This window comes from Streptomyces rimosus subsp. rimosus (assembly GCF_000720725.1).
GTDB classification, from domain to species: Bacteria; Actinomycetota; Actinomycetes; order Streptomycetales; family Streptomycetaceae; genus Streptomyces; species Streptomyces rimosus_A.
The window spans coordinates 1-55,203 of the sequence record NZ_JOCQ01000019.1 but is presented as its reverse complement, the minus strand read 5'-3'; the positions used below and the strand labels follow the sequence as shown (position 1 = coordinate 55,203).

At 71.5% G+C, this 55,203-nt stretch carries 52 protein-coding genes and 1 pseudogene (1 of these 53 only partly in view); 17 read left to right on the top strand and 36 right to left on the bottom strand.

Going from position 1 to position 55,203, the window contains the following annotated elements; genetic code table 11:
• A protein-coding gene (locus IH45_RS0112655; RefSeq protein ID WP_030666186.1) for an MDR family MFS transporter crosses the window boundary here: on the top strand, positions 1–1,980 show its 3' portion. It extends 66 nt beyond the left edge of the window; the window shows 1,980 of its 2,046 coding nt (coding positions 67–2,046); its start codon lies beyond the left edge, outside the window; it ends in the stop codon at positions 1,978–1,980.
• A gap of 52 nt (positions 1,981–2,032) precedes the next feature.
• Here IH45_RS0112655 and IH45_RS1000000150610 read toward each other — a convergent pair whose 3' ends face one another.
• Both IH45_RS1000000150610 and IH45_RS0112645 read right to left on the bottom strand, forming a co-directional pair.
• Complete coding sequence (locus IH45_RS1000000150610) at positions 2,033–2,785, bottom strand: ANTAR domain-containing protein (RefSeq protein ID WP_032917326.1); 753 nt, start codon at positions 2,783–2,785, stop codon at positions 2,033–2,035.
• Between the two features lie 59 nt (positions 2,786–2,844).
• Positions 2,845–3,516 (bottom strand): ANTAR domain-containing protein, encoded by a 672-nt coding sequence (locus tag IH45_RS0112645; RefSeq protein WP_158813063.1) that lies wholly within the window; start codon positions 3,514–3,516, stop codon positions 2,845–2,847.
• Between the two features lie 301 nt (positions 3,517–3,817).
• Between IH45_RS0112645 and IH45_RS0112640 the strand changes: the two genes are divergently transcribed.
• Positions 3,818–5,017, top strand: coding sequence for a serine hydrolase domain-containing protein (locus IH45_RS0112640; RefSeq protein ID WP_030666178.1), 1,200 nt, complete (start codon positions 3,818–3,820; stop codon positions 5,015–5,017).
• Positions 5,018–5,206: 189 nt separating this feature from the next.
• On the opposite strand, the gene IH45_RS0112635 is transcribed toward IH45_RS0112640, so the two are convergent.
• Together IH45_RS0112635 and IH45_RS0112630 are read right to left on the bottom strand one after the other, a co-directional pair.
• Positions 5,207–7,417, bottom strand: a complete 2,211-nt coding sequence (locus IH45_RS0112635) for an MMPL family transporter (RefSeq protein WP_030666175.1) — start codon at positions 7,415–7,417, stop codon at positions 5,207–5,209.
• A gap of 139 nt (positions 7,418–7,556) precedes the next feature.
• Positions 7,557–8,129, bottom strand: a complete 573-nt coding sequence (locus IH45_RS0112630) for a TetR/AcrR family transcriptional regulator (RefSeq protein ID WP_030666171.1) — start codon at positions 8,127–8,129, stop codon at positions 7,557–7,559.
• Positions 8,130–8,308: 179 nt separating this feature from the next.
• On the opposite strand from IH45_RS0112630, the gene IH45_RS0112625 reads away from it, so the two are divergent.
• Both IH45_RS0112625 and IH45_RS0112620 read left to right on the top strand, forming a co-directional pair.
• The gene (locus IH45_RS0112625) at positions 8,309–11,686 is read left to right on the top strand and encodes a S41 family peptidase (RefSeq protein WP_030666168.1); all 3,378 of its coding nucleotides are present in this window, start codon (positions 8,309–8,311) and stop codon (positions 11,684–11,686) included.
• 31 nt (positions 11,687–11,717) lie between these two features.
• Entirely contained in the window at positions 11,718–12,329 is a 612-nt protein-coding gene (locus tag IH45_RS0112620) for a L,D-transpeptidase family protein (RefSeq protein ID WP_030666165.1), read from the top strand.
• 111 nt (positions 12,330–12,440) lie between these two features.
• Here the strand turns inward: IH45_RS0112620 and IH45_RS0112615 are convergent, their stop codons facing one another.
• The 4 genes from IH45_RS0112615 to IH45_RS0112600 form a co-directional block, all read right to left on the bottom strand.
• Positions 12,441–12,635 carry a hypothetical protein gene (locus IH45_RS0112615; protein ID WP_030666162.1) on the bottom strand — a complete coding sequence of 65 codons (195 nt, stop codon included), beginning with the start codon at positions 12,633–12,635 and terminating at the stop codon, positions 12,441–12,443.
• A 129-nt stretch (positions 12,636–12,764) separates the two neighbouring features.
• Positions 12,765–13,646, bottom strand: coding sequence for an SDR family oxidoreductase (locus IH45_RS0112610; RefSeq protein WP_030666159.1), 882 nt, complete (start codon positions 13,644–13,646; stop codon positions 12,765–12,767).
• Positions 13,643–14,596 carry an alpha/beta fold hydrolase gene (locus IH45_RS0112605; protein WP_030666158.1) on the bottom strand — a complete coding sequence of 318 codons (954 nt, stop codon included), beginning with the start codon at positions 14,594–14,596 and terminating at the stop codon, positions 13,643–13,645. The genes IH45_RS0112610 and IH45_RS0112605 overlap by 4 nt, the downstream gene beginning before the upstream one ends.
• Positions 14,596–16,122 (bottom strand): flavin-containing monooxygenase, encoded by a 1,527-nt coding sequence (locus IH45_RS0112600; RefSeq protein WP_030666156.1) that lies wholly within the window; start codon positions 16,120–16,122, stop codon positions 14,596–14,598. Before IH45_RS0112600 ends, IH45_RS0112605 begins: the two co-directional genes overlap by 1 nt.
• 274 nt (positions 16,123–16,396) lie before the next feature.
• Between IH45_RS0112600 and IH45_RS0112595 the strand changes: the two genes are divergently transcribed.
• Complete coding sequence (locus IH45_RS0112595) at positions 16,397–17,161, top strand: MerR family transcriptional regulator (RefSeq protein WP_030666154.1); 765 nt, start codon at positions 16,397–16,399, stop codon at positions 17,159–17,161.
• A gap of 131 nt (positions 17,162–17,292) precedes the next feature.
• Entirely contained in the window at positions 17,293–18,063 is a 771-nt protein-coding gene (locus IH45_RS0112590; protein WP_030666151.1) for an ALF repeat-containing protein, read from the top strand.
• Between the two features lie 67 nt (positions 18,064–18,130).
• On the opposite strand, the gene IH45_RS0112585 is transcribed toward IH45_RS0112590, so the two are convergent.
• The gene (locus IH45_RS0112585; RefSeq protein ID WP_030666149.1) at positions 18,131–19,303 is read right to left on the bottom strand and encodes a methyltransferase domain-containing protein; all 1,173 of its coding nucleotides are present in this window, start codon (positions 19,301–19,303) and stop codon (positions 18,131–18,133) included.
• A 2-nt stretch (positions 19,304–19,305) separates the two neighbouring features.
• Positions 19,306–19,587 carry a hypothetical protein gene (locus IH45_RS01000000143570; RefSeq protein ID WP_032917324.1) on the bottom strand — a complete coding sequence of 94 codons (282 nt, stop codon included), beginning with the start codon at positions 19,585–19,587 and terminating at the stop codon, positions 19,306–19,308.
• A gap of 389 nt (positions 19,588–19,976) precedes the next feature.
• On the opposite strand from IH45_RS01000000143570, the gene IH45_RS0112570 reads away from it, so the two are divergent.
• The 6 genes and pseudogenes from IH45_RS0112570 (at position 19,977) to IH45_RS0112545 (ending at position 22,928) form a co-directional block, all read left to right on the top strand.
• Entirely contained in the window at positions 19,977–20,804 is an 828-nt protein-coding gene (locus IH45_RS0112570; protein WP_030666147.1) for a helix-turn-helix domain-containing protein, read from the top strand.
• Positions 20,801–21,010 (top strand): DUF397 domain-containing protein, encoded by a 210-nt coding sequence (locus IH45_RS0112565; protein ID WP_030666145.1) that lies wholly within the window; start codon positions 20,801–20,803, stop codon positions 21,008–21,010. Before IH45_RS0112570 ends, IH45_RS0112565 begins: the two co-directional genes overlap by 4 nt.
• A gap of 3 nt (positions 21,011–21,013) precedes the next feature.
• Positions 21,014–21,232 (top strand): annotated as a pseudogene (locus IH45_RS0112560) (isochorismatase family protein); the annotation flags it as partial.
• Positions 21,233–21,275: 43 nt separating this feature from the next.
• Positions 21,276–21,488: a DUF397 domain-containing protein gene (locus tag IH45_RS1000000146450; protein ID WP_078897495.1), complete on the top strand. Its 213-nt coding sequence runs from the start codon at positions 21,276–21,278 to the stop codon at positions 21,486–21,488.
• Between the two features lie 60 nt (positions 21,489–21,548).
• Positions 21,549–22,133 (top strand): cysteine hydrolase family protein, encoded by a 585-nt coding sequence (locus IH45_RS0112550; RefSeq protein ID WP_030666138.1) that lies wholly within the window; start codon positions 21,549–21,551, stop codon positions 22,131–22,133.
• A 186-nt stretch (positions 22,134–22,319) separates the two neighbouring features.
• The gene (locus IH45_RS0112545) at positions 22,320–22,928 is read left to right on the top strand and encodes an ALF repeat-containing protein (RefSeq protein ID WP_030666136.1); all 609 of its coding nucleotides are present in this window, start codon (positions 22,320–22,322) and stop codon (positions 22,926–22,928) included.
• Here the strand turns inward: IH45_RS0112545 and IH45_RS1000000150995 are convergent.
• Positions 22,822–23,499 carry a RidA family protein gene (locus IH45_RS1000000150995; RefSeq protein ID WP_394298672.1) on the bottom strand — a complete coding sequence of 226 codons (678 nt, stop codon included), beginning with the start codon at positions 23,497–23,499 and terminating at the stop codon, positions 22,822–22,824. The two genes, IH45_RS0112545 and IH45_RS1000000150995, sit on opposite strands and share 107 nt — an antisense overlap.
• Here IH45_RS1000000150995 and IH45_RS0112540 point away from each other — a divergent pair.
• Positions 23,384–23,767 carry a winged helix-turn-helix transcriptional regulator gene (locus tag IH45_RS0112540; RefSeq protein ID WP_030666133.1) on the top strand — a complete coding sequence of 128 codons (384 nt, stop codon included), beginning with the start codon at positions 23,384–23,386 and terminating at the stop codon, positions 23,765–23,767. The two genes, IH45_RS1000000150995 and IH45_RS0112540, sit on opposite strands and share 116 nt — an antisense overlap.
• A gap of 34 nt (positions 23,768–23,801) precedes the next feature.
• Here IH45_RS0112540 and IH45_RS0112535 read toward each other — a convergent pair whose 3' ends face one another.
• From IH45_RS0112535 to IH45_RS0112470, 14 genes are read right to left on the bottom strand one after another with little or no spacing between them, the layout of a single operon-like run.
• The gene (locus IH45_RS0112535; RefSeq protein WP_078897494.1) at positions 23,802–24,602 is read right to left on the bottom strand and encodes a 3'(2'),5'-bisphosphate nucleotidase CysQ; all 801 of its coding nucleotides are present in this window, start codon (positions 24,600–24,602) and stop codon (positions 23,802–23,804) included.
• 37 nt (positions 24,603–24,639) lie between these two features.
• The gene (locus IH45_RS0112530) at positions 24,640–25,536 is read right to left on the bottom strand and encodes an ABC transporter permease (RefSeq protein WP_032917323.1); all 897 of its coding nucleotides are present in this window, start codon (positions 25,534–25,536) and stop codon (positions 24,640–24,642) included.
• A complete protein-coding gene (locus IH45_RS0112525; protein WP_030666126.1) occupies positions 25,523–26,290 on the bottom strand; it encodes an ABC transporter ATP-binding protein in 768 nt (255 codons plus the stop codon). The genes IH45_RS0112530 and IH45_RS0112525 overlap by 14 nt, the downstream gene beginning before the upstream one ends.
• Positions 26,287–27,414, bottom strand: coding sequence for an ABC transporter substrate-binding protein (locus tag IH45_RS0112520; protein WP_030666123.1), 1,128 nt, complete (start codon positions 27,412–27,414; stop codon positions 26,287–26,289). The genes IH45_RS0112525 and IH45_RS0112520 overlap by 4 nt, the downstream gene beginning before the upstream one ends.
• Positions 27,401–28,705 (bottom strand): sulfate adenylyltransferase subunit 1, encoded by a 1,305-nt coding sequence (locus IH45_RS0112515; protein WP_030666120.1) that lies wholly within the window; start codon positions 28,703–28,705, stop codon positions 27,401–27,403. Before IH45_RS0112515 ends, IH45_RS0112520 begins: the two co-directional genes overlap by 14 nt.
• Before the next feature lie 2 nt (positions 28,706–28,707).
• The gene (gene cysD, locus IH45_RS0112510; RefSeq protein WP_030666117.1) at positions 28,708–29,628 is read right to left on the bottom strand and encodes a sulfate adenylyltransferase subunit CysD; all 921 of its coding nucleotides are present in this window, start codon (positions 29,626–29,628) and stop codon (positions 28,708–28,710) included.
• Positions 29,625–30,185, bottom strand: a complete 561-nt coding sequence (gene cysC / locus IH45_RS0112505; protein ID WP_030666115.1) for an adenylyl-sulfate kinase — start codon at positions 30,183–30,185, stop codon at positions 29,625–29,627. Before cysC ends, cysD begins: the two co-directional genes overlap by 4 nt.
• Before the next feature lie 22 nt (positions 30,186–30,207).
• On the bottom strand, positions 30,208–31,485 hold the full coding sequence (locus IH45_RS0112500) for a GNAT family N-acetyltransferase (protein ID WP_030666112.1): 1,278 nt from the start codon (positions 31,483–31,485) through the stop codon (positions 30,208–30,210).
• Between the two features lie 3 nt (positions 31,486–31,488).
• Positions 31,489–32,868 (bottom strand): MFS transporter, encoded by a 1,380-nt coding sequence (locus tag IH45_RS0112495; protein ID WP_030666109.1) that lies wholly within the window; start codon positions 32,866–32,868, stop codon positions 31,489–31,491.
• Between the two features lie 33 nt (positions 32,869–32,901).
• Positions 32,902–33,162 (bottom strand): YciI family protein, encoded by a 261-nt coding sequence (locus IH45_RS0112490; protein ID WP_030666107.1) that lies wholly within the window; start codon positions 33,160–33,162, stop codon positions 32,902–32,904.
• Complete coding sequence (locus IH45_RS0112485) at positions 33,149–34,537, bottom strand: ATP-grasp domain-containing protein (RefSeq protein ID WP_234440523.1); 1,389 nt, start codon at positions 34,535–34,537, stop codon at positions 33,149–33,151. Before IH45_RS0112485 ends, IH45_RS0112490 begins: the two co-directional genes overlap by 14 nt.
• Positions 34,537–35,499, bottom strand: coding sequence for a sulfotransferase family protein (locus IH45_RS0112480; RefSeq protein WP_030666100.1), 963 nt, complete (start codon positions 35,497–35,499; stop codon positions 34,537–34,539). The genes IH45_RS0112485 and IH45_RS0112480 overlap by 1 nt, the downstream gene beginning before the upstream one ends.
• A gap of 12 nt (positions 35,500–35,511) precedes the next feature.
• Positions 35,512–37,245, bottom strand: a complete 1,734-nt coding sequence (locus IH45_RS0112475; protein ID WP_030666097.1) for a carbamoyltransferase N-terminal domain-containing protein — start codon at positions 37,243–37,245, stop codon at positions 35,512–35,514.
• A gap of 28 nt (positions 37,246–37,273) precedes the next feature.
• Positions 37,274–37,630 (bottom strand): hypothetical protein, encoded by a 357-nt coding sequence (locus IH45_RS0112470; RefSeq protein ID WP_234440522.1) that lies wholly within the window; start codon positions 37,628–37,630, stop codon positions 37,274–37,276.
• A gap of 357 nt (positions 37,631–37,987) precedes the next feature.
• Here IH45_RS0112470 and IH45_RS0112465 point away from each other — a divergent pair, with 357 nt between their 5' ends.
• Positions 37,988–38,821 carry a helix-turn-helix transcriptional regulator gene (locus IH45_RS0112465; RefSeq protein WP_158813061.1) on the top strand — a complete coding sequence of 278 codons (834 nt, stop codon included), beginning with the start codon at positions 37,988–37,990 and terminating at the stop codon, positions 38,819–38,821.
• Positions 38,822–39,069: 248 nt separating this feature from the next.
• Here IH45_RS0112465 and IH45_RS0112460 read toward each other — a convergent pair whose 3' ends face one another.
• The 5 genes from IH45_RS0112460 to IH45_RS0112440 form a co-directional block, all read right to left on the bottom strand.
• On the bottom strand, positions 39,070–39,351 hold the full coding sequence (locus IH45_RS0112460) for a hypothetical protein (RefSeq protein ID WP_030666088.1): 282 nt from the start codon (positions 39,349–39,351) through the stop codon (positions 39,070–39,072).
• Positions 39,352–39,479: 128 nt separating this feature from the next.
• On the bottom strand, positions 39,480–40,505 hold the full coding sequence (locus tag IH45_RS0112455) for a barstar family protein (RefSeq protein WP_050514782.1): 1,026 nt from the start codon (positions 40,503–40,505) through the stop codon (positions 39,480–39,482).
• Positions 40,506–40,864: 359 nt separating this feature from the next.
• Positions 40,865–41,212 carry a hypothetical protein gene (locus IH45_RS0112450; RefSeq protein ID WP_030666072.1) on the bottom strand — a complete coding sequence of 116 codons (348 nt, stop codon included), beginning with the start codon at positions 41,210–41,212 and terminating at the stop codon, positions 40,865–40,867.
• A 40-nt stretch (positions 41,213–41,252) separates the two neighbouring features.
• Positions 41,253–42,056 carry an exodeoxyribonuclease III gene (locus IH45_RS0112445; protein WP_030666070.1) on the bottom strand — a complete coding sequence of 268 codons (804 nt, stop codon included), beginning with the start codon at positions 42,054–42,056 and terminating at the stop codon, positions 41,253–41,255.
• A 204-nt stretch (positions 42,057–42,260) separates the two neighbouring features.
• Complete coding sequence (locus IH45_RS0112440; RefSeq protein ID WP_030666067.1) at positions 42,261–42,581, bottom strand: hypothetical protein; 321 nt, start codon at positions 42,579–42,581, stop codon at positions 42,261–42,263.
• Between the two features lie 308 nt (positions 42,582–42,889).
• On the opposite strand from IH45_RS0112440, the gene IH45_RS0112435 reads away from it, so the two are divergent.
• On the top strand, positions 42,890–43,468 hold the full coding sequence (locus tag IH45_RS0112435) for a GNAT family N-acetyltransferase (RefSeq protein WP_234440521.1): 579 nt from the start codon (positions 42,890–42,892) through the stop codon (positions 43,466–43,468).
• 59 nt (positions 43,469–43,527) lie between these two features.
• On the opposite strand, the gene IH45_RS0112430 is transcribed toward IH45_RS0112435, so the two are convergent.
• The 3 genes from IH45_RS0112430 to IH45_RS0112420 all read right to left on the bottom strand — a co-directional run bounded on the left by IH45_RS0112430 (position 43,528) and on the right by IH45_RS0112420 (position 46,017).
• Positions 43,528–44,031: a DUF1269 domain-containing protein gene (locus tag IH45_RS0112430; RefSeq protein WP_050514781.1), complete on the bottom strand. Its 504-nt coding sequence runs from the start codon at positions 44,029–44,031 to the stop codon at positions 43,528–43,530.
• A gap of 105 nt (positions 44,032–44,136) precedes the next feature.
• Positions 44,137–45,537 carry a sensor histidine kinase gene (locus IH45_RS0112425; RefSeq protein ID WP_030666060.1) on the bottom strand — a complete coding sequence of 467 codons (1,401 nt, stop codon included), beginning with the start codon at positions 45,535–45,537 and terminating at the stop codon, positions 44,137–44,139.
• A 6-nt stretch (positions 45,538–45,543) separates the two neighbouring features.
• Positions 45,544–46,017, bottom strand: coding sequence for a hypothetical protein (locus tag IH45_RS0112420; RefSeq protein ID WP_030666057.1), 474 nt, complete (start codon positions 46,015–46,017; stop codon positions 45,544–45,546).
• A 317-nt stretch (positions 46,018–46,334) separates the two neighbouring features.
• Here IH45_RS0112420 and IH45_RS0112415 point away from each other — a divergent pair, with 317 nt between their 5' ends.
• Both IH45_RS0112415 and IH45_RS0112410 read left to right on the top strand, forming a co-directional pair.
• Positions 46,335–47,150, top strand: coding sequence for a MerR family transcriptional regulator (locus IH45_RS0112415; RefSeq protein ID WP_030666054.1), 816 nt, complete (start codon positions 46,335–46,337; stop codon positions 47,148–47,150).
• Positions 47,147–48,460: a glycosyltransferase gene (locus IH45_RS0112410; RefSeq protein WP_030666050.1), complete on the top strand. Its 1,314-nt coding sequence runs from the start codon at positions 47,147–47,149 to the stop codon at positions 48,458–48,460. Before IH45_RS0112415 ends, IH45_RS0112410 begins: the two co-directional genes overlap by 4 nt.
• A 26-nt stretch (positions 48,461–48,486) precedes the next feature.
• Here IH45_RS0112410 and IH45_RS0112405 read toward each other — a convergent pair whose 3' ends face one another.
• The 3 genes from IH45_RS0112405 to IH45_RS0112395 all read right to left on the bottom strand — a co-directional run bounded on the left by IH45_RS0112405 (position 48,487) and on the right by IH45_RS0112395 (position 55,157).
• Positions 48,487–51,552, bottom strand: a complete 3,066-nt coding sequence (locus tag IH45_RS0112405; protein ID WP_030666048.1) for an alpha-mannosidase — start codon at positions 51,550–51,552, stop codon at positions 48,487–48,489.
• A gap of 118 nt (positions 51,553–51,670) precedes the next feature.
• Complete coding sequence (locus IH45_RS0112400) at positions 51,671–53,851, bottom strand: endo-beta-N-acetylglucosaminidase (protein ID WP_234440520.1); 2,181 nt, start codon at positions 53,849–53,851, stop codon at positions 51,671–51,673.
• Positions 53,852–53,924: 73 nt separating this feature from the next.
• Positions 53,925–55,157, bottom strand: a complete 1,233-nt coding sequence (locus tag IH45_RS0112395; protein WP_030666044.1) for a glycoside hydrolase 5 family protein — start codon at positions 55,155–55,157, stop codon at positions 53,925–53,927.
• Positions 55,158–55,203 lie beyond the last annotated feature (46 nt).

The window sequence follows — 55,203 nt, the reverse complement described above, 5'->3', positions numbered from 1 at the left end:
CGCCGTACCAACCTCGTCTTCACCACGATCGTGCTCGGCATGCTGCTGGCCGCGCTCGACCAGACGATCGTGTCGACCGCGCTGCCCACGATCGTGGCCGATCTGGGCGGCGGCGGGCACATGGCGTGGGTGGTGACGGCGTACCTGCTGGCGGAGACCGTCTCGACGGTGCTGGTCGGCAAGTTCGGCGACCTCTTCGGCCGGAAGATCATCTTTCAGGTGAGCGCGGTGGTCTTCGTCGGCGGCTCCATCCTGGCCGGCGCCTCCACGTCGATGCTGATGCTGGTCGTCGCCCGCGCCGTGCAGGGCGTCGGCGGCGGTGGCCTGATGGTCACCGCGATGGCGCTGATCGCCGACGTCATCCCGCTGCGCGAACGCGGCAAGTACCAGGGCGCGCTGGGCGCCGTCTTCGGCGTGACGACCGTCGTCGGGCCCACCCTGGGCGGCCTGTTCACCGACCACGCGTCCTGGCGCTGGTGCTTCTACGTCAACATCCCCATCGCGATCGTCATGGTCGTCATGGCGGCCCGCACGATCCCGGCCGTCCGGTCCGCCGTACGCCCGCTCATCGACTACCTCGGCATCGTGCTGGTCGCGCTGGGCGCCTCCGGGCTGGTCCTCGGCCTGGAGTGGGGCGGCAACGAGTACGCCTGGGGCTCGGCGGTCATCATCGGGCTGTTCGCCGGCTCGGCGGTATTGCTGGCCGCCTTCGTCGTCGTGGAGCTGCGGGCCAAGGAACCGATGCTCCCCATGCACCTGTTCCGCAACCCCGTCTTCACCGTCTGCTCGGTACTCAGCTTCATCGTCGGCTTCGCGATGCTCGGCGCGATGACGTACCTGCCGACGTACCTCCAGTTCGTGGACGGGGTGTCGGCAACCATGTCGGGCGTGCGGACGCTGCCGATGGTCGCCGGGCTGCTGGGCACCTCGATGCTCTCCGGCGTCGTCGTCAGCCGCACCGGCCGCTACCGCGTCTTCCCCATCATCGGTACGGCAGTGATGTGCCTCGGCCTGTACCTGATGTCCACCATGGGCGCGGACACCGGTGTATGGCTGGAGTCGCTGTACATGTTCGTGCTCGGCCTGGGCATCGGCCTGGCCATGCAGGTCCTGACGATCGCCGTGCAGAACACGGTCAACTACCACGAGCTGGGCTCGGCGACCTCCGGCGTGACCTTCTTCCGTACCCTCGGCTCCTCCTTCGGCACCGCCGTCTTCGGCACGCTCTACAGCAACCGCCTCGAACCCAACCTGAAGGCGGCCCTGGCCAGGTCCCCGGGCGTGCCACCGGAAGCCGCCGCGAGCCCCCAGGCCCTGCACCGCCTGCCCAACGCGCAGGCCAGACCGGTGATCGACGCGTACGCGGACACCGTCAACCACGTCTTCCAGTGGGTGGTGCCGGTCGCGCTGGCCGGGTTCCTGGTGGCGTGGTTCCTCAAAGAAGTACCGCTGCGGGACAGCGCGCGGGCCGCGGCCGGCGACCTGGGCGAGGGCTTCGCGGCGCCCGACTCCACCGACTCCGACCAGCAGCTGGAGCGCGCGGTGGCCCGGGTGATGCGCAAGGCGGAGGGCCCGGTGAGCCTGGAGGTGCTGGCCGCGTCCGGCAGCCCGCTCACACCCGGCCAGGCATGGGCGCTGGGCCAGATCCACTGGCGTACGCGCATCCACGGCGAGACGTCCCTGACGGCCGTCGCCCAGGCGCACCGGATGCCCGACGAGGTCCTGGAGCCGATCTTCACCCGGGTGGTGAAGTCCGGCTACGCACGCTACGGGGACAACGGCCGCCTGGAGCCGACCGAGGCGGGCCGCACCGAGATCGACCGGCTGATCGTCGCCTGGCGCGGCTGGCTGGACGACCGCCTGGAGGGCTGGACCGCCGAGGACCCCGAGGACCGCGCCCGCCTGGCCCGCGCACTGGACAACATGGCGGCCCGGCTGCTGGACGAGGACTCCTCACACCGGGAGCGGACGGCGGTGTGAGGGCCGGGCCCCCCGTACGTACCGGCCGGGGCGCCCTGCACGGCGCACGGACCTACTCCGGTGTGGTGTCGCCGACCCGGTACCGGGGAGCGGACGACGGTACGGGAAGCGCGCCGGTGGCCACGACACCACGTGCTACGGCGGTGAGCAGCAGGTGGTGGTGGCGGGCGTGGCGGCGCATGGTTTCGAAGGCGGTGGTCAGGGAGATGCGGCGGCGGGCGGCAAGGAATCCTTTGGCCTGTTCGATGAGGATGCGGCTGTGCAGGGCTGTGTGGAGCTGTTCGTTGACCGTGTGCGCGTTCTGGAGGGTGCGGGCGTGGAGGAGGCCGATGGTGGCCGCGTCGGCGAATGCCTGGGCCACGGCCAGATCGTCGGGGGGCAGGGGGCTGTCCGTGGTGCGCAGGAGCAGCAGACTGCCGAGGGTCTCCTGACGTAACCGCAGAGGGACGGCGCTGGCGTAGGTGTAGCCGGCAGCCCTGGCCGGTACGGCGAAGTCGTGCCAGGCGGCGGGCGCGGTGGCGAGGTGGCCGGGCGCGATGGCCGTGGCGCAGCGGTAGGCGTCGTGGGCAGGGCCGGCGCGCACGGCGAGGTCCAGGACCTCGGAGAGGGCGGGGCTGGGGTCGCAGGGCGCCGGACTGTACAGCTGCGGTCCCGGGTAGGCCAGTACGACCGCGGCATCGGTGACGGCGAAGATGTCGCAGCAGCGGATGGTCAGCTGCTGCAGGAAGTCGATGACGTCGAAGTCGGCGACGAGGGTGTCGGCGAGTTCCACGAAGGTCCGGCTGATCTTCTCTTCCCTGCTCATGTCCTTGGCTCCTGGGTGCGTGACGCGGACCGCGGTGGCGCGGCCGCCGGGGCGGCGGGTTACGGAGGGAGAGCCCGCAGGATCGCGCGGGCGGTGTCGTGCAGGGGCTGGCCGGAGGCGAAGGCCCGGGCCCGCAGCCGTAGCAGCGCCTCCTCCAGCGGGACGCCGAGCTGGCAGCTGAGCACGCCGGTGGCCTGGTGCACCTCGGTCCGGTGCAGGTCGACCGCGCCCGCGGTTCCCGGCCCGTTGCCGGCTTCGTCGGTGTCCGGCCGCCAGGCCAGCACCCGGCCTGCCAGCGCGTCGGCCACCAGCAGCCCGTCCGCGACCTGTTGGCCGGTCAGCGGCCCCGGCGTCCGGCGGTACCCGGTCAGGGTGCCGAGCTGTGCGCCCCCGGAACGGACGGGCCACACGAACACGGCGCGCACGCCCAGGGATCCGGCTTCGTCGGCGAACTGCGGCCACCGGCCGCCGGCGCCCCCGGCCAGATCCGCCACGTGGCAGGTCACCTCGTCGAAGTCCGCCGTCAGCCCCGGCCCCTCGCCGAGGGTGAACTGGGCGTCCTCCAGCCGCGCGCTGATGTCGTCGCTGAACCAGACCAGCTCGGCGCCCCGCCGCAGGGAGACCGCGATCCCCTCCAGCCCCAGCGCATGCGCGCACCGAACTGCCCACACGCGGCGCTCCCGCGCGCCGGCAGCCCGCTCCAGACCCGCGAGCAATTCCTGCACAGACATCTGGTGCCTCACCATGGGGGTTCCGCGCGGACGGGCCCGTCCCGCCCCCCGGGACGGCCGCGTTCCACACCGGGCAGATTACTCGCCAACGGGGTTACCGGGGCCCCGACTTGACGGCTTCAACAGGCACCTTTCCGCAATCGCGGCGGCGCCCGCACACCAGCGGACAGCGTCACCGGTCCGGGGATATGACACCGGTTCCGGCACCGCTGCGCTCCCGCCCCGACCCGCCCTGGACGGAGCGGCGAGCCGCAGTTAGCTTGCCAGGGCAACCGTCTTTCCCCGTGAGGAGCCGGCGACCGTGACCACAGCCGTTCAAGGCACCTGCGCCCCCGAGTTCGCAACCGTACGGGACGAGTTCGCGCGCAACTTCGCCGAACGCGGCGAGGTGGGCGCGGCGCTCGCGGTGGTCCGGGACGGTGAGTTCGTCGTCGATCTGTGGGGCGGACACGCCGACGCGGACCGTACCCGCGCCTGGGAGCGCGACACCCTGGTCAACGTCTACTCGACGAGCAAGGGCATGACCGCGCTCTGCGCCCATCTGCTCGCCGACCGCGGCGAGTTGGACCTGGACGCGCCGGTCTCCCGCTACTGGCCGGAGTTCGCGCAGGCCGGAAAGGGTGACATACCGGTGCGCTGGCTGCTCTCGCACCGCGCGGGCCTCATCGGGCCGCGGGAGCGCCTGACACCCGAGGACGTCTACGACTGGGAGAAGACGTGCGCGGTGCTGGCCGCCACCGAGCCGTGGTGGGAGCCGGGCACGGCGCAGGGCTATCACGCCGTCAGCTTCGGTTTTCTGGTCGGTGAGGTGGTGCGGCGGATCACCGGGCTCTCGCTCGGCACGTTCCTGCGTACGGAGATCACCGGACCGCTCGGCGCCGACCTGTACATCGGCACCCCGGCCGCCGAGCACCACCGCTGCGCCCGGATGATCGGCCTGGGCGGCGACGGCACCCTCAACAGCTCGTTCCCCGGGGTGCCGGACGGGACCATCCGGTCCCTGGACGTCCACCCGTTCGCCCCGCTGGCGCTCGCCATGCGCCACCTGCCCGCGGGCGACGTGAACAGCGCCGCGTGCCGCTCGGCCGAGATCCCCGCCTCCAACGGGAACGCGACCGCGCGCGGTCTGGCGGCGGTCTACCGTGCGCTGACCGACGGCGAACTGGTCGGCCCCGGCACCCTCGCCGCGCTGCGGGAGCGGCAGAGCCGGCCCGACGAACCCGACCTGGTGCTCAGCGCGTTCGTGCCGGATTCCGCCCTGCCGTTCGCCTGGGCCGGCGGCTACATGCTCAACACGGCCGGCTTCTACGGTCCGAACCGGGCGGCCTTCGGCCACGGCGGCGCGGGCGGCTCGCTCGCCTTCGCCGACCCGGAGAACCGGCTGGCGTACGCGTATGTGATGAACAAGTTCGGAGGCGGCACGACGGGCGACGACACCCGCAACCTGTCGCTGGTCGAGGCGGTGTACGCGGCGCTGGGGCCGTCCGGGAGCTCCGCCTGAGTCCACGGACACGCCACGGACTTGCCCCGGACACGCCACGAGCACGCCAGGAGAACGCCACGGCCCGGCGACCGCCCCCGTACCGTACGGGAGCCGTCGCCGGGCCGTGTCCCGCGCCGCTCCCCGTCCCCACGGGGCGGCGGCGTCGCCGGGACGGCCGCGCCGCTCACACGGCCGCCCCGGAGCGGATCACACCTTGGCGAGCTCCGGCCGCTGATCGGCCGGTTCGGGTGCCAGGTGCTTCTGGAGCTGTTCGCCCTCCACGTCCACGTTCGGCAGCGCCCGCTGGAGCCACTTGGGCAGCCACCACGCGGCGCGGCCGAGGAGCGCGAGGACGGCGGGGACGATGGCCATGCGGACCACGAACGCGTCGAAGAAGACGGCGACCGCGAGCCCGAAGCCAATCATCTTGATCATGGATTCGGAGGAGCCGATGAAGCCCGCGAAGACCGAGATCATGATGACCGCGGCGGCCGTGACCACCCGCGCGCCGTGCCGGAAGCCGGTGACGACCGCCTGGCCGGGGCGCTCCCCGTGGACGTACGCCTCGCGCATCCGCGTGACGAGGAAGACCTCGTAGTCCATGGCGAGTCCGAAGACCACTCCCACCATGAAGATCGGCATCATGCTCATGACCGGGCCGGTCTGCTCGACGCCGAACAGGCCGGACAGCCAGCCCCACTGGAAGACCGCGACCACCGCGCCGAGCGCCGCGACGACGGAGAGGAGGAAGCCGAGGGCGGCCTTCAGGGGGACGAGGACCGAGCGGAAGACGACCATCAGGAGCAGGAAGGCCAGGCCGACGACCAGCGCCAGGTAGGGCAGCAGCGCGTCGTTGAGCTTCTCGGAGACGTCGATGTTCATCGCGGTGGTGCCGGTGACCAGCGCCCGCGCGTCGGCGTCCCGCGCCACGTCGCCCGCCTTGCCGCGGATCTCGTGGACCAGGTCCTCGGTCTCGGTGCTGCTCGGCTTGGACTTCGGCACGACGCTGAGCATCGCGGTGTCCCCGGCCTGGTTGAACGTCGGCGGGGTGACGGCCGCGACGCCGTCCAGCTTGGCGACCGTGCCCGCGACCTGTGCCGCCGCGGCCTTCGGGTCCTTGCTGCCCTGCCCGTCCACGACCAGCATCAGCGGTCCGTTGAAGCCCGGCCCGAAGCCGTCGGAGAGCAGGTCGTACGCCTTGCGCTGGGTGGTGCTGGTGGGCTGGGCGCCGTCGTCCGGCAGGCCCATCTCCAGCGAACTGGCGGGTACGGCGATGACGCCCAGGCCGACGACTCCGGCCAGCAGCACGGCGACCGGCCGCCGCAGGACGAAGCGCGCCCAGCGGGTGCCCATGTTGGGCTTGCCGCCCTCGGCCTCGCTCGCGGCGACGGCGCCCTTGCGGGCCTTGCGGCTCAGCACTCGCTTGCCCGCGAAGCCGAGCAGCGCGGGTATGAGGGTCAGGGCGACCAGGACGGCGATGACGACCGTGCCGGCCGCCGCGATGCCCATCTTGGTGAGCATCGGGATGTTGACCACGGACAGGCCCACGAGGGCGATGACGACGGTCAGTCCGGCGAAGACCACGGCGGACCCGGCGGTGCCGGTCGCGCGCCCGGCCGCTTCCTCGCGTTCGCGGCCCTCGGCCAGTTCGGAGCGGTAGCGGGAGACGATGAACAGTGCATAGTCGATGCCGACGGCGAGGCCGATCATCATGGCGAGCGTGGAGGTCGTGCTGGACAGGTCCAGGACGCTGCCGAGCGCGGTGATGGACGAGACGCCGATGCCCACCCCGATCAGCGCCGTCAGCAGCGGCAGGCCGGCGGCTATCAGGGCGCCGAAGGTGATGACGAGGACGACGGCGGAGATCACGATGCCGATGACCTCGGTGGCGCCGGTCTCCGGCATCGCCTGGAGCGCGTTGCCGCCTATCTCGACGGTCAGCCCGGTGTCCCGGCCGTGCCGGGCGGCGTCCTTGAGCGCGTCGCGGGCGTCGTCCTTCAGCTCGAAGCCGGACACCTTGTAGGTGACCTGCGCGTAGGCCGTCTTTCCGTCCTGGGCCACGCCCTTGGCCAGGTACGGGTCGGAGACCGACGCGACCTGCGGCGACGAGGACTTCAGCTCGCCGACGACCTTCTCGACGGCCTGCTTCTGCGCGGGCGCGGTCACCTGCTGCCCGTCGGGCGCCTTGAAGACGACGCGGGCGGTGGCGCCGTCCGCCTTGCTGCCGGGGAAGCGCTCGCCCAGCAGGTCGAAGGTCTTCTGCGACTCCGTACCCGGTACGGAGAAGGAGTCGGATGCGGGTGAGGACGCGGTGGCGGCGCCGACTCCGGCGACGGCCAGCAGCGCCACCCATATGAGGGCGACGAAGCGGCGTCGCCGGAAGGCGAACCGTCCGAGTTTGTAGAGGAATGTAGCCACGAGAAGGGGCGCTCCCGTCGGGGTGGAGGACGTACAAGGGCGTGTGGAGCCGGCCCGACGACGAGAGCGGCGCGTCGAGTGCTGCCGTTATGGGGGAGGTGGGGACGGAGGGGTCCGGCCCGTGGGGGGCCGGGGCCGGTCAGACGCCTAGGGCGGGGAGGACCACGGCGTCGATGTAGTCGGTGAGGAAGGCGCGGTTCGGGGGCCGGTCCTCGATGAGCTGCTGGGCCACGAAGGCGCCGATCATCATGTGCGGGACATAGCCGAGCGCGGGGCGGTCGGCGGGGACCTCGCCCCGTTCGACGGCGCGCGCGAGCATCGCGTCCAGCGCGTTGATCTCGGGTCCGATCAGCAGGTCGCGCAGCGCCCGGTGGAGGTCCGCGTTGCAGTGCGCGGCCTGAGCCAGCCCGCGGATCAGCGCGGAGTCCTGTTCCATCCGGCAGTCGTCGTCCTCGGCGACCATGGCGTGCAGGTCACCGCGCAGAGTGCCGGTGTCGATGTCCGCGATCCGGACCGGCTTGTAGTGGTCCAGCGCCTTGGCGACCAGCTCCGGCTTGCCCTGCCACTGCCGGTAGAGGGTGGCCTTGCTGGCGCGGGTGCGGGCGGCGACGGCGTCCATCGTCAGGGCGTCGTAGCCGACCTCGCGGAGCAGGTCGAGCACGGCCGCGTAGAGCTCGGCCTCGCGCTCGGGGGTCAGCCTGCTGCGGCCCATCGCGGCACACCTCCTCGGGACGGCCCTCATCGGAACGAAACGGTTTCGTACAGCTTGCGTACGGCTCGACCGTACCGCCGCTCCCAGCGAAACGGAAACGTTTCGATAGTGGTCTGCGTCACCGAATTCCCGGGTGCGGCCGAGTTGCCACCGCCCCGCCACGCCGAAACCATGGGTGCGTGAGTGACGGCGCGTATCTCCGGTTCCCGCATCTCCACGGCGAGATGCTGTGTTTCGCCGCCGAGGACGACCTCTGGGTGGCACCGCTGACCACGGACGGCGGCACCGCTCCCCGGGCCTGGCGGCTGACGGTCGACCGCACCCGGGTCAGCCACCCGCGGTTCTCCCCGGACGGCAGACACATCGCCTTCACCACCTGGCGCAGCCTCGACCCCGAGATCCACCTCGCCCCGGTGGAGGGCGGCCCGGCCCGCCGCCTCACCTATTGGGGGAGCACCGACGCCCGCGTCTGCGGCTGGACCCCGGACGGCCAGATCCTGGCCGTCTCCTCGCACGGCCAGCCCTTCTCGTACTACTCCTGGGCCTACAGCGTCCCCACGGACGGCAGCCCCGGCGGCCGGCTGCCCTGGGGCCCGGTCTCGGACCTCGCGGTCGCCGACTTCGCCGCGGACGGGCACCGGCTGGAGGGCGACGGCCACCCGTACGGGAACGTCGCCGACGGCGGCCCCGACGGCAACCACGACGACACGGTGGAGCGCCGGACGCTGCTGCTGACCGGCAAGCCGCCGCACGAGCCCGCCTCCTGGAAGCGCTACCGCGGCGGCGCGATGGGCCGGATGTGGCTGCACGGCACCCGGCTGCTGCCGGACCTGTGCGGGCACCTGGACGCGGTGATGTTCGTCGGTGACCGCATCGCGTTCCTCTCCGACCACGAGGGCATCGCGAATGTCTATTCCTGCAAGCCGGACAGCACCGACCTGCGACGGCACACCGATCACGCCGACTTCTACGCCCGGCACGCGTCCACCGACGGGCAGCGCATCGTCTACCAGTGCGGCGGTGACCTGTGGCTGGTGGACGACCTGAGCCCGAGCGGCAAACCGCGCCGCCTCCAGGTGCGCCTCGGCGGTCCGCGCGCCGGGCGCCGTACGTACCAGATCCCGGCCGGATCGCACATCACCTCCCTCGCGGTGGACACCACCGGGCGGGCCAGCGCCGTCGGCGTGCGCGGCAGCCTGTACTGGCTCACCCACCGCGACGGCCCGGCCCGCACCATCCACGACGAGCCGGGGGTACGCGTCCGGCTGCCCGAGATGCTGGGCTCCACCGGCCGGATCGCCTATGTCACCGACGCCGAGGGCGACGACGCGATCGAGATCGCCGACCTGCCCAAGGCCGGTATCCCGCGCGCGTCGCGCCGTCTCGCGGCCGGGCGCCTGGGCCGGGTCCACGAGATGGTCTCGGCGCCGGACGGCGAGCGGCTGGCGGTGGCCGCGCACGACGGGCGGCTGCTGCTCGTCGACGCCTCGGACGGCGACGGCGACGGCCGGGTCGCCGAGCTGATCAAGTCGGCCAACGGCCCCGTCCGCGACCTGGCATTCTCCCCCGACTCGGGCTGGCTGACCTGGTCCCACCCGGGCATCGGCCGGACGCTGCGGCAGATCAAGATCGCCCGGCTCACCGGAAACGGCTCCGGAAACGGCTCCGAGGGCGGTACGGAAGCCGCCAGCACCGTCGTGGACGTCACCAACGGCCGCTTCGAGGACGAGCAGCCGGTCTTCACCCGCGACGGCCGCTATCTCGCGTTCCTGTCCTGGCGCGGCTTCGACCCGGTCTACGACGTGCACACCGGCGACCTGTCCTTCCCGCTCGGCTGCCGCCCGTACCTGGTACCGCTGTCCTCCGCGACCCCCTCCCCCTTCCAGCTGTCCGCCGACGGGCGGCCCGCGGCGGGCGGCCTGGACCCGGCGGAGGCCCCGGTGACGGCCGAGGGCACCGCACTGGTGGAGGTGGAGGGCCTGGCGAGCCGGGTGACGCCGTTCCCGGTCTCGGCGTCCAAGTACTCGGCGCTGCGCCCGGTGGCGGGCGGCGGGCTGGTCTGGCTGCGCTGGCCGATCTCCGGCGCGCTCGGCGAGACCTTCGCCAGCCCCGACAACACCTCGGGCCAGCCGACGCTGGAACACTTCGACCTGGTCAAGGCCAAGCGCACCGAACTGACCGGCGCCATCGACTCGTACGCGCTCAGCGGCGACGGCACCCGCCTGGTCGTCAACGACGAGGGCGATCTGCGGGCGGTGCCCGCGGCCGAGCCGCCGGACGCCGACTCGACGGTCCATCTGGACCCGCGGCGCATCCTGCACGACGTGGACCCGCCCGCCGAGTGGCGCCAGGCGTACGACGAGGCGGGCCGGATCATCCGCGCGTACTTCTGGGACCCCGGGCTGTCCGGCGTGGACTGGGACGGGGTGCTGGACCAGTACCGGCCGCTGGTCGAACGGGTCGCCTCCCCCGACGAGTTCGCCGACCTGCTGCGCGAGGTGCTCGGCGAGCTGGGCACCTCGCACGCGTACGTGACGGCCGGCAAGCGCAACGAGGGCCCGCCGCACTACCAGCGCGCGATCGGCCTGCTCGGCGCCAACCTCGTGTTCAAGGACGGCTATTGGGTCGTGAGCCGCATCCTGCCCGGCGACTCCTCCGACTCCCGGGCGCGCTCCCCGCTGGCCGGTACGGGCATCCGCGAGGGCGCGGCGCTCACGCACGTGGACGGCCGCCGGGTCGACCCGGTGGCCGGTCCGGGCCCGCTGCTCGCGGCGGCGGGCGGCACCACGGTGGAGCTGACCTTCGCGCCCGAGGGCGGCGGCCCGTCGCGCCGCGTGGCGGTGGTCCCGCTGATCGACGAACGGCCGCTGCGCTACCAGGACTGGGTGGCCAAGCGCCGCGCGGTCGTACGGGAGCTGAGCGACGGCAGGTGCGGCTATCTGCACATCCCCGACATGGGCGGCTCCGGCTGGGCGCAGTTCAACCGCGATCTGCGCATGGAGGTCTCCCGGCCCGCGCTGATCGTGGACGTACGGGGCAACGCCGGCGGCAACATCTCCGAGCTGGTCGTGGAGAAGCTGACCCGCACCATCGTCGGCTGGGACCTCACGCGCGACGCCCAGCCCGTCAGTTACGCCAGCAACGCGCCGCGCGGCCCGGTCGTCGCCGTCGCCGACGAGATGACCTCCTCCGACGGCGACATGATCACCGCCGCGTTCAAACTGCAGGGCATCGGCCCGGTCGTCGGCCTGCGCACCTGGGGCGGCGTGGTCGGGATGACCGGGCGGCACCGGCTCGGGGACGGTACGTACATCACGGTGCCGATGAACGCCGCGTGGTTCGACGCGTACGGCTGGGGCGTGGAGAACCACGGTGTCGCGCCGGACATCGAGGCGCCGCGCTCGCCGCTGGACTGGGCCGAGGGCCGCCACCCGCAGCTCGGCGTGGCCGTCCGTACCGCGCTCGACCTGCTGGAACGCCACCCCGCCACGGAGCCGCCGGACCTGTCCGACGTACCGGACCGGCGGCGGCCCGAACTGCCGCCGCGGAGCGGCTGAGCACCGACCGCACACCGACAGGAGCATCTGCATGGGAACACGCATATGCGCAGCGTCACTGGCCGCCACCGCAGCGTTGACGGCCGGGCTCGCCACGTCCACCGTCCCCGCCCACGCCCGGGCCACTGAACCTCCCGCCCCCTCGACGCGAGCCGTCGGGACACACCTGCTGTTCAACAAGAACCAGCGCGACCCGGCCGCCTCCCGGGTCCGTCTCGTGCAGTCCGGCACGGGCAAGGTGCTGGCCGACTACCGGGCCGGTTCCGGTCAGGGCGGTACGGCGGGCCGCGACGAGTGCGCGCGGAACAAGGGCTGGCTGCCGGACGGCACATACCGGGTCCTCTCGCACACCACCCACAAGAGGGGCGGGCGCGACGGCATCAACGGGTACGCGATCCGGATCGCCGACAAGACGTGCCGGGACGGCCGCACCCAGCGCACCGCGCTGTTCCTGCACAGCGAGATGCGCTCGGACGGCACCCAGGGCGACGCGGTGCCGGGTCGCGACAGCCCGTACCGCTGGGACGGCGAGGGCGACTACCGCTCGCTGGGCTGCGTGAAACTGGCACCGGCGGACATCAAGCACCTGTTCGCGGCGGCGCAGCGGTACGGGTGGCCGACGACACTCAAGGTCGTCAAGTAGCTTGCCTTGCAGACGAGTTGAGGGGTGCACCCGAATGAACGGGTGCACCCCTCGTCGCGCGCGCAGTGTGCGGGACGCGCGCGACCGGAAGCCGGCTCTCAGCCCTTGCCCTCAGCCCTTGAACGTGTCCCGGGCGTCCTGCTCAGCATCCGCGACCTGTTGACGGCCCTGCTCCTCGCGGTCGCGGGCCTGTTCACGGGCCCGCTGAGCGCGTCCGCTCGCCTCGTCCCGGCCCTGCTGACCGCGCTGCTTCGCCTTCTCCTGAAGCTGCCGCGACTTGTCCTCGAACTGATCCTTGATGCCCATGCTGTTCACTCCTGGAGGGGTGCTCGGGGGTGGGCCCCGACCAGCCTCGCACGCAGCGACACGGCACGCATTTCGATCAGTTCATGGCATTACGGGCGGTTCATGGCAGCAGGAACACCCGGACCGGCTTCAGTGGTTCGTACGGGCCTTCTCGTCCGCCTCCCCGCCGGCACCGACCAGCCCCACCCGCAGCCCGTCGAGTCGGCTGCCGAAGCGGCGCATCTCGCGCTGCCCCACCGTCCCGATGACGGACGGCAGGTAGCCGCGCACCGACTGCATCCCGCGCAGCCACCACTGCCCGTACACGTGCGAGGAGCGGCGTTCGATGCCCGCCACGAGCCGGTCCACGGCGGGACTCAGCGGGTACGTCTTGTTCGACGGCCAGGGCAGCCGCTGCCGCAGCTCCCGCATCACGTCGTCCGCGTCCGCGCCGCGCACCATGTCCGTATCGGTCCAGCTCAGGTAGCCGACGCCGACCCGTACACCCTTGTGGCCGACCTCGGCGCGCAGGCTGTGCGCGAACGCCTCGACGCCGGACTTGGAGGCGCAGTACGCGGTCATCATCGGCGCCGGGGTGATGGCGGCGAGCGAGGCTATCTGGAGGAAGTAGCCGCGCGACTCCATCAGGACCGGCAGGAACGCCCGCCCGGTGACGGCGCCGCCGATCAGGTTCACCTCGATGACCCGCCGCCAGGACACCGGGTCGGACTCCACGAACGGGCCGCCGGAGGCCACCCCGGCGTTCGCGACCACGATGTCCACCTTGCCGAAGCGCGCCTTGACCTCGCGCGCCACCTCGGCCATCGCCTCGTGGTCGGTCACATCGGCGTGCCAGTGCGCGGCCTCGCCGTGCAACGCGGCGGCCACCCGCGCCAGTTCCTCCGGCTCCAGGCCGACCAGCGCGAGCGTGGCGCCGCGCGCGGACAGCTTGCGGGCGAGGAGTTCGCCGACCCCGCGCGCCGCGCCGGTGACGACGGCGACCTGCCCCTCCAGGCTCCTGCGTACGCTCATCGGGCCGTCTCCTTCAGGTCGGTGGTCGTCGTCCCGCCGCTCCGGAGGTGGTCCCGGACCAGCTCCCGGATACGGCCGATGACCGCGTCCGGCTCCTCGATCGGCGTCATGTGCCCGGCGCCCGGCAGTTCGGTCAGCCCCAGGAAGTCCGGCAGCACGGAGGCCAGCCGGCGGGACTGCACGATCGGGGTGAGCCGGTCGGCGGTGCCCGCGACGATGGCGGTCGGTACGTCCAGCCGCGCCGCGCCACCGGTCAGTTCGAGCCCGGCCAGGACCTTCCCCCACCGGGACCGGACGCCCGCCGGGCAGGCGTGCACGATCCGCGCGCACGCCTCGACCTGCTCGGGGGTCGCGGCCGGGCCCATCGTGGCGTACTTCAGGATCCGTTTGGCGAGCGCGGTGACCGGCCCGAGCGGCGCCCGCGATCCGAGGACGATCTGATGCGCGATGCGGCGCCCGCCCGGCGAGCGCATCGGTATGACCAGGGATTCCGCGCTCAGATTCGCGCAGCCGGTGCTGCACAGCAGGACGGCGGCGGCCCGCTCCCGGAACTCCGGGCGCTCGCTGGAGGCCATCATCGTCATGCCGCCCATGGAGTGCCCGGCCAGCACGGCCCGCTCCCCCGGCTCCAGCGCGGCGCCGAGCACGGCCACCAGGTCGTCGGCGAGCGCGGTGGTGGTGTAGCCGCGGGGGCCGACGGCGGGGGTACGGCCGTGTCCTCGCTGGTCGTAGAGGACGACCTTGTGGTCGGCGGCCAGGTCCCGTACGACCGGGGCCCAGAAGGCCGTCGAACAGGTCCAGCCGTGCGAGAGCACGACGGCGGGCGCGCCGGGCTCGTCCGTTCCGTGGATCTCCACATGCAGGCGGGACCCGTCGGCCGAGGTGGCGGTCAGCCGGCGGCGCGGTGCGGGCGGCGCGTACCGCCCCCTGGTCATGGGCGTCGGTGCCATCACGCCACCGCCTTCGCTATCTGCCCGGACCGCTCGCCCCCGCGGGCCGCCGGGACGCGCAGCACCTCGTACTCCGCGAGGTCCACCTGCCGCGTCACCTTCCGGAACTCGGCCGTGGTGCCGGGCCAGGCGGTCGTGTTGCGCCCGCTGGAGTCCAGGTACCAGCTGTCGCAGCCGCCGGTGTTCCACACCGTCCGCTCCATCCGCTTCTGAACGCCGCGCGTCCAGGCGTGCACCGCCGACGGCCGGGCGTTCAGCGCGATCTTCCCGCCCAGCACGTCCAGCTGCCGCATGAAGTCGACCAGGTAGTTCAGCTGGGACTCGATCATCAGGATCATCGAGCTGTTCCCGAGGCCCGTGTTGGGCCCGATGATGGTGAGGAAGTTGGGGAATCCGGCGGCGGTCGTGCCGCGCAGCGCCTCCATGCCGTCCTTCCACTCCTCGGCCAGCGTCGTGCCGTTGGCGCCGGTGACCCGGTGGGCGATCGGCATGTCCGTCACATGGAAGCCCGTACCGAAGACGATCGCGTCGGCCTCGGTCTCCGTACCGTCCGAGGCGACCAGCACATTCCCCCGGACTTCCCGCAGCCCGCTCGCCACCACGTCCACATTCGGCTGCGTGAGCGCCGGGTAGTACGTGTTCGACAGCAGGATCCGCTTGCACCCGATCCGGTAGTCGGGCGTCAGCTTGGCCCGCAGCGCCGGGTCCTTCACGGCCCGCTTCATGTGCCCCTTGGCCAGCCCCTCGATCAGCCCCAGCTCGTTCGGGCGCTTGGTGAACGCGCTGACCTGCAACTCCCTGATCCCCCACAGCAGCCCGCGGCGCGCGGCCCGGGTCGCCGGGACCTTGGCGTGCAGCCAGCGCTCCAGGCCGCTGATCTTCCGGTCGGCACGCGGCAGCACCCAGGCCGGGGTGCGCTGGAAGAGGGTGAGCCGGTCGACCGCCGGCTGGACGGACGGCACGATCTGGATCGCCGAGGCGCCCGTACCGATCATCGCGATCCGTTTGCCGCGCAGGTCGTAGTCATGGTCCCAGCGCGCCGAGTGGAACACCTTCCCCGGGAAGGAAGCCAGCCCCGGGATGTCCGGCACCTTGGGATCGGACAGCGGCCCGGTGGCCGACACCACCACGTCCGCGGTCAGCGCCCCGCTCGCCGTCTCCACCTCCCAGTGCAGCTCCTCCCCGTTCCACCGCAGGCTCCGCACCTCCGAGTTGAAGCGGATGTGCGGCCGCAGGCCGAAGGTGTCGGTGACCCGCTCCAGGTACGCGCGGATGTGCGGCTGCCCGGAGAAGTTGCGCGGCCACTCGGGGTTGGGCGCGAAGGAGAACGAGTACAGGTGCGAGGGCACATCGCACGCGCACCCCGGATAGCTGTTGTCACGCCAGGTGCCGCCCACCGATCCGGCCCGCTCCAGGACCACGAAGTCGGTGATCCCCTGGCGCCGCAGCCGCACGGCCGCCCCCAGACCACCGAACCCCGATCCGATCACCGCCACCCGTACGTGCTCGTGTTCGCGCTCGGCCATGCCGCCGCCTCCCGAGTATCGACCGTCAGAACGTCAGGCCTTCGCCACTGCGGACCTTCGCCTCAACCGCGCCAGCAATCACTGGCACGATTGGAGGGTAGGACACGGACGTACCGAGCGGTAGGGGGTAGGCGGCGGGAAGTTACCGCAGGTTGCACCTCGGCCGGGGCCGGGTGGGGCAACATAGGCTGAGCCCGTGGCAAAGCAGACGCACGGCGATCCCGAACCTCCCGCCGAGCCGGACACCCCCGGCCCCGGCCCCCACGAATACCGCATGGCCGACCTCGCCAAGGCGGCTGGCATCACCGTCCGCACCCTGCGCTTCTACCGCGAACGCAAGCTCATCCCGCCACCGCGCCGCGAAGGCCGGATCGCCTGGTACAACGAACACCACCTGGCCCGGCTCCGCACCATCGCGGGCCTGCTGGACCGCGGCCACACCCTCGGCGGCATCGCCGAGCTGCTCTCCGCCTTCGACAACGGCCGCGACGTCGGCGAACTGCTCGGCCTGGAGGGCACCCTCGTCGCCCCCTGGTCCGAGGAAACCCCCGTACGCCTCACCCCCGAGGAACTCGCCGACCACTTCAAGGACGACGTCACCCCGGAAAACCTCTCCGCCTCCCTGGACATCGGCTATCTGGCCGTGGACGGCGACGAGTTCGTCCACATCAGCCGCCGCCTCCTCGACGCCTCCACCGAACTCGTCGCCAACGGCGTCCCGCTGGCCGCCGTCCTGGAAGCCGGCCGCGAGGTACGCGCCCACGCCGACGCCATGGCCGACCTGTTCATCTCGGTGATCCGCACCCACGTCCTCTCCGACGTCCTCACCCGCGCCGCCGCCGGCGACCCCCTGGACCCCACCGAGATCGCCCGCATAACCCGGACCGTCGAAAAACTCCGCCCCATCTCCAAGGGCATCGTCGACGCGGAACTCTCCATGGCGATGGACCGGAGGGTGCGGGCGGAGCTGGAGTCGTGGCACCGGGGGCGGGACGAGGGGAACGACGAGGCCGACAGGGGCGGCTCGCGCATCGCTTGACGGACCCCTCGTCACCACGTATCCGGCATCACCGTCGATCACCCGAAATTGCCGACTTCAGGCAATGACATCGGGGCGCGCCCTGGAGACGATCATGTCATCGACAGATCCCCTTCGGAGGCAAGACACCCATGAAGCCGACCCGTGCTGCCCTGATTGTCGCGGCCACCGCCCTGACGCCGGCCCTTCTCCTCGCCACCCCGGCGTTCGCCACCACACCGGCGGCCACACCGGCGGCCACACCGACGCCCGTGACGGCCCCGTACGGGACCGTCGCACCCGAGACGCCGGTCGATGAGATGTCGGACGACGACCTCCGGGTCGCCGTCCTGCGCATCCTGGGCGGCAAGGACGTTGGCGTAGGGGTCACCCGAGAAGCCAACGCGGCTCTCAACGGCACCCCCGATGACCTGCGCGCCTTCTTGAAGACCGGCTACCGCCTCGCCCAGGCCGAGGACGACCGCGTCGCCCTCTTCACCATCCTCGGCCGCAAGGACACCGGCCGCGGAGTCAAAGAAGCGATCTCCAAACTTGTCGGCGACGGCACACCCGAAGAACTGCGCGCCTTCCTCGAAACCGGTTACCGTCTGGCCCGATTCGAAGACGATCGCGTAGCCGTCTTCACCATCCTCGGCCGCAAGGACACCGGCCCCAGAGTCAAAGAGGAAATCAACAAGCTCCTCAACAACAATGGCTCGCCCGAAGAGTTCCGTGCCTTCCACGAAACCGGCTATCGCCTCGCCCGGGCCGAGGACGACCGCGTAGCCATCGGCAAGATCCTGGCCAAGCCGAACATCAGCAAGGCCCTCCGAAAGGCTGCCGAGAAGGCCCTCGCCGACGGAACGCCGGAGGCACTGCGGCACTTCCTGGAGGTCGGCCAGTACGAGGTGGACGGCAAGTGACCTGAGCCCGCGACCGCGGCGGTCGGCACCAGGCCCCGGCCGCCGCGAAGGTCCGGGCACACCCACCTCACACCTTCCAGAAATCCCCCGCCCCGTCCAGCCACACCCGTTCCCCCTCCGCCGTGACCGTCAGCCCGAACCGCTCGTAACCGGGCCGACCGTGCGCCACCCACCACCGATACGCGGCCTCCGCCTCGTCCCAGAGCCGACGCGCCCCGTACTGCCAGACCCGCGCGTCGTCCCCGTCCCGGAACAGCACACAAGCCCAGGACCGGTCCCGCAGCCCGTACAACCACACCGGCCGGGCGCCCTCGCGTTTCTCCGCCTCCACGCAAAGACAGTCCGGCACCCGTACCCCCACCGCGAACCGCTGTGCCCCGAACCGCTCGCCCAGGAATTCCGCCTCGGTAACCCCCGTAGAAGACTCCCACCCCTCTTTCACGCTTTCCCGCACGTACTCACCGTGCACCACCGGCGGAAGCCGCTGCGCCCGCAGCTTCATGAACTCCACAGGCCCGGTGAAACGCCCCGAAGCGCTCAGCCCGTCATCCGCGACCACCAACCGGGCCACGCCATCGGCGTTACTGAAATGCGTTCCCCAGGGCGCGACCACAATTCCCCCGGGGCGGCACTGCTCCACCCAGCCCCACGGAAAGCGCCGCAGCCCACACGTCCCGATGATCCGGTCGTACGGAGCGCCTTCCGGATACCCTCCGAATCCATCCCCGTGCACGACCCGGGCCGAACTGCCGAACCGTTCCAGGACCGTACGAGCCCGGCCCGCCACCGCCTCGTCCACCTCCATCGAGATCACTCGGCCGGCCCCGGCCCGGTGGGCCAGGAGCGCAGCGTTCCACCCCGTCGCCGTACCGACCTCCAGCACCCGGTCACCGGCCCGTACGTCCAGGTCCCGGAGCATCCGGAACACCACCGACGGCATGGACGCGGAACTGGTGGAGACCGCCCCCGGCTCGGTGCCGAGGTGATTGCCGTCGTCCCACTGCGTAACGATCGGGCAGTCGGAATCGGCGAATTCCTGCCACCGCTGCGGATCATCCGTACGCGATACGGGCACGCTGCACCCGGCCGCCATGTCCCACGGCCACATGAGATCAGGCAGGAATGCCGACCGGGGTACGTCCGCGAACGCCCCCGCCCAGTCCCCGGACATCACCCCACCCGCCACGAGTGCACGCCCCAGCGCGGCACAACCGGGGCCCACCTGCCGTACGTACGTCATGTTCACGCGCCCTTCGGCGGGTTGGGCACGCCGGGACCACCGTCGGGGGTGGGCGGCGGGTGCGGCCCGGGGTAGGGCTCGCCGGGGAGCTTGTCGCCGCCGTGGCCGTGCGGGAGGTGACTGCCGAGTACTTCCGTGTGATCGGGGTGTCGGCGAATCAGGACTTGGCAGTCCGTGGCCTTGGACTGGTCGCCAGCTTTCAGAGCAGCCACCAAGGTGCGCGCCAACTCCGCGCATCCCGCGCACTCCATGCTGCCCTCGTACGTCCGGGGCGAGATCGTCATGCCCGGCCTCCTCGTCCGTGAGGGTGCCCGGCGATGACACCGTTGCAGCTCCGCACGGTGAGCGAGCGCCCATCGGCCCGAGCGGGCTCCCGGTCGCCGTACGCGGACGCGCACACGTCGCAGCCCGGCACCGGCACCGGGTCCGCGACCCGCCTTTTGTCGGTCACGCCGACCTTTTCACTGATGTCCATGGGAGACCTTTCGCCTGTTCCGGAATCGCACATTTACTCAGCGCGTCCGACTGGTTACAGGATGGCGCAACGCTCAGTAGCCTTGGCCCCGTTCGGGCGCTCGATCTGAGTGTTGAGTGACGCGGCATATGCACGCGCCGTTGACCACGGGAAACGGCCCGGCCGAGAGCCATGACCAGACCTTGAGTCGGGGGAATCGTGGACGAAGAAACCGACAGCCCGGAAGACCCACGCCGGGAGTTCGCCGAAGAATGCCGCAGCGCCCGAGAACTGCACGATCCGAAAGCGCTGACGCAGGAAGACCTGGCCAGGCTGGTCCGCACCTCCAGAAGCACGATCTCCCGCGTGGAGACGTGCCATGGTTCGATCCCACCGGACATCGCGCCGCTGTTGGACGAGGTGTTCGGTACGGACGGGAAGTTCAAGCGCCTCTACGAGGACGCAGTGGCTTCGTCCTATCCCACGCTCTACCGGCGGCGCATGGCCATGGAGCGCGCCGCCGTGGCCATCCGGGAGTGGTCTCCCACCCTCATCCCCGGGCTGTTCCACACTGCCGACTACGCACGCTGCCTGTTCAAAGGCGGCTTCCCGCGAGCCAGCGCGAAAGAGACCTCGACGTTCGTGAACGACCGGCTGGCGAGGAAGGTCGTGTTCGATGGGGACACGCCACCGGACGTCCGCCTAGTGCTGTGCGAGTCCGTCCTGTACCGCCGCTTCTGCCCTCCGGACGTCATGCGACGACAGTTGAAGGCTCTGCTGGACGCCGGATCACGACCCACCGTTCGCGTACAGGTCCTCCCCTTGGACGCCCCCGGCCATCTGTTCAGCGACTGGCCGGTGACACTCATCACCGCCCCCAATCACACCGTTTCCGTCTGCGTGGAGAACTTTCGAACCGCTGGCATCGTGGACGATCCGGACTATGTTCGAACAGCGTTGCGGACCTACGATGAACTGACCGGCGACGCATTGTCCGCACGGGAGAGTGCATGTCTGATCGCCGAGCAGATGGAGAAGCTGACGTGAAGATCGCTCCCACTCGGTGGGTCAAGTCGAGCTACACAAGCGCGGAGGGCGGCAACTGCGTGGAGTGGTCACCCTCGACTGCCGAGGTGACGGGCATCGTTCCGGTCCGCGACAGCAAGGACCCTGAGGGCCCCGTCCTCACCTTCTCCTCCCCCTCCTTCGCGGAATTCATCGCGGGCGTCAAGACCGACGCGTTCTCCGGCTGAGCCATGAGCAGCGCCCTTCTCGTGATGGACGTCCAACGGGCCATCGTGGACATCGCCGACGACGGCTCCGGCTATCTGCCACGCCTGCGCCGGGCGATCGAGGGCGCCCCGGGCACCGAGACCCACCCCGAGGCCGCGTCCCGGCCGGGTGACGTGGTGGTCACCAAGCGGCGGGCGAGCGCGTTCTCGGGGAGCGATCTCGACGTGGTGCTCCGGGCACGCGTGACGCGCCCGCCCAGATGATCCGACAGCTTATGGAGACAACGTGACCCAGCCCCTGAGCCCTTCCTGGGCCAAGTCCAGCTACAGCAGCCAAGACGGAGGCAACTGCCTGGAGTGGTCTCCCGCATCGGCGATAGCATCCGGCGCCATCCCCATCCGGGACAGCAAAGCCCCGAGCGGCCCCATACTCACCTTCTCGACCCGCTCCTTCGCGGAATTCATCACCAGCATCAAGGCCGACGCGTTCTCCGACTGAGCTGTCCGTACCATTCATCTCGGCACATTCACCTACAGACCGAGCCTGCCCGGAGGCGAGATGAGCAGCGCCCTTCTCGTGATGGACGTCCAGCGGGCCATCGTGGACATCGTCGACAACGGCTCCGACTCCGACTACCTGCCACGCCTGCGCCGGGCGATCGACGGCGCCCGGGCGGCGGACATCCCCGTGATCTACGTGGTCATCGCGCTACGCCCCGGCTTCCCGGAAGTCGGCACGCGCAACAAGCCGCTCGCCGCCATCGCCCAGGCCGGCCTCTTCGTCGAGGGCGCCCCGGGCACCGAGATCCACCCCGAGGTCGCGCCCCGGCCGGGCGACGTGGTGGTCACCAAGCGCCGGGCGAGCGCGTTCTCGGGCAGCGATCTCGACGTGGTGCTCCGGGCACGCGGCATCGACAGCCTCGTCCTCACCGGCATCGCCACCAGCGCTGTCGTACTGTCCACCCTCTGCCAGGCCAACGACCTGGACTTCGGCCTGACCGTCCTCTCCGACGCTTGCCTGGACACCGACCCCGAGCTGCACCAGGTCCTGGTCGAGCGGCTGTTTCCGCAGTGGGCGGACGTCCCGACCGTGGATGGCTGGCTCAAGTCACTCAGCGGCACGACTTCGGGCGGCCCGCGGTGAGGTGATCACCGCGACCGGCCCGGGCGCGGTCAGGGCTCCAGGCTGCTCGATTTGACCAGCCCCTCGTCACCAGGTATCCGGCGCCACCAACAACCGCCCGAGCTTGCCGACTTCAGGCAAGGACACCAGGGCTCACCATTGGGACGACCTTGTCATCGGCAGTTCACCCACGGAGGCGAGACACTCATGAGACCGACCCGCGCTGCCCTGATCGTCGCGGCCACCGTCCTGACCCCGGCCCTTCTCCTCGCCACCCCGGCGTTCGCCACCACCCCGACGGCCGCACCGGCACCCGTCACGGCCCCGCACGCGACCGCCGCATCGGAGAAGCCGGTCGACGAAATGCCGGATGACGACCTCCGCGTTGCCGTCCTGCGCATCCTGGGCGGCAAGAACGTCGGCAAGGGTGTCACCCGGGAAGCCAACAAGGCTCTCGACGGCACCCCCGACGACCTGCGCGCTTTCTTGAAGACCGGCTACCGCCTCGCCCAGGCCGAGGACGACACCGTCGCCATCTCCACCATTCTCGCCCGCAAGGACACCGGTCGCGGAGTCAAAAAGGAGATCTACCGGCTCCTCGACAACGGCACGCCCGAAGAGCTGCGGGCGTTCCTCGAAACCGGCTACCGCCTTGCCCAGGCCGATGACGACCGCGTGGCCATCTCCAGAATCCTGACCAGGCCCAACATCAGCGAAGCTCTCCGAAAGGCTGTCGGCAAGGTCCTCGACGAGGACACGCCGGAAGCACTGCGGTATTTCCTGGAGGTCGGCCAGTACCAGGTTGGCGGCCAGTGACCTGAGCTCTCCAGCGCGCGGCCGGCGCTGAGCGGTTCCCGAGAACGCGCTCGCCCGGCGCTTGGTGACCACCACGCGGCCGCGCTGAAGCCGGCGTGTCGACGATGAAGCCGATCTCGATGACCTGGCCGGGGAGGGCGGGTTCGGTGACGCCGTAGTGGTCCAGAACTTTGTCCATGTTGGCGTAGGTCTGCTGGGCCTGAGCGGTGGAGTCGTCCGCGTACCGGAACTCGCCCGCCCCGTCCGGCGAAAGCTGCCCCGATACGTGGATCAGCTCGCCGGACTTGACCGCCTGCGCGTAGCCGAAGTCCCGCTCGGCCGGTACGTCGTGGTGAAAGGGGTCGATGGAGGTCACCGTGTCCCCTTTCCGACACAATCTCTTGTGGTGACTTGAGAACCGTAGGAGAGTGGCGGCCGACCCGGAAGAACGCACTTCCCCGTGACCGAGGAACCTGATGGTGACCAAGCAGCTGCTCAAGGGCCTTCCCGAGGACGCGGACCTGAGGCGCGCGGACTCCCTGGCCCGGGAGATCTTCTCCGACGTCGCCAACAAATGGGCGCTCCTGATCATCGAGGCACTCGGCGAACGCACTCTGCGCTTCAGCGAACTGCGCGACGAAGTGGAGGGCGTCAGCCACAAGATGCTCACCCAGAATCTGCGCATGCTGGAGCGCAACGGCCTGGTCGTCCGCAAGGTGCACCCCACCGTGCCGCCGAAGGTCGAGTACACCCTCACCGAACCGGGCCGTGGCCTGCGCGCCACGGTCGACGCGATGTGCGGCTGGACCCACCGGCATCTCGATCATATCGAAGAAGCACGCCGCCGCTTCGATTCCTGACCCCCTACGGCTCCGGCGCCACGTGACAGCGCCCTCACCAGTCCAGCAGGGCGATCTCCCGCAGCAGAGTGTCCGCCACGCCCGGACGGCACACCAGCAGGTCGGGCAGCCGGGGGTCACGGCGGTTGTAGACCAGCGGGGAGCCGTCCAGCCGGGAGGCGTGGGCGCCCGCGGCCAGGGCCACCGCCACCGGGGCCGCCGAGTCCCACTCGTACTGGCCGCCGCCGTGCACGTAGGCGTCAACCGTGCCGAGCACCACAGCCGAGATCTTCACCCCGGCCGAGCCCATCGGGACCATCTCCGCGCCCAGGGCCGCGGCCAGCTTCGCCACCGAGGCCGGCGGCCGGGTCCGGCTGACCGCGATCCGCAGCGGCGCGGCGGCAGCCGTGTCGGACGGTACGGGCAGCGCGAGCGCGGGCCGGGTGGCCAGAGTCCGGTCCCGGGCGGGCAGTGCCACGGCTCCCGCAGCCAGTCGGCCGTCCTGCCAAAGGGCGACGTGGACGGCCCAGTCGTCCCGGCCCTCCTCGGCGTACTCCCGGGTGCCGTCGAGCGGGTCGACGATCCAGACGCGGGAGGCGCCGAGCCGGTCGGCGGTGTCCGCCGCCTCCTCCGAGAGCACTGCGTCGTCGGGCCGGTGAGCGGCGAGTTCGGCGGCCAGGAACTCCTGAGAGGCACGGTCCCCGGCCGTGCGCAGGGCAGCCGGATCCGAGAAGCCGGTGCGCTCCCGCAGCTCCAGCAGCACGTGCCCGGCCCGCCGCGCGAGGTCCGCGCACAGCTCGTCGTCCGTCATCGCGGCGCGCGTCCCCGCGTCGTCCGCCGTTCGGTCGTTCGTCATCGCGTCCCTCGTCATCGTGTGCCTCCCGTACGTCGGTTCACTTGCCGTCCATCAGACCTCGGCCGCGCAGAACCCGGCGCTGCAGCGGCGCGAACACCAGCAGTTCGATGCCGACCCCGACGACCAGGACCAGCAGGATCGACGCCAGCACCAGTGACATGTCCTGGTTGACCCGGGCGTTCTCCAGGAGCTGCCCCAGGCCCATGCCCAGATCCGGGGAGCTGGCGATCAGCTCCGCGGCCATCAGGGAACGCCAGGAGAAGGCCCAGCCCTGCTTCAGTCCGGCCAGGTAGCCCGGGATGGCAGCCGGGAGCAGCACGTGCCGCACCCCCGCCAGCCCGGTGGCCCCCATGGTCCGCCCGGCCCGCAGGTAGATCGGCGGCACGTGGTCCATGCCGGAGATCAGCCCGTTGGCGATGGACGGTACGGCGCCCAGCAGGACGACGGCGTAGATCGTGGCGTCGGTCAGCCCGAACCAGACCACGGCGGCGGGCACCCAGGCCACCGACGGCAGTGACTGCAGCCCGGACAGGATCGGCCCCACCGCCATCCGCACCGGCGTGACCCGGCCGACCAGCAACCCGAGTGGGGTCGCGACCAGGGTGGCCACGGCGAAGCCCAGCGCGCCGCGCGAGACGCTCTCCCAGATCACCCCGAGGATGGTGCCCTCGTACCACTGGTCGACCAGCGCGCGCCAGACGTCCAGCGGCCCCGGCAGCAGGTAGCGGGGCTTGACCTCTGCCATGCAGATCAGCTGCCAGGCGCCGAGCAGCAGACCGACCGCCAGCAGCGGCGGCAGCACGGCGGAGAGCAGCGCGCGGGCAGGGCCGGCCCCCCGCCGGGGCGGGCCGGCAGGTCGCTCCAGGGCGTCCAGGCCCGCCTCCAGCGCGGCGAGATCACCCGTCTCGGCAGCCTTGGTGTCAGTGCCTGCCATGGCGGCTGATCTCCTTCCGGAGCTGTTGGGTGATCTCCTGGGACAGCTCGGCGACGTCCGCGTCCTCGATACGGCGCGGCTGCGGGATGTCCACGGTCCACTCGCGGGCGATCCGGCCGGGCCGGGAGGACAGCAGGACGACCCGCTGGGCCAGGCGCACCGCCTCGCGCACGTTGTGCGTGACGAACAGGACGGAGAGCCGGCCTTGCGCGGCCCACACCCGGGTCAGCTCGTCGTGCAGCACATCGCGGGTGATGGCGTCCAGGGCCGCGAAGGGTTCGTCCATCAGAAGCAGCCGGCTGTCCTGGGCCAGCGCCCGGGCGAGGGCCACGCGCTGGCGCATGCCGCCGGACAGCTCGTGCACGCGCTTTCCGTACGCGCCACCGAGTCGGACCAGCTCCAGCAACCGCTCGGCTTCGGCCCGCCGTTCGCCCTTGGCCATTCCGCGCAGTTTCAGGGCCAGTTCGATGTTCTGCCCGGCCGTCAGCCAGGGGAAGAGGGCGTGTTCCTGGAACATCAGCGCAGGCCGTTCGCCGGGTATCTCGATGCTTCCGGCGGTCGGCCGGTCCAACCCGGCGACCAGGTTGAGCAGAGTGGATTTGCCGCAGCCCGAGGCACCGAGGACGGTGACGAATTCCCCCGGGGCGACAGACAGGCTGATGTCGTTGAGGACCACCTGTCGGCCGGTGCCGGCCGGGAAGGACATGGTCAGGTGCTCGATCCGTACGGCGGCTTCCGTGAGCACACTGCTCATCGGCCGACTCCCAGCTCTGCCGCACCCTCGTCGACCTCGGGCCGGCCCACTGCCCGCAAGGCCCGGTTGAGCGGCCGCAGGTCGTAGATTCCGCGCAGGTCGCCGTCGCTCAGCAGTCCGGCCGCCTCCGCGTGCTCCGCCTGCGCCCGCAGGGTGGCCGGCAGCGGATCGTGGACGAACCGCACGCCCCGGAACGCGGCGTCGAGCACCTCCGTGGGCAGCGGTTTGCCGGTGAGTTCCGCCAGCGCGCCGTTGAGCCGGGTGGCCGCGTCCTGCGGGTGGGCGCCGATCCATTCGTTCGTCCGGATCACGCCGCGCAGCACCGCCTCGACCACATCCGGGTGTGCGGCGAGGAACCGCTGCGAGACGATCACGTTCGTGGTGGCGAATGCGCCGTCCGGCCAGAGCTTCCGCTCCTCCAGGAGCCGTTTGCCGCCCTTGGCGACCAGCAGCGATGCCGTCGGCTCGGGCACCCACGCGCCGTCGACGGAGCCCTGCTCGAAGAGCCGGGGAATCTCCTTGCCGTCCGCCCGCACGACGCTCACCTCGCCCCGTCCGCTCCGCGGGTCGACGGTGAAGCCTTGCTCCTTCAGGTAGGAGAGCAGCGCCACGTCCTGTGTGTTGCCGACCTGGGGACTGGCGATCCGCTTGCCCGCGAGCCCGCCGCCCGCCCGCTCGACCTTTTCGGGGTGGACGACCAGGAAGACCCCGCCGGAGGCCGCACCGGAGATGATCCGCAGCGCCTTGCCGTGCGACTTCGTGTAGCCGTTGACGGCGGGCGAGGGGCCGATGAAACCGATGTCGACGGCCTCGGCATTGAGTGCCTCGATCTCCGAAGGGCCCGCGTTGAAGAGCTGCGTCCTGATCCTTGTACCGCCCAGCTCGCCTGCGAACAGGCCCTCCCGGACGCCCAGTACCGCGGTGGCGTGGGTGAGGTTGGCGAAGTAGCCGATCCGCACGGTGGGCGCGGAAAGGGGCTTGCCAGAGCCGGCCACGACGAGCGGCCGGTGCGCTTCGCGCTCCTTGGCGCGCGAACCGTAGCCACACCCCGCCAGGGACAGGAGCACCACAGTCGCCAGGACGGCGGTGACCGCCCGGATGTCCTTGGCGTCAGGTGTGCGCATGCTCGCCCCCCGTGGCGTCCGTGCCCGCCATGCCTGCGGCGAGGGTGGTGCCGTCGGCCGGGTCGATGAGGAGGAAGGACCCGGTGCGGCGGGAGTCGGCGTAGGCGTCGATGGCCAGGGGTTCGGCGGTGCGGACGAGGACACGGCCGATGTCGTTGGCGACGAGCTGTCCCGGGTCGGGGTGTGGGGAAAGGTCGTCAAGGGTGAGCCGGGACGGGATGTCCTTGACGATCGCCTTGACCGTCCGGGTGGTGTGCTTGATCAGGACCCGGGCCCCGACGGTCAGCGGCTGGTCTGCGACATGGCAGACGGTGGCCTCGATCTCCCGGGTGGTGGCCGGGGCACCGGCGGTGGGTGCGATCAGGTCGCCGCGGGAGATGTCGAGGTCGTCCGCCAGGCGGACCGTCACCGACTGGGGTGCCCAGGCGACGTCCACGGACTCACCGAGCGCGTCGATGCCCGCGATCACCGAGGTCCGGCCCGAGGGCAGGACGGTGACCGGCTCGCCGACGCGCAGCACACCGGAGGCGATCTGGCCCGCGTAGCCGCGGTAGTCGGGGTGCTCCGGGGTCTGCGGGCGGATCACGTACTGCACAGGCAGGCGCGCCGGGCACGAGGTGAGATCCTGGCTGTCCGGGACGGTCTCCAAGTGCCCGAGCACGGTCGGGCCGCCGTACCAGGGCATGTCCGCCGACGGCTCGACCACATTGGCGCCGGCCAGCGCCGAGATCGGGATCGCGGTGATCTCCGGGGCCCCCAGCTTGGCGGCGTAGGCGGTGAACTCCTGCGCGATCTTCGCGAACACCGCCTCCTGGTAGCCGACCAGGTCCATCTTGTTCACGGCCAGCACCACGTGCGGGACGCGCAGCAGGGCGGCGACCGCGGCGTGGCGGCGGGTCTGCTCGGTCACCCCGTTGCGGGCGTCGACCAGGACCACGGCGAGGTCGGCGGTGGAGGCGCCGGTCACCATGTTGCGGGTGTACTGCACGTGCCCGGGGGTGTCGGCGAGGATGAACCGGCGCCGGGCGGTGGCGAAGTAGCGGTAGGCGACATCGATGGTGATGCCCTGCTCCCGCTCGGCCCGCAGGCCGTCGGTGAGGAGCGCGAGGTCGGGTGCCTCCTGGCCGCGGGCCAGGGAGACGGCTTCGACAGCTTCCAGCTGGTCCTCCAGGACCGACTTGGAGTCGTGCAGGAGGCGGCCGACGAGGGTGGACTTGCCGTCGTCGACGGAACCGGCGGTCGCGAAGCGCAGCAGCGTGGTCGCGCCGAGCTGCTCGGTGGTGACGGTCATGACTAGAAGTACCCCTCGCGCTTGCGGTCTTCCATCGCGGCCTCGGACAGCTTGTCGTCGGCGCGGGTCGAGCCCCGCTCGGTGAGCCGGGAGACGGCGATCTCGGCGATCACCGCGTCCAGCGTGACGGCCTCGGAGTCGATGGCGCCGGTGCAGGACATGTCACCGACCGTGCGGTAGCGGACCAGGCGGGTCACCAGGGTCTCGCCCTCCTTCGGGCCGCCCCATGCGCCGGCCGCCAGCCACATCCCGTTGCGCTGGAACACCTCGCGCTTGTGTGCGAAGTAGATCTCCGGGAGTTCGATGCCCTCGCGGGCGACGTACTGCCACACGTCCAGTTCGGTCCAGTTCGACAGCGGAAAGACGCGGACGTGCTCGCCGGGAGCGTGCCGGCCGTTGTAGAGCTGCCACAGCTCCGGGCGCTGGCGACGCGGGTCCCATTGGGAGAACTCGTCCCGCAGGGAGAACACTCGCTCCTTGGAGCGGGCCTTCTCCTCGTCCCGGCGGCCACCGCCGAACACGGCATCGAACCCGTGCTTCTGGACCGCCTCGGTCAGCGGGACCGTCTGCAGCGGGTTGCGGGTGCCGTCGGGGCGTTCACGCAGCTTTCCCGCGTCGATGTACTCCTGCACCGAGGCCACGTGCAGGCGCAGGCTGTGCTTCTCGACAGTGCGGTCGCGGTAGTCGATGACCTCGGGGAAGTTGTGCCCGGTGTCCACGTGCAGCAGCGCGAACGGCACCGGCGCCGGCGCGAACGCCTTCAACGCCAGATGGAGCATCACGATGGAGTCCTTGCCACCGGAGAAGAGGATCACCGGCTTCTCGAACTCACCCGCCACCTCGCGGAAGATGTGCACGGCCTCCGATTCGAGTGCGTCCAGGTGGCTCACGCGGGGGACCGTCGTCCGTATCGCGGCCGTCATCGGACGAAACTCTTCTTGGCCAGCAGGTCCATCAGCATCGAGGCCGACTCCGCGATCGACTGCGTGTGCGCCGGGATTCTCAACTCCGGGGATTCCGGGACCTCGTAGGGGTCGTCGACGCCGGTCAGCCCGGAGAGCGTCCCCGCGGCCTGCTGGGCGTACAGGCCCTTGACGTCCCGCTGCGAGCAGGTCGCGACCGGGGTGGCCACGTGCACTTCCAAGAAGGCCGTACCACTCTTGGCGTGCCGCTCGCGGACGGCAGCGCGGCTGTCCGCGTACGGCGCGATGACCGGAACCAGGACGATCACGCCATTGCGTGCCAGCACCTCGGCCACCAGGCCGACCCGCCGCACGTGCGTATCGCGGTCGGTGCGGGAGAAGCTGAGTCCCTCCGAGAAGGTTTCCCGGACCGCGTCGCCGTCCAGTACCTCCACCCGGCGCCCCTCGCCGCGCAACCGCTCGGCCAGCACCTCCGCGATCGTCGACTTTCCTGCGCTCGGCAGGCCGGTCAGCCAGACCGTCACACCGCAGTCGCACGGCCCCTGACGTACCACCATGATCGGGTCAACCTCTTTCTGGTCAGGCAGCGTGACCGATGAGATGTTCGAAATGCGTCGCGGTGCGGGCGGCCAGGAACTCCATCACCCGGTGCAGCGCGGCGAGCCGGTCGCCGTCGGGTGTCCAGATCCATGTTTCGCGCCGCGAGAGCCGGGCGCCGCGCCGCAACTTGGCGCTGAATGCCTCGAAGCCCAGGCGTACGGTGGCCAGCCCGTGGTCCGCCGCGTAGCGCAGCGGCTCGTAGAAGGTCAGGCAGGGGTAGGCCGGTCCGCCGTCGGCGACGGTGTCGTCCGCCCCGTACATGAGGATGCAGTAGCTGTGGTCATCGGCCATATGGATGCCGCAGGCCGCCGGCTCACCCGCGGCCGGGCCGCCGTCGGGGCGGACCGCGACCGCGACCCGCACCTGGTGGCCGAGCAGCTCCGCCATGGCGGAGCGGGCCGCGATCAGAACCTCCGGGTCCGGCCGGCCTCCGTACTTGGCGACATTGCGCGCCTCCAGCGCGGCGACCTGCGCCACGTGCCCGGCCAGCGGCCAGGTGTCGATCCGCAGCGCGGAGTCGGCCATGGCCTGCTCTTCCTTGCGGTAGGTACGGCGCCGTCGGCTGGGGAGCGCGGCGACGTACTCCTCATACGAGGAGACCCCGGTGAGGTCGAAGTCCGAGACCGCCGTCAGGACGGCCGACCGGAAGCCGAGCTCGCCGAGTGCGGTACGCAGCGGCTCATCGTCCTCGCGTACGAAGGGCAGGCAGACCGCGCCGGCGGTTCCGGCGCGCACGGCGTCCCGGGCGCCCTCCAGCAACGCGAGCAGTGCCTGGTGGCGGGTCGCGCCGTCGAGGCCGGTGCGCAGTCCGGCCTCGGTCGAGTCGAAGCCCCGGAAGACGATCGCCTCGCCGAGCACGGCGGTGAGTGCGGCCGCGTCCGGCCGTTCGCCGGCACCGCCGCCTTCCCCGCTCCCGCCCCCGGCACCGGATCCGGTTCCGACGACGGCGCGCAGCAGTTCCGCGTGGTCCGCCCGGGCCTGCTCCCCGCCGTTCTCCTCGGGGCGGAGCATCTGCTCGGCGGTGAGCAGCTTCCAGGGGTGGCTGAACAGTCCGGAGGCAGGGGTGGTCAGCGTGCCGTGCAAGGCGGCACAGCGTCCGGCGGCGTCCGCTGCCGTGAGCAGCAGTGGAGTGCCGGGTTCCATGTGCTCGCGGAACCGGGCGTAGCCCTGGCTGCGGTCGGCGCGGCCGGTGCCGTGGAGCGATTCCCACTGCGCGGCTGTGAGGGCCGCCGCGCCGTCCTCAAGATACGTGTCCACTGGTCACCCTTCCCGTTCTTCCGCCGATACCGGCCGCGGCCCGGCGGGTACGAAGGCCCGCAGGTCCTCACCCGCGTCCTCGACCCGGCGCACCCTCTTGACCGGCGAGATCAGCAGTGGCAGTGCGGACAGCGTCAGCGAGGCGCCGATCAGCAGCAGCGCCTTCTCCGGGGTGAGGGCATCGGCGAGGGCCCCGCCGACCAGCGCGCCCAGCGGGTTGGGCCCGAGGGCGACGAGCCGGTAGCTCGCGGTCACCGAGCCCAGGTACTCGCGGGGCGGGATGGTCTGCCGCAGGCTCATGACATAGACGTTGTACGCGCCCAGGGCGAGCCCGTTGCAGAGGAAGGCCAGCCCGTATGCGGCGACCGGCGGCAGCGCTCCGGCGACGGCGAGCAGCGGGCCCAGCAGCAGGGAACCGGAGGCGATCAGCAACCCGGTGGTGAGCGCGCGTCCTGCGTGCAGACGGGCGGCGAGCCGGCCCGTGCCCACCGAACCGGCCAGCGCGCCGATGCTGGCCACCCCGATGATCAAGCCGACGGCCCCGGCCGACAACCCCGCCTGCCGTACCCCGTAGACCATGAAGGCGGTGAGGAAGGCCTGTTCGTGGAGGTTGAACAGGCCGGACTGGACGCACAGGTTCCGGATGGGCCGGCATGTCCAGGTGAACCGGAGTCCGTCGAGCAGGGCCCGGCCCCCGGGGCGGGCTGACGCGGCCCCCTCGTCCTCGGTGATCCGCAGCGACCAGAAGGCGAGGCCGGCCCCCGCGAACAGAGCGCACGTCACGGTCACCGCGAACGGCAGACCGGCCAGCTGCACGAAGACGCCGGCGAGCGCCGGCCCGGCCATCTGGGTCGCGGAGTTGCTGGCCTGCAGGATGCCGTTGCCCTCGGCCAGTTCCTTGGGACGGAGCAGTTTGGGCACGGCCGACTGGTAGCCGATGTCGTAGAAGACGGTGGCCGAGCCGACCACGAAGGCGATCGTGAGCAGCATCCACAGGCTGAGCCCGAACAACGCGTAACCGACGCCGAGCAGCGCGAGTGCCGCTCCGCGCACCACCGTGCACACCACGATGAGCGTGCGGGTGGGTGCGCGGTCGGCGAAGACCCCAGCGACGATGGAGAGGACCACCACCGGCACGAACTGCGAGGCGGAGACCAGGCCGGCCTCGGCTCCGCTGCTGTGCAGTTCCACCACGGCCAGCAGCGGGAACAGGAAGAGCGCGATCTGATACCCGAGCCGGGATACGGCGTCACCGGCCCACAGGCGCCGGAAGATGCTCATCCGCATCAGCGGGCGCGGCGCGTCCACCGCCGGGCCGTCCGCCTCCGGCCCGTTTGCCCGGGGTCCGTCCGCCCCGGCCGGGGCCTGCGGGCTCTGACCCATCGCGGTCCCCTCTCCCTAGGTCTTCGGTATCGGTCAGCGGATGAAGGGCTGCCACTCCCGCAGCGACTCGACCCGCACACCCTCGGTCGCGAAGTACGGGTCCTCGGCGATCAGTGCGTCGAGTGCGGCCCGGTCCGGCACGTCGAAGACGAGCAGTGCCCCGGAGTCGTCGGCGAGCGGGCCGGCCATCCGGAGGAGGCCCTTCTCGTGCAGCGCCGTCAACTTCTCGCGGTGCGCGGGACGCGCGGCGAGCCGCTCGGGGGCCTGGGTGAAGGAGAGTTCAACGATCCACATCTGTATCTGTGCCCTTCTCGTGTGGGGTGGTCAGAACCTCGATGGAAGCACGGACTTCAGCTTCCAGTCGGTCCAGTTCGGCTGACGTGGGGGCGTCGATGAGGAAGGTCACCACCCGGTCCCCGGATTCGGTGAGCGGGCCGACACGCGTTCCGGGGCGCTTGAGAACGATCACCGCCCGCAGCGCCGCCGGGTCCCCGGGACGGCCTGGAGCCAGGTCCGGCCAGGGCTGGCCGTTCGCGGCCCACACAGGCTCGACGCCCAGCGCGGGATGCACGGTGACATCGCGGAGGATCCCGTGCGGCGTCTCCAGGTAGACCTGGCGGGCGTACCGGGCCGGTTCGGGCCGGGTCACCGGTTCGCCGAGGGCGATCCGCAGGATGTCCGGTTCCATGGGGCGTCCGGTGGCCAGGTGGTAGAGCGGCAGCAGCCCGTCGCCGGGAGTGCGTACCGCCACCTCCATCAGTACCGGGCGGCCGTCGTCGGCCAGCCGCAACTCGGTGTGAACGATGCCGTTCTCCACCGCGAGGCGCTCGACCACGGACTGGTTGGCCGCCAGCAGCCGCTCGCTGCCGGCGGTCGGGGGCGCCGGGACGGTGTGGCCCAGCTCCACGAAGTGGTCGCCCGCCTCCTCATTGGTGCGCTTGTGCGTCACCGACTCGAAGACGATCTTTCCGTCCTGTACCAGTGACTCGACCGAGTACTCCTGCCCCCTGACCTGGTCCTCGATCAGCAGGGTCTCGCCCGGTGAGTACTCCGTGGAACGCAGCAGCGCCCGCAGCCGGTCCCGGTCCCCGACGACCTGGACGCCTGAACTCTCCCGCCTACCCGTCGGTTTGAGCACCACCGGGAAGGCGATCTCGCCATACGGCACGTCGTCCCGCCCACCCGGCGGGACGGCCAGCGCCCGCGGGCTCCACTCGGCCAGGTAGGCGCGCTGGAGGTGCTTGTCGCGGCAGACCCGGGTGGCGCGCAGACCGGGCGAGGGCAGGCCGAGCAGGTCGGCGACGATGCCGGTCTGCTCGACGAGCATTTCCCCGGCCGCGAACACGCCGACGATGTCGTAGCGTTCGCGCCACGCCATGACCTGCGCGACGACGCCGCCGGTGAAGCCACCCTCCACCCCGACCGTGCCCGGGACGAACCCGGCGTCGGCGATGAGCGAGCCGGGGCGCTCCCCGGAGGCCATCTGCCGCAGGCACTCCTCGCGCCATTGCTCCGAGGTGAGGACGAGCGGGACGATCCCCCGCTCCTCCAGCCCGGTCAGGTAGCGCCAGTTGCGGAGTATCACCTTCAGTCCGCCGAGCAGCACGAAGGCGCGGGGACGTGGGGTGGGGCGGTGGAGGGCGGGAGCCATGGCGGCGTCGTCGTTCATCACTCGTACCCGTACTGTTCGAGAAGATCGCCGAACTGTTCGTTGAACCGGGCGATGTTGTTCTCGGTGAAGTGCTCCCGCCAGGCACCGGAGCGGCCCTTGAAGAAGCTCCAGGAAGCCTGGTTGTAGATCTTGTCGGCGATCTCCTCCGGGTCCTCCGCCGAGCCGACGTGGGTGAGCAGCCGGTTCAGGGTCTCGACCTGGCTCTCCCGGGAACCACCACCGTTCGGGCCGACAAGGTCCTCGAAGCGCACCTTGCACACATCGGGGTGGCGCAGCAGCCACATCGACCGCTCGAACTGGTCGCGGCCCAGGAAGGAGGGGTCCCGGAGGGCGTAGTCGATCTTCTCTTCCCAGGTGGGCAGCGACTTGAGGATCGTGTGGAAGATGTCGAACTCGTAGAAGTTCCCGTAGCCCGCAGCAGTGCGGCCCTCCAGGAAGTTGATCATCGAGACCACGGTGTCCCGCGGGTCGCGGTAGTTGAACACCAGCGGCGGGGCGTCGGTGGCCACCCACTCGCTCAGGAAGGTGCCGTCGACCTTGTCGATGTCCAGCTCATGGAAGATCCAGCACAGTCCGCGCGGGGTGTCGGCGAACTTCGAGTACGAGATGTGCTCGTTGCTGATGACCCCCTCGGCGAAGTCCAGCCGGGTCTGCCCGTACCGGTTGACCACCCGCTGGCCGAGCCGGCGCTGCCAGTGCCAGCCGAGGGCCGCGAAGTCGTCCTGGGTCGCCTTGCGCAGCTGCTCGGATTCGAGGGTGAGCAGTTCCTCGTATTCCGCGCGGGAGCGGGTGACGGAGGCGATCTCCAGCAGCTGGGCGTCGTCGAACTCGGGTACGTTGTCGGGGGCGGGCCGGGGTACGCCGGTCATCTTGTAGCCGAGCTTGACCATCAGCCCCTGCATGAGGTGGGTGCCGGCCTTCTGCAGGGAGATCACCATGGTGCGCGGTGCCTGGGGCATGTCTCTCCTTTCCTACTGCTCGTTGCCGATGCGGCCGTCGTGGCCGAGCGCGCGGCGGTACAGGACACCTTCGGACCACACCATGTCGACCTGGCCCCATTCGATCGCCGAGGCGACATCCGGGAAGAAACTGCGGCCGTTGTAGTTGGCGCTGGTGTTGCACAGCACCGGAACGCCGCTCCACTTGTGGTATTCGCGCAGGATCGCGGCCAGTGTCGGATCGTCCTCCACGCTGACGGTCTGCAGGCGAGCGGTGCCGTCCAGGTGCATGATCGCGGGCACCTTGTCGACCCACTCGGGACGGACCCGGTGCTCGAAGAGCATGTGCGGGTCGGGAGTGCCCGGGTCGAAGATCGTCGGAGCGTGCTCGACCAGGCAGAGCGGTGCGACGGGCCGGAAGTGCTCGCGCTTCTTGGCGTCGTTGAGCCGGACCTTCATCTCCGGGTCGACGGCGGGCGCGATGATGCTTCGCGCGCCGAGCGCCCTCGGGCCGAGCTCCGCCGGGCCGTTGAGTACGACGACCGGCTCACCGGTGCGGTGGATGATGCGGGCCAGCTCCTCGGGGCGACAGGGCACCACGGACCAGCCCTGAGGTACGTGTGGGGTGCGGACCAGGTCGGGGCCCTGGCGGGTGCCCCACTCCAGCGGCCGCAGACCCGCGCCGTCGGCGGCCCGCAGACAGGCGGTGCCGATCGCGGAGCCCGAGTCGTCCGGGAACGGCGGCACCCACATCGCCTTGATGGCGGGGTGGGCGCGCAGGGCGCTGTTCCACTTGATGTTGAGGGCACAGCCACCGGCGAAGCAGAGGTTCCAGGGCTCGTCGCCCTTCCACTTGCGGATCTTGGCCGCGACCCGCTCCAGCAGCAACCCCTCGATGAAGGTGTGCACGCTGGCCAGCACGTCTTCGTCGCTGACACCGAGCTGTTCGGTACGCGCGGCGACATCGGCGAGGAAAGCGTGCACGTAGCCGTGCGACGGTTCGCCGGTGGAGCCGCAGCCGATGATCTTTTCGCGGTAGGAGCGGACCCGTTCGGTGTCCGCCTCGAAGTGCTCGTGGAAGAGCTCCTTGAAGATGGCCTCGATCTCGGGCCGGGGGGTGCCGAGGGCGATGTAGGCCATCATCTTGCCGGCCACCGAGAGGTCGTCCACGTTGGTGGACTTGTTCTTCCGGGAGTACGGGCCCCAGTGCTGGGAGGCCATCGAGTACGTGTGGCCGATCAGCGGGAAGACCTCGCCGCCGGGCTCGATCCGGCCGTCCGCGTCCACGCAGTACAGCCGCGGGAAGCAGCCGCCGTCCCAGACCATGACCATGGAGGGCTCGCCGCGGCGGGCGAACGGGCTGGTGCAGTACGCGGCCGCGAGGTGGCTCGCCACGTGGACGTAGCTCTGGTACTCCATGGTGCGGCCGGCGATGGTCAGCTTGCCGGCGTGGCCCGGCATGGCCGGGTCGGGCACCTTGCTGGTCTCACGGTAGGGCGCGACCATCAGGTCGAGCGGCGCACCACCGCTGAGCGTGGAGACGTGGCCGTTGACGGCACCGTCCCAGCCGTCCACCACCCACTGGTTGACGTCCCCCACGCCGTAGCCGTAATGGCCGAGGATCCGGGTGATGTCGTCAAGTTCGTCGACGTTGCTGTAGCGGTGGCCATTGTTCAGCTTCTGCATTTCGATGTTGAACATGAGCTTGTCGCCGTCCAGCAGAGCGACACCGCCGCTCTGGGTCAGCTTCAGACCCGCAGTTATCATGCTTGTCCCTTCACGTGAATAGCCAAGCTCATGCTGTCGTGGCTTTCATATCGTCATGGGTGTGGCGAACCGCGCAGGTCGCGGCAATCACCGCGGACCGGGCCGATGCCAGCGCCTCGCGCGCCGTCTCCAGATCTCCGGCCTCGGCCAGCAAAGCCGAGGCATCGGCGGCGCAGTCGATCAAGTGGAGTACAACCCGGGCGAGTTGACCATCGGAGCCGTATTCCTTGTCAATGGATTTACGGGCCCGGTCCAGCATGTCCAGCACGTCGGACAGCGATGAACGAGAATCCTTTTCCGGATTCCTCATCACCGGCTCCCGGAAAACCTGTGCCGTAAGTGAATGGTGCGCATCATCAATGTCGCCGCCCCCGCTCCAGATCACTTCAGTAACTTCTTGATCATCGGCTTGATCTGATCCTGTCAGCCCCCTCCCGCCCCATCAAGGAATCAGGGCATCCTGATCACGCACTGCCGGTACACGAAGGGGGGAAATATGGGCATCTATGCCATAAACGATGACGAAAATGCCTGCACAACGGTCTGCACTAACGGATTAGCCCAGTACCGCGAGGCGTTACGGGACGGGGAGTTGGCCGGTGATGTACCGAGATGTCTGGTCAGTCTGGGGCTGCTGCAACCACTGAAGGCCACTGGGTCGGAAGCAGGTGGTGGGGCAGGAGCTGGCGGAAGGGGTGAGTCCGCCGTCCGCTACCTCCCTGTACCACCGGCGATCGCCGCGATGACTCTGGCTCACCCGATAGAACAAGCCATCGAAGAGCAGCAGTCGGTGCTGGACCGGCTGACCGCCGCACTGTCCCCGATGGAGGCCGTCTACCGCCACGAACAGCAGCAGCGGGAGAGCCGCATCCAGCCGCTGGTGGGCGAGGAGACCATCAACGCCGCGACCTGGCTGGCCCTGGAGGCGTGTACCGATCAGCTGCTGACCGCCCATCCGCGCGGCGGCCGGCCCGTCGGCCTGCTGGCCGAGGCCCTGCCGCGGGTGCTCGCAGCGGCCGGCCGGGGCGTACGCCAGCGCTCCCTGTACAGCCACACCATGCGCTCCCACGGGCCGACCCTGGCCTATGCGGAACAGGTCACCGGAGTCGGGGCGGAGGTCCGTACGGTAGGGATCGCCTTCGAGCAGCTGATCGTGTGCGACCGGGCCATCGCCTTCATCCCCGTGCACACCCCCAAAGGGTCTCACGCGCACGCGCTGGCCATTCGTGAACCCGGCCTGATCGACTACATCATCCACACGTTCGAGGGTTTATGGGAACAGGCGGAGCCCGTCACATTCAAGACGAGCCAGACCCGCCCGCCCCGGCTCACCAGCGAAATCCAGCGCACCATCCTGAAACTCATGGTGAACGGCCATACGGATGAGGCGATTTCGAAGCGCCTCGGGTTGAGCGCACGCAGTATCGGTACGCACATCAAGAGGGCCGCGGAACTCTTCGGCAGTCGCAGCCGAGCCGAACTCGGGTACAACCTGGCGAAGGCGGGCGCGCTCGACATCGGCTGCCCCCTGACCACCGGTCCCAGGGTTGATGCACCTGTGCTGTCCGGGAGTTAGTGATGCGGCCTGTGCACCAAGCGGTTCGGTGAAGTTGCTGGAAGACGTGGCGGTACCGGGCCGACTGGGTGCGGCCCGGAGGGGGGCAGGCCCAGGCCCTGTTGCCTCTTGTGCCTCTTGCCATAGGTGGGCGGTACCGCCACAGCCGCCGTCGGCGACCGCCGATGGGGCGTCGGTGCCTCCAGGAACACGAAAAAGTCCCCGACCGGCGACGGCCGCCGGTCGGGGACTCATTCATTTCCGGGGCATCAGCCGCCGAAGTGGCCCGAGTTGTGCTTCTCGGAGTCCTGGCACTGCGCGATCCGCTTCTCGATGGCACGCGCCTTCGCGCGCTCCTTGTCGGCCGCCTTGTGGTGGCCGCTCCGGTCCAGCTTCGCGGCCTTGGACTTGTGCTGGTTGACCTGCTCGGCCATCTGCGAGATGTGGCAGGTCACCTGGCCGGCGAAGGCGGTCTGCGCGGGGACGGCCGCGAACAGGACGCCGCCCGCGAGGGCGGTGGACACGGCAAGGCTGGTGATACGTCGACGCATGGAACTCCCCGTTCTGCCGACGGATATGGAACTCCGTCGGCGTGATCAACAACAGTTGATCACTGTATCCGAAGTGATCAGCGCTCCCGGACGCCACTCAAATCGCCGCTTAGCTCCAAATGCCCGCACTATTCGTGCAGTACGACCTCCACCCGCCTCTCCTCCAATAGGGCGATCACCTCGTCGAAGAGGCTGTACGCCGTGCCGTCGGGTGCGAGGCAGTGACTCACATTGCGGCGGGCCACGTCCGCGTGGTGCCAATGGAGGGTGAACGGCGTGGTGGCGCCGAATCGGCCGCTGAGGCAGTCGGCCAGGGCGTTGAGGCAGCCCCCGAAGTAGCCGCCGGGGCCGTTGATCGCTTCGCCGAGGGCGCAGTACAGGCCGATGTCGTCGGTGATGTAGCGGCCGTCGAGGTCGTAGACGCGGCCGGCCGGGCGGTCCGGGGTGTGGTGGATTCGACGGCAGCCCCGTACTCGGGCGATGTCGAACCACTGCTCACGTTCGCGAGCAGGGTGGGCCGCCCAGAGGTTGGGCTCGGTGGGCGGGTCGGTCAGCCACCGGTTCCAGACGGGGCGGGCCCAGACGGGGATCTGCGGGTAGGGGCCCTGGGTGAGGTCGATGTCGAGCAGGCCGTCACCGAGGGGGGACGGGCGCCAGCCGGATATCTCGGGGGCGGATATCAGACGGTCGCTCAGCCTCGCGCCGGTGTGGTCGAGGATCTGGAGTTCGGCTTCGTCCAGGCGTAGCGAGCGGCGGGTGCCGGTCGCCAGGGCGGCGCTGAGCGCTTCACTCGGGGCGCAGCCGAGGAGTTGGAAGGGTGGGCCGGACGGTTCGTCGTCCGGCGGGAGGATGATCGAGAGGTCCCGGCAGTGGCCGAGCCGGCTGCGTCCGTCGTGCAGGCGCACGCCCGCTTCGAGGTACGGGTCGTCCGGTTCCCCGTAGAAGTCCTCGACGCCGTCGATGGTGATGTCCCAGCGTGCGGCGTCGGCGGGGTCGCGGCGGCACCCGGTGACGCGTACGTCGACCAGGCGCCACGCGTCCAGCCGCTCGGACCCTTCGGGACATCGGTCGTCCGCCTCGGGCCGCAGCCAGATGTCGCCGAGCCGGTCGGCCCCGGTGCCGGTGCCAGTGCCTTTACCGGGTACGGCCCGCATCGCGTCGAGGAGTGGCCCGGCCGGGACGCAGCCGAGGAGTTCGTACGAGCGGCGGGGCGGGTCGACGTACAGGCCGGTGACGTCGGCGCAGACTCCCCAAGCGGCATCGTCATCCGTGTTGACCAGCGCGTATGCCGGTATGTCGGTACGGGTGAGGCCGGGCGGCCAGTGATGGATCGGCTGGTGGGCCGGCTGGTGGGGCGGCTGAAGGTTCAGCGGTGTTCCACTCCTGTGGTCGGTCGCGCCCGGCCCCGTGCGGCTCAGGCGGCGTCAGCCATGATCGTAGACAACCGTCACCGGCGGGTGATCCGACCAGCGGGTTCCTGCCAAGGCGGTCCCAGGCCCCATGAACCCGTTGATCACTGGCCGGGCTCCGTGCGGGCTGCCAGGTGGCGGATGTTGGACGCTTCTTCGAGGAGTGCCTTGGCTGCGGCAGGGTCGGCGCACTCATGGGCGGCGCGGTGTTCGAGGCCGGTGACGTGGGCGTCGAGCTGCGGGTCGCGGGCGATTGCGTACTCGCCCCACCACCGGGCCATGAAGGCGGGCACGGTGCCGATGTCGTACGCGTCGGCGACGTACCGCTTCCAGTGCGCGTCGAAATCGGGCAGCAGCTCGGGAGCGTGCTGGGCGATGGCTTCGCGGAGGGCCTTCGGGCTCCTCTCCGGCATGGGCGGAATGCCGGGCTCGCCCACAGCAGATGTGGTCATTGCGCCCCTCCCCCGCCCGCCTGCGCTTCTTGGTGCCGGACTAAAGCCCGTAGACAACCGTCACCGGCGCGTGATCCGACCACCGGGTGTCGTACGAGGCCGCGCGCTCCACGAAGCCCTTGACCGCGCGGGCGGCCAGGCCGGGAGTGGCCATCTGGTAGTCGATGCGCCACCCCGCGTCGTTGTCGAAGGCGCGGCCCCGGTAGGACCACCAGGAGTACGGGCCCTCGGTCTCCGGGTGCAGGGCGCGGACCACGTCCACGTAGCCGCCGTCCTGGCCGTCGAGGACGCGGGTCAGCCAGGCGCGCTCCTCCGGGAGGAAACCGGCCTTCTTCTGGTTGGCCTTCCAGTTCTTCAAGTCAGCCTCCTGGTGGGCGATGTTCCAGTCGCCGCACACCAGGACCTCACGGCCGGACGCGGCGGCCCGCTCGCGCAGCGCGGCGAGGTACGGCAGGAACTCGGCCATGAAGCGTTCCTTCTCGTCCTGCCGGTCGGTGCCCACGTCGCCGGACGGGAGGTAGAGGCTGGCGACGGTCACGCCGGGCAGGTCGGCCTCGACGTACCGGCCGCTGGTGTCGAACTCCGCGGACCCAAAGCCGACCTGTACGCGCTCGGGCTCGCGGCGCGTGTAGAGGGAGACGCCGGCCCGGCCCTTGGCCGCCGCGGGCGCGTGCACCGTGTGCCAGCCCTCGGGCTCGCGAGCCTCGGCGGGAAGCTGGTCCGGCTCCGCGCGGACCTCCTGGAGGCAGATCACGTCGGCGTCCGTCTCCGCCAGCCACGGCAGGAAGCCCTTCTTGGCCGCGGCGCGCAGGCCGTTCACGTTCACGGTTGTCACAGTCAGCACTACTTGCTCGCTCCCTCATCGCGCCGGCGGCAGCAGGGCAGCCTACGCGATGGCAGGGGAGCCGGACGATTCGGCGCTACGCGCGCGGGTGCCCGGCGCGGTGAGCGCCGGGCACCCGGTGAGCCGTCCCCGGCCGTCAGTGACGGATCGCCGTCAGTGGCGGATCCCTGTCAATGACAGACCGCTGTCAGTGACGAATCGCCGTCAGTGACAGATCGAGGAGGACGGGGTCGCGTACAAGTCGCGGTAGCAGGTCGGCAGCCGGTCGGTGCCGGTCTTGTTCACCGCGGTGATCACGTACCTGCCGTCACGGTCGCCGAGCAACTGGTACGGCTTGTGGCCCCACCCGATCGTGCCGGGGTAGTCGAGGTCACCGCGGTTCTCGCCGTTCGTGCCGTCGTTGCCCGTGGTGTTGCCGAAGGTGACCGGCGGCGCGGGTTCGGCCGCGAGGGCGGCTCCGGTCAGGCCGGTGGCGGACAGCGAGAGTACGGCGGCGGCGGTGGCCAGCACAGGACGCAGACGCATGGCTTTCTCCTTCGGTTCAGCGTCAGTGGCGCAGCAGCCGTTCCCCGCCCCCGGCCCGGTCTGTCCGATTCCGTACCGACACACCCCCATCGGGTGCTTTGGCTCCGCCGAACCGCCGTATGCAACGGGAGGGCGGGGACGGAGTCCGGTAGAGGAGCGGTGGTGGTGGCCGGCGGTGTCCGGGAGAGGAGCGACGGGGGTGGTGGTCGGTGTCCGGGAGAGGAGCGACGGGGGTGGTGGTCGGTGTCCGGCCCCCCTCTCATCTGGGACTCTCGCCCCGGCGGCCGGACATCCGTACGATTCGGCGGATGGAGATCCGTCCCGTCCCCTATGACCACGCCGACGCCGTCGCCCTCGACCGGCTGGTGCAGCGCGAGTACGCGCAGCGGTACGGCGAGGGCGACATGACCCCGCTCGACCCGGCGATGTTCCGGCCGCCGCACGGCACGTACCTGCTCGCGTACGAGGACGGCCGCCCGCTGGCCACCGGCGGCTGGCGCTCCCAGGACGCCAATCCGGAGGGGTACGCGGACGGGGACGCCGAGATCAAGCGGATGTTCGTGATCGAGGAGGCCCGCGGACGCGGGCTGGCCCGCCGCATCCTGGCGGCCCTGGAGGCGGACGCCCGCGCGGCGGGCCGCACCCGGATGGTGCTGGAGACCGGCACCAAGCAGCCCGAGGCCCTGGCGCTGTACGCGTCCTGCGGCTACCGGCCGGTGCCGAAGTTCGGCCTGTACCGGACGTACGAGGACAGCCGGTGCATGGGGAAGGCGCTGGTGGCGGCGGGGGTTGAGGCGGGAAGCGGTACGGCTACGGGTACGGGTGCCGGTACGGCTACGGGTACCAGTGCGGGCGTTCGCGGGGCCGGGAGCGGTGCGGGGGTGTAGGAGGCCGGAGACGGGTGCGGGGGTGTAGGGAGCCGCGGCCGTAGCGGCCGTACGCGCCCTCAGCGGCCCTCCGCGATCGCCCCCTCCACATGCTTGCGGACCTCGACGGCCGGATAGCGGACGGCCTCGCCGCCGATGTCGGCCAGTGCGGCGTCGACCGGGCCCCTGGACGGTTCGGAGATCTCGGCGAGCAGGACGGTGCTGCCCGGCGGGATCTCCGCCGCCAGGATGTCGACGGCCGCGTTGCCCGCGCTGGCCCGGCGGGCGTCGTGGGCGCCGCCGACCAGGCCGCCGGCGCCGAGGCCCACCATGACGCCGAGCGGACCGCCCAGCAGGCCGACGAGACCGCCGACCAGGCCGCCGACGGCGAAGCCGCGCGCGGTGCCCGTGTGGTCCTCGCTGTCGGGGAAGGAGAGGTCGCCCTCGCCGTCCCGGGCGATCACCGTGGCCTCGCGCAGCACGATCCGGTGCTCCGCGTCCTCGTGGCGCAGCGCGTCCAGCGCGCGCCGCGCCGCGCCCTCACCGGCCTGGGTGAGGTCCATGAACAGCACGTTCTCGTCCATTACGGCGACTCCAGCGGTCTGCTCGGAAGGGATCGGTCTCCGGGACGCCTCTCCCGGCACGGGCGTCCTCACACCACTCTTGGGGCGGGCGGGGCGGTGCGCACGTCAGGGACGGTCGGAGGGGGTGCGGCCGCGGCCCCGTGCGGCGCCATCACCGCCTGTCTCCTCTGCCGTACGCCCGGCCCCTTCCGTACGCCCGGCCCCTTCCGTACGCCCGGCCCCTTCCGTACGTCCGGCCTCCTCCGTACTCAGCGACTCGCTCAGATCCAGCGTCGCCTCGGCGCCGCCGCCCGCCGGGTTGGCGAACGTCAGCCGCGCGCCGAGCACCCGCGCCTGCCCGGACGCGATGGTCAGGCCGAGGCCGAGCCCGTGGCCGTCCGAGCCGCCGCCCGTACGGAACCGCTGCGGGCCGTGGGCGAGCAGCGTCTCCGGGAAGCCGGGGCCGCTGTCGCGGACGCGCAGGACGCCGCGCTCGACCTCGACGGTCACCGGGGCGGCGCCGTGCCGCAGCGCGTTGCTGATGAGGTTGACGAGGATGCGCTCGACGCGGCGGGGGTCGGTCTCGACCAGGGCGTCGGAGAGCACGCGTACGGTCACGGGCGGGCCGGACGCCGGACCGCACACCAGGCCGGGTGCCGATCCGGACGCCGGGTCCGGCGCCGAGCCGGAAACCGCCGCCACCGTCCGCCGCGCCAGCTCCCCCAGTGCCCGCAGCTCCGTGTCGGCCTCCTCGGTCCGCGCGTCCAGGCGGGCCACTTCGAGGACGTCCTCCATCAGCCCCCGTACGTGCTGCGCCCGGTCCTGGACCAGCTCGGTGGGCCGCGAGGGTGGCAGCAGACCGGCCGCCGCGACCAGCCCGGCGACGGGGGTGCGCAGTTCGTGGGCGATGTTCGCGGTCACGTCGCGCTCGGCCTGGAGGCGGGCGGCGAGCGCGTCGGCCATGGTGTTCACCGCGGTGGTGAGCTGGGCTATCTCGTCCTTGCCGCCCAGCGGCAGCCGCGCGGTCAGGTCGCCCTCGGCGATCCGCTGGGCGGTGCCCGCCGAGGTGGTCAGCCGCCGTCCCAGCCGGTGGGCGACCAGCAGGCCGACCACACAGCCCAGCGCGGTGCCCGCGATGCCGGACATCCACAGGACGCGGTCCAGGCTGCGCAGGGTCCCCTGCTCGCGTACGTACGGGCGCTTGAGCGCGATGATGTCGCCGTCCAGCTCGGTGGCGGCCCACAGGTGTGGCTTGGGGCCGTCCGGTTCGAGGTAGACGCCCCGCTTGCCGTGCTGGACGGCGGCCTTCAGCGGGCCGGGCAGGTCTGGCGGGTTGACGATGGCGCGGCCGCTGTCCACACCGGCCGCCCGGTCCTGCACCAGGCTCTGCAGCCGCCCGTCGATCGATTCGGCCGCCAGGTCGAACTGCGCGTCCACGGTCCGGTTGTGTACGAGCACGCCGATGAGGACCGCGACCACGGCGGCCGTGGCGGCGATGGCTATGCCGATCTTCGCGCGCAATCCCATGACGGCCTAGAACTCCGGGGTGTGCAGGCTGACCCTGCCCAGTTCGGCGGCCTTCTCCGGCGCCAGGCGGTCGGAGACGAGCGTGGCGCGCGCGTAGAACGCCACCCGGTCCTGTCCCTCCTGCCTGGTCAGCCCGCTGAGCGTGACCTTGACCGGGTACGGCTGCCGCTCGCACTCGGGGCGGCACCAGCCGCCGCTCAGCCCGCCGGTGGCCTCGGCCGTCGCCTCGCCCCAGTGCAGCCAGCGCAGGCCGGTCAGGCTGACCGACTCCTTGAGGACGAAGGAGGCCGGGCGCTGCAGCGGCCGGCGCGCCACGTCGGAGACGTACACCGGGTCGGTGACCTGGGCCGGACCGCTCGGCGGCGAGGGGGACACGGCGGGGCCCGCCACCCGCAGGCCGCGCGGGTCCGAGCAGCCGGACAGCAGCAGCACGGCCGCGGTGAGCGCGGCGGCGCTGGCGGTCGCGGTGAGTGAGCGCACGAGGTCCTCGGTGTACGGGATGGGCTTTTACGACAAAGGTAGCCGTCTCCCCCCAGATTGCCCCCACGCTAAGCAGCCCATTTCACGGCGCCCCCACGGCCGTGTAACAGCGGCCCATCGTTGGCCGGGAACCGCCGAACCCCGCCCCGGCCCCTCCCTCGGCCCCTGATCCCCGGTTCCCCGGCTCCGCGGCCCTCCGGCTCCCCGGCTCCCCGGCCCCCCGCTTGACCCTCCCCTCACGTCAGGCCACAGCCTTGCCCCGTACGGCGCGGGCCGTACGGCGGCCCGCGGGCCGTGGCACGGAAGAAGGCGGTTCCATGGCGTACTCGGTCGGGCAGGTCTCGGGCTTCGCGGGCATCACGGTCCGCACCCTCCACCACTACGACAAGACCGGCCTGCTCTCCCCCAGTGCCCGCAGCCCCGCCGGCTACCGCCTCTACAGCGACGCCGACCTGGCCCGCCTCCAGCAGATCCTCTTCTACCGGCAGCTCGGCTTCGCCCTCGACGAGATCGCCGCCATCCTCCGGGACCCGCAGGCCAACGCCCTGGACCACCTGCGCGCCCGGCGCCGCCTGCTCACCGAGCAGATCAGCGAGCTGCAGCGGCTGGTCGAGGTCGCCGAGCGGGCCATGGAGGTGCAGCGCACGGGGGTGGAGCTGACGCCCGAGGAGCGCTTCGAGGTGTTCGGCGAGGTCGCCTTCGACCTCAGTTACGCCACCGAGGCGCACCTGAAGTGGCAGCACAGCGACGGCCACCAGCGCTCCATGGCACGTGCCGCCGCGCACACCAAGGAGGACTGGGCGCTGATCATGGCCGAGGCCGGCGCGTGGCGGCACCGGCTGCTCGCCGCGTTCGACGCCGGGGAGGCCGCCGACGGCGACCCGGCCATGGATCTGGCCGAGGAGCACCGGGCGCACATCACCCGCTGGTTCACGCCGTGCCCCACCGACATGCACTGCCGGATCGCCGAGGACTTCGCCGCCGACGCACGGGCCTTCGCCCTCGTCGTCCCGCCGTCCCAGCAGCGGCCGGGCCTCGCCGCGTACCTGCGGACGGCGGTGCTCGCCAACGCGGTACGCCAGGCCGCCGGCCCGTCGGAAACCGCCCCTTCCGCCACTCCGGAGCAGCCATGAAGATCCTCATCGCGGCGGCCGGTTCGTACGGTGACGTCGCCCCGTACACCGGTCTCGGCGCCCGCCTCCGGGAGGCCGGGCACACCGTCGCCCTGGCCGCCGACACCGCGTACGCGCAGCTCGTACGGGCCGCCGGGCTGGAGTTCCGCGCGCTGCCCGCCGATCCCCGGAGGGGAGAGGGCGGAGCCTCCACCGGAGCCCCCACCGGAGCCCCCGGCGGGAAGCGGGAGCTGATGCGACGGGCCGCCGCCTTCGTGCGCGAACTCGGGCCGGGCATCGCCGGTGCCGCGCCCCCCGGCACCGACCTGCTGCTCCTGTCCGCGACCACGGCTCCGCTCGGCCGGCACGTCGCCGAAGCCCTGGGCATCCCCTCGCTGGACCTCCCCCTCCAGCCGAACGCCCCCACCGGCGCTTTCCCGCCCGTCGTCACGGGCACCCGCTCACTCGGCCGCTGGGGCAACCGCGCCGCGGGCCGTCTCTCCCTCCGGATCGTGGACCGGCTCTACGCGGACGGAGTACGGGACCTGCGCGCGCAGCTCGGTCTGCCGCCCGCCTCGGCGCGCGCGGTACGCCGGCGCCGGAACACGGACAGCCGCCCGGTCCTGCACGGCGTCAGCCCGGCACTCGTCCCCCGGCCCGCCGACTGGCGCCCCGGCCTGGAGCTGGTCGGCAACTGGTGGCCGTACACCGCGCCGGACGCCGTCCTCCCGCCCGAGCTGGAGGACTTCCTCGCGGCCGGTCCGCCGCCCGTCTTCGTCGGCTTCGGCAGCATGGCGGCGGGCGCGCGGGACGACGGCACGGCCGCGCGGCTGGCTGCGAACGTCGCCGCCGCCCTCCGCCGCGCCGGAGTCCGGGGCGTGCTCCAGTCCGGCTGGGCGGGGCTGGCCGGGCCGGACACCGGTGACGACATCCTGACCGTCGGCGAAATCCCGCACGCCCTCCTCTTCCCCCGCACGGCGGCCGTCGTGCACCACGCGGGCGCGGGCACGACGGCCGCCGCGCTGCGGGCCGGGGCCCCGGCGGTCCCGGTGCCGGTCACCGCCGACCAGCCGTTCTGGGCCGCCCGGCTGGCCGCCGTGGGCGCCGGTACCGGTCCGGTGCCGTTCCGTTCGTTGGCGGAGGACGGCACCTCGCTGACGGAGGAAGGCGCCTCGTCAGCGGAGGAAGGCGCCGCGGACCGCTTGGCCGAGGCCATCGGACGTGCCGTACGGGAGTCCTCGTACCGCCGTGCCGCCACCGCCCTCGCGCGCCGCATGGACGCGGAGGACGGCGCGGGCGCGGTGCTCAAGGCGGTGGAGAACCTGGGGTGAGGCCCCCTTCGTCAGCCTCCCCGGGATCAGCCCTCCGCTCCCCGCGACAGCCGTACGGTCACGACCTGGAACGGCCGCAGCGTCAGCGCCACCTGCCCGTCCCGCACCGCGCCAACGGCCGACCCCGCCAGCTCCCTCTCCAGCAGATCCGTCTCCACCGCCCCCGCCACCGGGAACCCGGCCGTGAGCGTCGCCGCGGCCCGCCCCCCATGCGACTCGTACAGCCGGACCACGACATCGCCGCTCCGGTCCTCGGCCAGCTTCACGGCCTCGACCACCACCGCGTCGTTGTCCACGCCGACCAGCGGCGCGACTGGTCCGCCGCCCCGCACCGTGCGCTCCGGCAGGTTGATCCAGTGGCCCTCGCGCACCGCGTCCGCGATGCCCGCGCCGGGGGCCAGCGCGAAGCGCAGCCGGTGGAGGCCCTGGTCGGTCTCCGGGTCCGGGTAGCGGGGCGCCCGGAGCAGGGACAGCCGTACGGTCGTGGTCTGGCCGCCGTCCGGGCGGATGTCGCGGGTGACGTCGTGCCCGTACGTGGAGTCGTTGACCAGCGCCGCGCCCCAGCCCGGCTCCTCGACCTGGATCCAGCGGTGGGCGCAGATCTCGAACTTGGCGGCCTCCCAGGACGTGTTGGTGTGGGTGGCGCGGAAGACGTGTCCGAACTGGGTCTCGGACGCGGACCGGTCGGCCTTCACGTCCAGCGGGAAGGCCGCCTTGAGGAACGTCTCGGTCTCCCGCCAGTCCACCTCGGTGTCGATGTCCAGCACCTTGGCGCCCGCCCGCAGCGTCAGCGTCTGCTCGACGGTGGAGCCGTGCCCGAAGGAGCGGGCGACCTTGATCCGTACCTCTTCCGGGCCGGCTTCGGCGACCGTCAGTTCGTCGACGGCCACCAGGTCGGTGACGTTGTGGCGGTAGAACTCGTCGACGTCCCAGGCGTCCCACATGTTGGGGAAGTCCGGATGGATCTGGAGCAGGTTGGCCGCTGCGCCCGGTGCGACGGCCTCCCGTCCGGCCTCGATGTCATATGCCGACACGACCAGCCCACGGGCGTCGACGTCGATGCGCAGCCGGTCGTTGGCGAGGCGGTGGCCGCCGGTGGCGCGGCCGTCCACGGTCAGCGGCTCGACGGTCACCGGACGTACCGAGACGGGCGCGCCGCCCTGGCCGGGCGCGGGCTCCGCGCCGCCCGCCGGGACGCCGCCGCGCGCGTGCGGCGCGGCGTTGAAGACGATCTCGCTGGTGCCCGGTCCCGCCAGCGCGGTCTGTGCGGCGACCACGATCGCGGTCAGCTCCTCGCGGACCCGCGCGTACGTCTCGCGGGCCTCCCGGTGCACCCAGGCGATCGACGAGCCGGGCAGGATGTCGTGGAACTGGTGCAGCAGCACCGTCTTCCAGATCCGCTCCAGGTCCTCGTACGGGTACGCGTAGCCCGGTACCCGTACGGCGGCCGTGGCGGCCCACAGCTCGGCCTCGCGCAGCAGCGACTCGCTGTGCCGGTTGCCCTGCTTGGTCTTGGCCTGGGAGGTGTAGGTGCCGCGGTGCAGCTCCAGGTACAGCTCGCCCGCCCACACCGGCGCGTCCGGGTACTCCGCGTGCGCCTTCTCGAAGAACGCCTCGGGCTTTTCGATCTCGACCCGCGGCGAGCCCTCCAGGTCGCGCAGCCGGGCGGCGCGGGCCAGCATCTCGCGGGTGGCGCCGCCGCCCCCGTCACCCCACCCGAAGGGCGCCAGGGAACGTGAACCCCGGCCCTTCTCACGGTAGTTGCGGGCGGCGTGCGCCATCTCCTTGCCGCCGAGATCGGAGTTGTACGTGTCGACCGGCGGGAAGTGGGTGAAGACGCGGGTGCCGTCGATGCCCTCCCACCAGAAGGTGTGGTGCGGGAACCGGTTGACCTGACTCCAGGAGATCTTCTGCGTCAGGAACCAGTCGGCCCCGGACAGCTTGACCAGCTGCGGCATGGCCGCGGTGTAGCCGAAGGAGTCCGGCAGCCACACCTCCTTCGTCTCGATCCCGAACTCGTCCAGGAAAAACTTCTTCCCGTACAGGAACTGCCGGGCCATCGCCTCGCCGCCGACCATGTTGGTGTCCGACTCCACCCACATGCCGCCGACCGGCACGAACTGCCCCGCCTCGATCTTCGCTTTGACCTTGGCGAACACCTCGGGCCGGTGCTCCTTGATCCAGGCCAGCTGCTGCGCCTGCGACATGGCGAAGACGAATTCGGGGTGCCCGTCCATCAGGTTGACCATGTTCGAGGACGTACGGGCCACCTTGCGTACCGTCTCGCGCAGCGGCCACAGCCAGGCGGAGTCGATGTGCGCGTGGCCGACCGCGCTGATGCGGTGGGCCGAGGCGTGCGCCGGGGACGCCAGCACGTCCGCGAGCTGCGCGCGGGCCCGCGCGGCCGTGCCGGGGATGTCCTTCAGGTCCACCGCGTCCAGGGCGCGTTCGACGGCGCGCAGGATGCCGTGCCGCCGCGCGTCGGCCACGTCCAGCTCCTGCATCAGGCTGCCCAGCACCTCCAGGTCCTGGACCAGCTCCCAGACCTCGGCCTCGAAGACGACGAGGTCCATCCGCCGGACCCGGTACAGCGGCGCGTGGCTCGCGGTGAGCCGGTCGCCCTCGTAGGTGGGCCGGTGATCCGCCAGTACGGGATTGGAGGCCGCCTCCACGTACAGCTCGACCTCCTCCCCGCCGGCCGCCGCATCGGCGATCCGCACCCAGTCGTTGCGGGGGTTGAGTCCCTTCACGGCCTCGCCGTCCCGGCGGTAGACCAGGCCCTCGCACTGGAAGCCGGGCATGTTCGCCTCGAAGCCGAGATCCAGTACGGCTTCGACGGTGCGCCCGGCCCACTCCGCCGGTACCTGCCCGGTCACCCGGAACCAGGTGGTGCCCCAGGCGGGCCCCCACGCCTCCCCGGCCTTCGTCGGCTCGTAGTCGGCGGCCAGGCCCTCGGCGGGCGGCACCGGCTCGCCCGGCGCCTCCCACCGCTCGATCGTCAGCGGCACGGCCCGGCTGCGGACGGCGGGCACGATGCGGTCGGTCAGGACGCGGCGTAGACGGTGTTCGACGATGCTGCGGTCGTCGTGCATGGGGGCGCTCCGGTGGGGTGCGAGGCGGGTACGGAAGGTCGATGGGTGGTGGGGTTCTGCGGGGTTTCTGCCCGGTGTGCGGGCGGCCTATCAGGTGAATGCGGCCTGTCCGGGCGGCCTACCAGGTGAATGCGGCAGCGGCGGCCGCCGACGAGGTGTGCAGTTCGCCGACCGCGCGTACTTCCAGCCGGGTTTCCGGCTCGCCGGGCGTACGGCGCAGTGCGGGCAGGTGGAAGGCGGATTCGCAGGTGCCGCCGAGGAAGCGGCGCTTGCCGTCGGGGAGGAGTTGGTGCACCTCGTAGTGGCGTACGGGCGTCCCCTTGCTCTTCGCCTTGCCCGACGGCTGCCAGGTGAGCCGGAGTTCGGCCACGCCGTCGCCCGTGACGTGCGACGCGGCGATCTTCAGGGCGCTCGGCGGCGCGGGGGTGTGCGCGGCGGGTCCGCCGCCGCGGACGGCGAGGGCGCCGAGCCGCCAGCGGACGGGGGCGCCACCGGGGGCGCTCAGCCGGACGCCGAGCGCGTGCGCGGTGCAACCGGGGCCGTCGCCTATGCGTACGGTCGTGGTGACCCAGCCGTCCCCGGCACCTACAGTCCGGGCGGAGAGGCGGCGGAACTTCGGCCGTCCGCCCGGCTTGGCGGGCTCCGCGTACGCCACGGCCGCCTCCACCGTGACCGCGGCCGACCCCTCGTCGGCGCGGTGCACGATCTCCAGGACGGTGCCGGCACGCAGCGGCAGGCGGGTCCGGAACAGCTCCAGGGTCACGGGGCGGACGAGCGTACCGTCCGCGCCCTCGACGAGCAGACTGCTGCCGCCGCGCCAGGCCGCGCCGAAGTCGAAGCCGACCGCGGGGCGCTGAAAGGTTCCACCGCCCTCCGCCCACAGCGCCCAGCGCCGCCCCGGCAGCCGGTCCTGGAGCCCCAGGTGGTTCCACTCGGCGTCGCCGGTCCGCAGCCCGTCCTCGTACCAGGCCGTGCCGTGTCCCGTGTTGAAGGCGGTGGCGAAGGGGACGGATGTGACGGTCGACCGGTCGGCCACCGTACGGGCCGCGGGCCGCCAGGAGCCCGGTCCGGCGGGTGCCGACGGGTCGGTGTTCTGCCCGCCCCAGAACTGGTCGTCGCGGGCGTGGAACCGCGCGGGCGTGTCGCCGGACCGCCGCGTCCACTCCGGCCGGTAGAACCCGTACGACACGACGTGGTCGCGGCCCTCCGGCACGAAGGCGTCCCAGCCCACGTACGCGTTCCAGCCGTTGGCCTCGACATCGACGCCCGCCCACAGCTCGTACGGCGAACGCCCCAGCCGCCGGGCGTACGCGGCCGACGACGCCAGCCGCGACGAGCTCCACCGGAAGTCCACGAACACCGTGTCGGCCAGCTTCTCGGCGCCGCGCTGGAAGAACATCGCGTTCTTGTCGTTGAGCGCGCCCTGCCAGCCGACCCGACCGTCCGCGTTGAGCGCGTCGTACCAGGTGATGCGCAGTTCGGGCGCGCCTTTGCGCAGTGCCTGTACGAAGTCGGCCGTCTGCCGGGCCAGCGCGGGGTCGCCGCCATCGGTCTCGCCGTTGAGGAACCAGCCGTCGAAGCCGTACGTACGGGCCACCTGGATCAGCTTGTCCGCGAGCGGGAAGCGGCCCAGGGAGTCCTTCTGGACCAGCTCGCGCGTCCACTTCAGGTCGCCGCCGAAGGCGGTGGGCGGGAGGAAGACGTTGCCCAGTACGGGTACGCCGTTGCGGTGCGCGGCGTCCGTTACGGGCGCGTTGGGCGCGAGGATGATGCCTTCGCCGGACGATCCGCCCCAGAAGACCAGTTCATCGAGGTAGGCCCAGTGGGTGAGGGCGTAGAAGTCCGCCTTGGCGCCGCCCTGGGAGGGGTTGCCCGCCGTGCCCGCGAAGGAGACCAGCGCCGAGATGCGGGCCTGGCCGGCGCGGGCGGTGCCGTTGGCGGGCACCGGCGTGAACCGCTCGGCGAGCGGCACGGTCGCGATGTTGTACGGGAGGTCCGCGTCGTCCTGCGGGCGCCAGCTCTTCAGGCTGCGCCACACCGCGCCCGCGTCGGGCTCGCGCCCCTCGGGGAAACTGTCGGGGAACCAGTAGGAGGCGTAGGGCTGGAGGGAGCCGGCTGGTTCATCTGCCGGCTGGGTCCGTCTCGGCGCTCCCGGGGCACCCGCTCGTACGGCCGCCGCGGCGCTGCCCGCCGCCGGCGGGAGGGCCAGCCCGGCTCCGGCCGCCGCGGCACCGGCTACCAGGCCGCGGCGGGACACCTCGCGCCCGGCGCCCCGCTCTTCGTCATGCCGTCCGTCCACTGCGTTCTCCGCCTCTCGCCCTGTGACCTGGCCTGTCCGCGCCGGTACCGCTTCGCTTCCCGCTTTTCGTCAGTCACTTCACGTCCGAGGGCCACACCACCTCCGCGATCCCCCGGCTCTCCAGGTACGCGGCGTCCCGCGCCCGGTCCGCCAGGACGGCTCCGGCCCGTACGCCCTGGTCGGCCAGCCGTACCCACGCCTCGAAGAAGGGGCCGCCCGGCGCGCACACCGACCGGTGCGGGGCCTTGGCCTCCTCCCCCGCGTCCAGGACGAGCGCGGTGGTACGGCGTACCGGCCGGAACGTTTCGTCCCGCAGCCGGGCCGCCATCCGGGCCAGCGCCCGCCCCGCCGGCTTGACCTCGCCGTCCGAGGTGAGCAGGCCGAGCCCGTACTCCAGCTCGGGGAAGTCCGCCAGTTCCCGCGACACGTCGTGCGAGCACCACCAGGTGATGCCGGAAAGCCGCTCGCAGGTCAGGGCGTTGTCGACGGTCGCGGTGGCGAACGCGGCGGCGTGCTCGGGCGGTACGAGCGGGGCGGGGGCGCCCACCTCCTGGAGCCAGACCGGCCGCGCCGGGTCGTCCGCCCAGGCCGTGGCCAGCTCGATCAGGTACTCGGCCAGCCGCACGGTAGCGGTCCCGTCGTGCCCGTGCCGCTGGGCCGTGCCGTTGAAGACCCAGGAGTGGACGGTGGTGGCGCGCCCGAGCCGTGCGGCCTGCGCGGGCGTGAAGGGGTGGCCGTCCTGGAACCACACCGCGTCGTACTCGGCGTGGGTGTGCAGCCGCCCCGGCGCGGCCCGCTCGCAGACCTCCAGCAGCCGCGTCAGCCACTGCCCGGCCTCCTCGTACGTACACGGGTCGGGGTCCGGGTGCGGCGGTCCCGAGAACTGGTTGATCTCGTTGCCCAGCGTCATACCCAGGAAGTTGGGACGTCCGGCAAGTGCGGAGGCGAGCGTCTCCAGGTAGCGGGCCGCGCCGTCGATGGCGTCCGGGTCGGTGAACAGGTTCCGCCGGTGCCAGGTGCGCAGCCAGGACGGTACGAAGTCGAAGCTCGACAGATGGCCCTGGAGCGCGTCCACCGCGACGTCGAGGCCGCACTGCGCGGCGGCGTCCACCAGCTGTCCGAGCTGTTCGACGGCGCGCGGGCGGACGAGGGAGCGGTTGGGCTGGAAGACCGGCCAGAGGGCGAAGACCCGCACGTGGTCCAGGCCGAGCGCGGCGAGCGCGTCCAGGTCGCGGCGTACGTCGTCGGGGTCGAAGTCGAGCCAGTGGTGGAACCAGCCGGTGCTGGGGGTGTAGTTGGCGCCCATGCGGGGCGCGGCTCCCGGGCCGGTGGGCCGGAGCGGGGGCGGGGTG

Bases quoted from the DNA above. Each gene is read 5' to 3' on its own strand.
- IH45_RS1000000150610 (WP_032917326.1), bottom strand. From the start codon at position 2,785: ATGAGCAGGGAAGAGAAGATCAGCCGGACCTTCGTGGAACTCGCCGAC.
- IH45_RS0112645 (WP_158813063.1), bottom strand. From the start codon at position 3,516: ATGTCTGTGCAGGAATTGCTCGCGGGTCTGGAGCGGGCTGCCGGCGCG.
- IH45_RS0112630 (WP_030666171.1), bottom strand. From the start codon at position 8,129: ATGGGCCGCAGCAGGCTGACCCCCGAGCGCGAGGCCGAGCTCTACGCG.
- IH45_RS0112620 (WP_030666165.1), top strand. From the start codon at position 11,718: ATGGGAACACGCATATGCGCAGCGTCACTGGCCGCCACCGCAGCGTTG.
- IH45_RS0112615 (WP_030666162.1), bottom strand. From the start codon at position 12,635: ATGGGCATCAAGGATCAGTTCGAGGACAAGTCGCGGCAGCTTCAGGAG.
- IH45_RS0112610 (WP_030666159.1), bottom strand. From the start codon at position 13,646: ATGAGCGTACGCAGGAGCCTGGAGGGGCAGGTCGCCGTCGTCACCGGC.
- IH45_RS0112605 (WP_030666158.1), bottom strand. From the start codon at position 14,596: ATGGCACCGACGCCCATGACCAGGGGGCGGTACGCGCCGCCCGCACCG.
- IH45_RS0112600 (WP_030666156.1), bottom strand. From the start codon at position 16,122: ATGGCCGAGCGCGAACACGAGCACGTACGGGTGGCGGTGATCGGATCG.
- IH45_RS0112595 (WP_030666154.1), top strand. From the start codon at position 16,397: ATGGCCGACCTCGCCAAGGCGGCTGGCATCACCGTCCGCACCCTGCGC.
- IH45_RS0112590 (WP_030666151.1), top strand. From the start codon at position 17,293: ATGAAGCCGACCCGTGCTGCCCTGATTGTCGCGGCCACCGCCCTGACG.
- IH45_RS0112585 (WP_030666149.1), bottom strand. From the start codon at position 19,303: ATGACGTACGTACGGCAGGTGGGCCCCGGTTGTGCCGCGCTGGGGCGT.
- IH45_RS01000000143570 (WP_032917324.1), bottom strand. From the start codon at position 19,587: ATGACGATCTCGCCCCGGACGTACGAGGGCAGCATGGAGTGCGCGGGA.
- IH45_RS0112550 (WP_030666138.1), top strand. From the start codon at position 21,549: ATGAGCAGCGCCCTTCTCGTGATGGACGTCCAGCGGGCCATCGTGGAC.
- IH45_RS0112545 (WP_030666136.1), top strand. From the start codon at position 22,320: ATGAGACCGACCCGCGCTGCCCTGATCGTCGCGGCCACCGTCCTGACC.
- IH45_RS0112540 (WP_030666133.1), top strand. From the start codon at position 23,384: ATGGTGACCAAGCAGCTGCTCAAGGGCCTTCCCGAGGACGCGGACCTG.
- IH45_RS1000000150995 (WP_394298672.1), bottom strand. From the start codon at position 23,499: ATGATCAGGAGCGCCCATTTGTTGGCGACGTCGGAGAAGATCTCCCGG.
- IH45_RS0112535 (WP_078897494.1), bottom strand. From the start codon at position 24,602: ATGACGAACGACCGAACGGCGGACGACGCGGGGACGCGCGCCGCGATG.
- IH45_RS0112530 (WP_032917323.1), bottom strand. From the start codon at position 25,536: ATGGCAGGCACTGACACCAAGGCTGCCGAGACGGGTGATCTCGCCGCG.
- IH45_RS0112525 (WP_030666126.1), bottom strand. From the start codon at position 26,290: ATGAGCAGTGTGCTCACGGAAGCCGCCGTACGGATCGAGCACCTGACC.
- IH45_RS0112520 (WP_030666123.1), bottom strand. From the start codon at position 27,414: ATGCGCACACCTGACGCCAAGGACATCCGGGCGGTCACCGCCGTCCTG.
- IH45_RS0112515 (WP_030666120.1), bottom strand. From the start codon at position 28,705: ATGACCGTCACCACCGAGCAGCTCGGCGCGACCACGCTGCTGCGCTTC.
- cysD (WP_030666117.1), bottom strand. From the start codon at position 29,628: ATGACGGCCGCGATACGGACGACGGTCCCCCGCGTGAGCCACCTGGAC.
- cysC (WP_030666115.1), bottom strand. From the start codon at position 30,185: ATGGTGGTACGTCAGGGGCCGTGCGACTGCGGTGTGACGGTCTGGCTG.
- IH45_RS0112495 (WP_030666109.1), bottom strand. From the start codon at position 32,868: ATGGGTCAGAGCCCGCAGGCCCCGGCCGGGGCGGACGGACCCCGGGCA.
- IH45_RS0112490 (WP_030666107.1), bottom strand. From the start codon at position 33,162: ATGTGGATCGTTGAACTCTCCTTCACCCAGGCCCCCGAGCGGCTCGCC.
- IH45_RS0112485 (WP_234440523.1), bottom strand. From the start codon at position 34,537: ATGAACGACGACGCCGCCATGGCTCCCGCCCTCCACCGCCCCACCCCA.
- IH45_RS0112480 (WP_030666100.1), bottom strand. From the start codon at position 35,499: ATGCCCCAGGCACCGCGCACCATGGTGATCTCCCTGCAGAAGGCCGGC.
- IH45_RS0112475 (WP_030666097.1), bottom strand. From the start codon at position 37,245: ATGATAACTGCGGGTCTGAAGCTGACCCAGAGCGGCGGTGTCGCTCTG.
- IH45_RS0112465 (WP_158813061.1), top strand. From the start codon at position 37,988: ATGACTCTGGCTCACCCGATAGAACAAGCCATCGAAGAGCAGCAGTCG.
- IH45_RS0112460 (WP_030666088.1), bottom strand. From the start codon at position 39,351: ATGCGTCGACGTATCACCAGCCTTGCCGTGTCCACCGCCCTCGCGGGC.
- IH45_RS0112455 (WP_050514782.1), bottom strand. From the start codon at position 40,505: ATGCGGGCCGTACCCGGTAAAGGCACTGGCACCGGCACCGGGGCCGAC.
- IH45_RS0112450 (WP_030666072.1), bottom strand. From the start codon at position 41,212: ATGACCACATCTGCTGTGGGCGAGCCCGGCATTCCGCCCATGCCGGAG.
- IH45_RS0112440 (WP_030666067.1), bottom strand. From the start codon at position 42,581: ATGCGTCTGCGTCCTGTGCTGGCCACCGCCGCCGCCGTACTCTCGCTG.
- IH45_RS0112435 (WP_234440521.1), top strand. From the start codon at position 42,890: ATGGAGATCCGTCCCGTCCCCTATGACCACGCCGACGCCGTCGCCCTC.
- IH45_RS0112430 (WP_050514781.1), bottom strand. From the start codon at position 44,031: ATGGACGAGAACGTGCTGTTCATGGACCTCACCCAGGCCGGTGAGGGC.
- IH45_RS0112425 (WP_030666060.1), bottom strand. From the start codon at position 45,537: ATGGGATTGCGCGCGAAGATCGGCATAGCCATCGCCGCCACGGCCGCC.
- IH45_RS0112415 (WP_030666054.1), top strand. From the start codon at position 46,335: ATGGCGTACTCGGTCGGGCAGGTCTCGGGCTTCGCGGGCATCACGGTC.
- IH45_RS0112410 (WP_030666050.1), top strand. From the start codon at position 47,147: ATGAAGATCCTCATCGCGGCGGCCGGTTCGTACGGTGACGTCGCCCCG.
- IH45_RS0112405 (WP_030666048.1), bottom strand. From the start codon at position 51,552: ATGCACGACGACCGCAGCATCGTCGAACACCGTCTACGCCGCGTCCTG.
- IH45_RS0112395 (WP_030666044.1), bottom strand. From the start codon at position 55,157: ATGGGCGCCAACTACACCCCCAGCACCGGCTGGTTCCACCACTGGCTC.